At 41.4% G+C, this 57,671-nt stretch carries 56 protein-coding genes, 11 tRNA genes, 1 rRNA gene and 2 pseudogenes (2 of these 70 only partly in view); 6 read left to right on the top strand and 64 right to left on the bottom strand.

Going from position 1 to position 57,671, the window contains the following annotated elements; translation table 11 throughout:
* The 11 genes from sigB to pstB (EEL30_08375) all read right to left on the bottom strand — a co-directional run.
* Positions 1–648, bottom strand: partial view of an RNA polymerase sigma factor SigB gene (sigB, locus tag EEL30_08425; protein ID QDX92369.1) — the 5' portion only. 153 nt of this gene lie to the left of the window's left edge; 648 of the gene's 801 nt are visible here — the first part of the coding sequence; it begins with the start codon at positions 646–648; its stop codon lies off the left edge, out of view.
* Positions 635–868, bottom strand: a complete 234-nt coding sequence (locus EEL30_08420; GenBank protein QDX92368.1) for a hypothetical protein — start codon at positions 866–868, stop codon at positions 635–637. The genes sigB and EEL30_08420 overlap by 14 nt, the downstream gene beginning before the upstream one ends.
* A gap of 424 nt (positions 869–1,292) precedes the next feature.
* Positions 1,293–1,499 carry a hypothetical protein gene (locus EEL30_08415; GenBank protein QDX92367.1) on the bottom strand — a complete coding sequence of 69 codons (207 nt, stop codon included), beginning with the start codon at positions 1,497–1,499 and terminating at the stop codon, positions 1,293–1,295.
* A 299-nt stretch (positions 1,500–1,798) separates the two neighbouring features.
* Positions 1,799–2,149 (bottom strand): type II toxin-antitoxin system PemK/MazF family toxin, encoded by a 351-nt coding sequence (locus tag EEL30_08410; GenBank protein QDX92366.1) that lies wholly within the window; start codon positions 2,147–2,149, stop codon positions 1,799–1,801.
* Positions 2,150–2,152: 3 nt separating this feature from the next.
* A complete protein-coding gene (locus tag EEL30_08405; protein ID QDX92365.1) occupies positions 2,153–2,452 on the bottom strand; it encodes a ribbon-helix-helix protein, CopG family in 300 nt (99 codons plus the stop codon).
* A 141-nt stretch (positions 2,453–2,593) separates the two neighbouring features.
* Positions 2,594–3,799: an alanine racemase gene (gene alr, locus EEL30_08400; GenBank protein ID QDX92364.1), complete on the bottom strand. Its 1,206-nt coding sequence runs from the start codon at positions 3,797–3,799 to the stop codon at positions 2,594–2,596.
* Between the two features lie 3 nt (positions 3,800–3,802).
* A complete protein-coding gene (locus EEL30_08395; protein QDX92363.1) occupies positions 3,803–4,246 on the bottom strand; it encodes a hypothetical protein in 444 nt (147 codons plus the stop codon).
* Positions 4,247–4,485: 239 nt separating this feature from the next.
* On the bottom strand, positions 4,486–5,517 hold the full coding sequence (locus EEL30_08390; protein QDX92362.1) for a DUF4367 domain-containing protein: 1,032 nt from the start codon (positions 5,515–5,517) through the stop codon (positions 4,486–4,488).
* Between the two features lie 347 nt (positions 5,518–5,864).
* A complete protein-coding gene (locus EEL30_08385; protein ID QDX92361.1) occupies positions 5,865–6,098 on the bottom strand; it encodes a gamma-type small acid-soluble spore protein in 234 nt (77 codons plus the stop codon).
* A gap of 216 nt (positions 6,099–6,314) precedes the next feature.
* A complete protein-coding gene (locus EEL30_08380) occupies positions 6,315–6,647 on the bottom strand; it encodes an ArsR family transcriptional regulator (GenBank protein QDX92360.1) in 333 nt (110 codons plus the stop codon).
* 183 nt (positions 6,648–6,830) lie between these two features.
* Positions 6,831–7,583: a phosphate ABC transporter ATP-binding protein gene (gene pstB / locus EEL30_08375; protein QDX92359.1), complete on the bottom strand. Its 753-nt coding sequence runs from the start codon at positions 7,581–7,583 to the stop codon at positions 6,831–6,833.
* A 192-nt stretch (positions 7,584–7,775) separates the two neighbouring features.
* On the opposite strand from pstB (EEL30_08375), the gene EEL30_08370 reads away from it, so the two are divergent.
* Positions 7,776–7,970 (top strand): DUF378 domain-containing protein, encoded by a 195-nt coding sequence (locus EEL30_08370; GenBank protein QDX92358.1) that lies wholly within the window; start codon positions 7,776–7,778, stop codon positions 7,968–7,970.
* Between the two features lie 102 nt (positions 7,971–8,072).
* On the opposite strand, the gene EEL30_08365 is transcribed toward EEL30_08370, so the two are convergent.
* From EEL30_08365 to EEL30_08340, 6 genes and pseudogenes are all read right to left on the bottom strand, one after another.
* Positions 8,073–8,594 (bottom strand): spore gernimation protein, encoded by a 522-nt coding sequence (locus EEL30_08365; protein QDX92357.1) that lies wholly within the window; start codon positions 8,592–8,594, stop codon positions 8,073–8,075.
* 21 nt (positions 8,595–8,615) lie between these two features.
* Entirely contained in the window at positions 8,616–10,292 is a 1,677-nt protein-coding gene (locus EEL30_08360) for an AMIN domain-containing protein (GenBank protein QDX92356.1), read from the bottom strand.
* A gap of 275 nt (positions 10,293–10,567) precedes the next feature.
* Positions 10,568–10,990, bottom strand: coding sequence for a hypothetical protein (locus tag EEL30_08355; GenBank protein ID QDX92355.1), 423 nt, complete (start codon positions 10,988–10,990; stop codon positions 10,568–10,570).
* Between the two features lie 74 nt (positions 10,991–11,064).
* Positions 11,065–11,321, bottom strand: a pseudogene (locus tag EEL30_08350) (hypothetical protein).
* 157 nt (positions 11,322–11,478) lie between these two features.
* On the bottom strand, positions 11,479–13,098 hold the full coding sequence (locus EEL30_08345; protein ID QDX92354.1) for a peptide ABC transporter substrate-binding protein: 1,620 nt from the start codon (positions 13,096–13,098) through the stop codon (positions 11,479–11,481).
* 172 nt (positions 13,099–13,270) lie between these two features.
* Positions 13,271–14,905, bottom strand: coding sequence for a peptide ABC transporter substrate-binding protein (locus EEL30_08340; GenBank protein ID QDX92353.1), 1,635 nt, complete (start codon positions 14,903–14,905; stop codon positions 13,271–13,273).
* 513 nt (positions 14,906–15,418) lie between these two features.
* Between EEL30_08340 and EEL30_08335 the strand changes: the two are divergent.
* Together EEL30_08335 and EEL30_08330 are read left to right on the top strand one after the other, a co-directional pair.
* A pseudogene (locus EEL30_08335) lies at positions 15,419–16,580 on the top strand (ThiF family adenylyltransferase).
* A gap of 15 nt (positions 16,581–16,595) precedes the next feature.
* The gene (locus EEL30_08330) at positions 16,596–17,819 is read left to right on the top strand and encodes a PqqD family protein (GenBank protein QDX92352.1); all 1,224 of its coding nucleotides are present in this window, start codon (positions 16,596–16,598) and stop codon (positions 17,817–17,819) included.
* A 62-nt stretch (positions 17,820–17,881) separates the two neighbouring features.
* Here the strand turns inward: EEL30_08330 and EEL30_08325 are convergent, their stop codons facing one another.
* From EEL30_08325 to EEL30_08200, 26 genes are all read right to left on the bottom strand, one after another.
* Positions 17,882–18,736: a MetQ/NlpA family ABC transporter substrate-binding protein gene (locus tag EEL30_08325; protein QDX92351.1), complete on the bottom strand. Its 855-nt coding sequence runs from the start codon at positions 18,734–18,736 to the stop codon at positions 17,882–17,884.
* 36 nt (positions 18,737–18,772) lie between these two features.
* Positions 18,773–19,456 carry an ABC transporter permease gene (locus EEL30_08320; protein ID QDX92350.1) on the bottom strand — a complete coding sequence of 228 codons (684 nt, stop codon included), beginning with the start codon at positions 19,454–19,456 and terminating at the stop codon, positions 18,773–18,775.
* Positions 19,449–20,516: a methionine ABC transporter ATP-binding protein gene (locus tag EEL30_08315; protein QDX95706.1), complete on the bottom strand. Its 1,068-nt coding sequence runs from the start codon at positions 20,514–20,516 to the stop codon at positions 19,449–19,451. The genes EEL30_08320 and EEL30_08315 overlap by 8 nt, the downstream gene beginning before the upstream one ends.
* A gap of 181 nt (positions 20,517–20,697) precedes the next feature.
* Positions 20,698–21,738, bottom strand: coding sequence for a LytR family transcriptional regulator (locus EEL30_08310; protein ID QDX92349.1), 1,041 nt, complete (start codon positions 21,736–21,738; stop codon positions 20,698–20,700).
* 126 nt (positions 21,739–21,864) lie between these two features.
* Positions 21,865–22,143, bottom strand: coding sequence for a hypothetical protein (locus tag EEL30_08305; GenBank protein QDX92348.1), 279 nt, complete (start codon positions 22,141–22,143; stop codon positions 21,865–21,867).
* 52 nt (positions 22,144–22,195) lie between these two features.
* The gene (locus EEL30_08300) at positions 22,196–24,955 is read right to left on the bottom strand and encodes a calcium-translocating P-type ATPase, SERCA-type (GenBank protein ID QDX92347.1); all 2,760 of its coding nucleotides are present in this window, start codon (positions 24,953–24,955) and stop codon (positions 22,196–22,198) included.
* A gap of 261 nt (positions 24,956–25,216) precedes the next feature.
* A complete protein-coding gene (ytaF, locus tag EEL30_08295) occupies positions 25,217–25,864 on the bottom strand; it encodes a sporulation membrane protein YtaF (protein QDX92346.1) in 648 nt (215 codons plus the stop codon).
* 217 nt (positions 25,865–26,081) lie between these two features.
* Positions 26,082–26,513, bottom strand: a complete 432-nt coding sequence (locus EEL30_08290; GenBank protein QDX92345.1) for a BrxA/BrxB family bacilliredoxin — start codon at positions 26,511–26,513, stop codon at positions 26,082–26,084.
* Between the two features lie 80 nt (positions 26,514–26,593).
* Positions 26,594–28,246 (bottom strand): ribonuclease J, encoded by a 1,653-nt coding sequence (locus tag EEL30_08285; GenBank protein ID QDX92344.1) that lies wholly within the window; start codon positions 28,244–28,246, stop codon positions 26,594–26,596.
* A 346-nt stretch (positions 28,247–28,592) separates the two neighbouring features.
* The gene (gene pstB, locus EEL30_08280) at positions 28,593–29,369 is read right to left on the bottom strand and encodes a phosphate ABC transporter ATP-binding protein (protein ID QDX92343.1); all 777 of its coding nucleotides are present in this window, start codon (positions 29,367–29,369) and stop codon (positions 28,593–28,595) included.
* An 18-nt stretch (positions 29,370–29,387) separates the two neighbouring features.
* A complete protein-coding gene (gene pstA / locus EEL30_08275; GenBank protein QDX92342.1) occupies positions 29,388–30,278 on the bottom strand; it encodes a phosphate ABC transporter permease PstA in 891 nt (296 codons plus the stop codon).
* Positions 30,278–31,264 (bottom strand): phosphate ABC transporter permease subunit PstC, encoded by a 987-nt coding sequence (pstC, locus tag EEL30_08270; GenBank protein ID QDX92341.1) that lies wholly within the window; start codon positions 31,262–31,264, stop codon positions 30,278–30,280. Before pstC ends, pstA begins: the two co-directional genes overlap by 1 nt.
* Positions 31,265–31,311: 47 nt before the next feature.
* Positions 31,312–32,229 carry a phosphate ABC transporter substrate-binding protein gene (locus EEL30_08265; GenBank protein ID QDX92340.1) on the bottom strand — a complete coding sequence of 306 codons (918 nt, stop codon included), beginning with the start codon at positions 32,227–32,229 and terminating at the stop codon, positions 31,312–31,314.
* Between the two features lie 216 nt (positions 32,230–32,445).
* Positions 32,446–33,066, bottom strand: coding sequence for an SCO family protein (locus EEL30_08260; protein ID QDX92339.1), 621 nt, complete (start codon positions 33,064–33,066; stop codon positions 32,446–32,448).
* Between the two features lie 10 nt (positions 33,067–33,076).
* Positions 33,077–33,499, bottom strand: a complete 423-nt coding sequence (locus EEL30_08255; protein ID QDX92338.1) for a hypothetical protein — start codon at positions 33,497–33,499, stop codon at positions 33,077–33,079.
* Between the two features lie 19 nt (positions 33,500–33,518).
* Positions 33,519–33,830, bottom strand: coding sequence for a rhodanese-like domain-containing protein (locus tag EEL30_08250; GenBank protein ID QDX92337.1), 312 nt, complete (start codon positions 33,828–33,830; stop codon positions 33,519–33,521).
* Positions 33,831–33,946: 116 nt separating this feature from the next.
* The gene (locus tag EEL30_08245) at positions 33,947–34,969 is read right to left on the bottom strand and encodes a cytochrome d ubiquinol oxidase subunit II (GenBank protein ID QDX92336.1); all 1,023 of its coding nucleotides are present in this window, start codon (positions 34,967–34,969) and stop codon (positions 33,947–33,949) included.
* A gap of 19 nt (positions 34,970–34,988) precedes the next feature.
* Positions 34,989–36,305, bottom strand: coding sequence for a cytochrome ubiquinol oxidase subunit I (locus tag EEL30_08240; protein ID QDX92335.1), 1,317 nt, complete (start codon positions 36,303–36,305; stop codon positions 34,989–34,991).
* A gap of 415 nt (positions 36,306–36,720) precedes the next feature.
* Entirely contained in the window at positions 36,721–37,299 is a 579-nt protein-coding gene (lepB, locus tag EEL30_08235; GenBank protein ID QDX92334.1) for a signal peptidase I, read from the bottom strand.
* 73 nt (positions 37,300–37,372) lie between these two features.
* Entirely contained in the window at positions 37,373–38,236 is an 864-nt protein-coding gene (locus EEL30_08230; protein ID QDX92333.1) for a hypothetical protein, read from the bottom strand.
* A gap of 72 nt (positions 38,237–38,308) precedes the next feature.
* On the bottom strand, positions 38,309–39,079 hold the full coding sequence (locus EEL30_08225) for a hypothetical protein (protein ID QDX92332.1): 771 nt from the start codon (positions 39,077–39,079) through the stop codon (positions 38,309–38,311).
* Between the two features lie 52 nt (positions 39,080–39,131).
* Positions 39,132–39,605, bottom strand: coding sequence for a hypothetical protein (locus tag EEL30_08220; GenBank protein QDX92331.1), 474 nt, complete (start codon positions 39,603–39,605; stop codon positions 39,132–39,134).
* A 31-nt stretch (positions 39,606–39,636) separates the two neighbouring features.
* A complete protein-coding gene (locus EEL30_08215; protein ID QDX92330.1) occupies positions 39,637–39,921 on the bottom strand; it encodes a hypothetical protein in 285 nt (94 codons plus the stop codon).
* Between the two features lie 197 nt (positions 39,922–40,118).
* On the bottom strand, positions 40,119–41,303 hold the full coding sequence (locus EEL30_08210) for a phosphohydrolase (protein QDX92329.1): 1,185 nt from the start codon (positions 41,301–41,303) through the stop codon (positions 40,119–40,121).
* Positions 41,304–41,348: 45 nt separating this feature from the next.
* Positions 41,349–41,972, bottom strand: coding sequence for a DNA-binding response regulator (locus tag EEL30_08205; GenBank protein ID QDX92328.1), 624 nt, complete (start codon positions 41,970–41,972; stop codon positions 41,349–41,351).
* Positions 41,944–43,527, bottom strand: a complete 1,584-nt coding sequence (locus EEL30_08200) for a two-component sensor histidine kinase (GenBank protein QDX92327.1) — start codon at positions 43,525–43,527, stop codon at positions 41,944–41,946. The genes EEL30_08205 and EEL30_08200 overlap by 29 nt, the downstream gene beginning before the upstream one ends.
* Positions 43,528–43,746: 219 nt before the next feature.
* Between EEL30_08200 and EEL30_08195 the strand changes: the two genes are divergently transcribed.
* The 3 genes from EEL30_08195 to EEL30_08185 are packed head-to-tail and all read left to right on the top strand — an operon-like array spanning position 43,747 to position 47,248.
* A complete protein-coding gene (locus EEL30_08195) occupies positions 43,747–44,688 on the top strand; it encodes a MoxR family ATPase (GenBank protein ID QDX92326.1) in 942 nt (313 codons plus the stop codon).
* A complete protein-coding gene (locus tag EEL30_08190; GenBank protein ID QDX92325.1) occupies positions 44,689–45,942 on the top strand; it encodes a DUF58 domain-containing protein in 1,254 nt (417 codons plus the stop codon). It begins immediately after the preceding gene.
* Complete coding sequence (locus EEL30_08185; GenBank protein ID QDX92324.1) at positions 45,932–47,248, top strand: DUF4129 domain-containing protein; 1,317 nt, start codon at positions 45,932–45,934, stop codon at positions 47,246–47,248. Before EEL30_08190 ends, EEL30_08185 begins: the two co-directional genes overlap by 11 nt.
* 171 nt (positions 47,249–47,419) lie before the next feature.
* On the opposite strand, the gene EEL30_08180 is transcribed toward EEL30_08185, so the two are convergent.
* The 21 genes from EEL30_08180 to EEL30_08080 all read right to left on the bottom strand — a co-directional run.
* Positions 47,420–48,520, bottom strand: coding sequence for a citrate synthase/methylcitrate synthase (locus EEL30_08180; GenBank protein ID QDX92323.1), 1,101 nt, complete (start codon positions 48,518–48,520; stop codon positions 47,420–47,422).
* Between the two features lie 425 nt (positions 48,521–48,945).
* Complete coding sequence (locus EEL30_08175; GenBank protein QDX92322.1) at positions 48,946–49,845, bottom strand: LysR family transcriptional regulator; 900 nt, start codon at positions 49,843–49,845, stop codon at positions 48,946–48,948.
* Positions 49,846–49,864: 19 nt separating this feature from the next.
* A complete protein-coding gene (locus tag EEL30_08170; protein ID QDX92321.1) occupies positions 49,865–50,968 on the bottom strand; it encodes a nitronate monooxygenase in 1,104 nt (367 codons plus the stop codon).
* Positions 50,969–51,016: 48 nt separating this feature from the next.
* Positions 51,017–51,397 carry a cupin gene (locus tag EEL30_08165; GenBank protein QDX92320.1) on the bottom strand — a complete coding sequence of 127 codons (381 nt, stop codon included), beginning with the start codon at positions 51,395–51,397 and terminating at the stop codon, positions 51,017–51,019.
* A gap of 78 nt (positions 51,398–51,475) precedes the next feature.
* On the bottom strand, positions 51,476–51,652 hold the full coding sequence (locus tag EEL30_08160) for a hypothetical protein (protein QDX92319.1): 177 nt from the start codon (positions 51,650–51,652) through the stop codon (positions 51,476–51,478).
* Between the two features lie 113 nt (positions 51,653–51,765).
* Positions 51,766–52,011 (bottom strand): hypothetical protein, encoded by a 246-nt coding sequence (locus tag EEL30_08155; protein ID QDX92318.1) that lies wholly within the window; start codon positions 52,009–52,011, stop codon positions 51,766–51,768.
* A gap of 547 nt (positions 52,012–52,558) precedes the next feature.
* Complete coding sequence (locus tag EEL30_08150; GenBank protein QDX92317.1) at positions 52,559–53,209, bottom strand: DNA-binding response regulator; 651 nt, start codon at positions 53,207–53,209, stop codon at positions 52,559–52,561.
* Entirely contained in the window at positions 53,188–54,012 is an 825-nt protein-coding gene (locus EEL30_08145) for a sensor histidine kinase (GenBank protein ID QDX92316.1), read from the bottom strand. The genes EEL30_08150 and EEL30_08145 overlap by 22 nt, the downstream gene beginning before the upstream one ends.
* A 206-nt stretch (positions 54,013–54,218) precedes the next feature.
* A complete protein-coding gene (lepB, locus tag EEL30_08140; GenBank protein ID QDX92315.1) occupies positions 54,219–54,773 on the bottom strand; it encodes a signal peptidase I in 555 nt (184 codons plus the stop codon).
* Positions 54,774–54,885: 112 nt separating this feature from the next.
* A tRNA-Gly gene (locus EEL30_08135) sits at positions 54,886–54,959 on the bottom strand.
* A 4-nt stretch (positions 54,960–54,963) separates the two neighbouring features.
* A tRNA-Arg gene (locus EEL30_08130) sits at positions 54,964–55,040 on the bottom strand.
* A gap of 19 nt (positions 55,041–55,059) precedes the next feature.
* Positions 55,060–55,135 (bottom strand) — tRNA-Gly (locus tag EEL30_08125).
* A 108-nt stretch (positions 55,136–55,243) separates the two neighbouring features.
* Positions 55,244–55,319 (bottom strand) — tRNA-Lys (locus EEL30_08120).
* A gap of 7 nt (positions 55,320–55,326) precedes the next feature.
* Positions 55,327–55,401: transfer RNA gene (locus EEL30_08115), tRNA-Gln, on the bottom strand.
* Between the two features lie 9 nt (positions 55,402–55,410).
* A tRNA-Thr gene (locus EEL30_08110) sits at positions 55,411–55,486 on the bottom strand.
* Between the two features lie 35 nt (positions 55,487–55,521).
* Positions 55,522–55,598: transfer RNA gene (locus EEL30_08105), tRNA-Asp, on the bottom strand.
* A 7-nt stretch (positions 55,599–55,605) separates the two neighbouring features.
* Positions 55,606–55,682, bottom strand: a tRNA-Met gene (locus EEL30_08100).
* Between the two features lie 18 nt (positions 55,683–55,700).
* A tRNA-Val gene (locus EEL30_08095) sits at positions 55,701–55,776 on the bottom strand.
* A gap of 9 nt (positions 55,777–55,785) precedes the next feature.
* Positions 55,786–55,862 (bottom strand) — tRNA-Glu (locus EEL30_08090).
* Positions 55,863–55,874: 12 nt separating this feature from the next.
* A tRNA-Met gene (locus tag EEL30_08085) sits at positions 55,875–55,951 on the bottom strand.
* Positions 55,952–55,996: 45 nt separating this feature from the next.
* Positions 55,997–57,671 (bottom strand): 23S ribosomal RNA (locus tag EEL30_08080); it runs 1,258 nt beyond the window's last position.

The raw sequence follows: 57,671 nt of genomic DNA, 5'->3' as shown, positions 1-57,671 counted from the left end.
ATTCTCGAAATAGGTTAGCGTAATGATTTCTTGCTCTCTACCTGTTAAAACCTTGTAGATTTTGGTCAGCATCATGCTTTCTTCCACCTGGCTGTACCCGTCTTCAAGACTACCGATCAAATCCAATAAAGTGACGGTACCACCTTCCTGATCGGCCTCAATTTGTGTATCGGTAGATATGGTTCGATAATTTTTTCCAATTTCAAGCGCTTCCAAAACTTCTTCCGGACTTGCTTGAATATAGATTGCGATTTCTTCTATCTGAGGAGACCTTTGCAATTCTAGCGTCAGATCATCCACTGCTTTTTGTAAACGAATAGACATCTCTTTAAAACGCCGTGGTACATGTATGCTCCATGTTTTATCCCTCACAAAACGTTTCATTTCACCAATGATAGTAGGAATCGCAAAACTTTCAAAAGTTCCCCCATATGCAGGGTCATATCTACTTAGAGCTGCAAGCAAGCCGATCATGCCCACCTGCCTAAGATCATCCCGTAATTCGTACCCACTGTGAATTTTCGTGACTAGACTTTCTACCAATCCACGAAAATGCAAGACCAGCTCTTGCTGTAGCTCTGGAGTAGGTTGCTCCTCCTGAAACCTTTGTATGAGAAGGAGACTTTCATCCCTCCTATGTTCCTTCACGTACCGATTGCTCTCTGTCACTCTTTTTCACCTCATCTTGCTGTACATACTTAGTCATACTGATCGTGGTACCCTCTTGTTGATAAATTTCTACAGAATCCATCAGAGTTTCAATCAGATATAGACCAAGTCCCCCCTGAGTGAGGTTCTCTTTATGCAATGGTACCGTGTTTCGTTTAAGTTGTAAGCCGTGTTGGGTCCATCTGTATTCCCTTATCACTCACATGTATAATTAATTTATGAATTAGCCGAGAACACTCGTGATTTTAATCATGAGATGAATCGGCTTCGGACAAAGCGTGTCTTCTGATACGTTAATTGTCCGACTACTTCTTTGAATAACTAACAAGAACAGATATACTAATCTTGTACAGATTGCTCATTGAAAACGGAATGTATGGGGTTGCCATAAGGAATGCTTTGTGGCGTAAAACATTCAAGCACCTTCGTCCTCTCTGACCGAAAAGCGAAAACCAAGCAGTAGGTCAGAGAGAAGAGTCCAACGTACACTTTTTTTCAATAACCGTAGGGACTACGGGGATAGCCTGCTAATTCTCACTTCGTTGGATGTGATAGCGCAGGAATCTCGTGGCTTTAGCCATGAGAGGTTCAACGGTATATAGTTCACAACATATAGTAACGGTTTAGAACGAACGATCAGATTCAGGATAGGCATGTAGAATTGAGTTAGCACATGCTTCTGAAACGCAAAGCTTCAAATCCTCCAGAACATCAATAGAAAAGCCCATTCGATGGGCAACACCAGAAATGGTAAGCCTCGCAATGCTCACATAATCCAATTTAGCTGGCAAAGAAATCTCTATACGTTCTGGCACCACCTTATTCTCCATGTCGTTCTCCTCCTTTTGGAACAATGGTCATAATGTCATGTAACCCTTTGACACTCCCAAGGGGGTGCTATCGCACCAATCCGAGATGTTACGTGGAAATGCTTTTCACCATAAAATTTTGCTTTTATATTCTTAGTATAAAATTAGAACATCTAAATTAATAATTTACTTCATTAACAAATTGTGAATTATTTCTAAAAAGTAAATAAAAAATGACATTTACACCACATTTGTCCAAAAAGGCGGATGGGAAAAAGACCTATCGCATTAACTAGCGAAAGGTCCTTTTTCATCCGTTATTAAAAATCTATTAATCCGAGGCTGATCTGAAGTGATTCATTCACTCTTTCCATCATCTCATCATCTAAATGAGTGATTTTATCGGTCAACCTTTGTTTATCAATGGTTCTTATTTGTTCTAATAAGATGACAGAGTCACGATCAAACCCATATGTTTTTGCATCGATTTCCACATGTGTAGGCAGCTTTGCCTTTTGAATCTGAGCAGTGATCGCAGCGACGATAACCGTCGGACTAAATCGATTTCCAATATCGTTTTGAATAACTAATACCGGTCTGACTCCACCTTGCTCGGAGCCAACCACAGGGGAAAGGTCCGCGAAGAATACATCGCCACGTTTAACATTCACTTGCTACACCCCGCTAACTAAGCGGTCTAAGGTAAGATCGGCTTCCTCTTCTGCTTCAAAAGCCTCCGATGCCATATTGAGATTGATTTTAGCCATTTCCAAATAGCCACGTTGCATTGTTTCTCGTATAAAGCGTTTTTTCCGCTCCTTGAGGTAGAGACTCATCGCTTGGCGAATCAATTCACTTCGATTTGATCTCTCTTTTTGCACGACTCCGTCTACCTCTTGCAATAAATGTTGCGGCAAACTGATCATGATACGTTTTGTATTGCTTTTAGACAAGACAAATCCACCTCCAGCCATGACCGTACCCTCTGTTCTCGAACGCTTTCCGTTCTCTTCTTATCAGTACCATTATGTCGAATCATATGCAAAAATATACCTTTTTGATGCTTTTTACAGATGCATAATACATTCATCTTAAAAGGTATTCGATCTTTTCCGCTAAATTCCTGCCATTTTTCGATATTCTTCCAAGAACTTATTGGCAATTCCATGACAGATACCGACAATTTTCCCATTTCGTAGATAAACACGAGGAATGCGATAATTGAGCATACATGTCACTTCATAATTGATCGTTCCTAAGCAATCGGCAATTTCATCGAGAGTAATCTCTTCATTTTCCTGCTTACCATACAAGACCACTTCATCTCCAACCTGAGCATCCCCCGCATGGATATGAAGAATGGTTTGATCCATACACACTCTTCCCACAATGGGTACTCGTTTCCCATGACATAATGCGACACCTCGATTAGACAATAAACGTGGAAATCCATCTCCATATCCGATTGGTACAGTAGCTATCTGTTCTTGATCGGTGGTTGTATAGGTGGCTCCATAGCTGACTGTGGAATGCGGGGGCAAAATTTTAACATGGGATATCCGGGTTTTTAAGCTGAGGGCTGGCCTTAAATCAAGGTTATGCTGTTGTTTAATGAAATCGGAAGGATACAATCCGTATAAGCCTATGCCTAATCGGATCAAATCATAACTCCATTCTGGAAAAACAATAGCTGCAGCCGTATTATTGCAGTGAATGAGAGGAAGCTTATAGCCTGCTGTCTCAACAGCTTTCAGACGTTCTTGAAAAAGGGCATGCTGTCCCTTTACATGTGTAGTGTCTTCCTCGTCCGCACAAGCAAAGTGCGTGAATACTCCAACCCAGCGCATTGATTCGTTCATCGTTATTGTATGAATCAGTTCCAGTAATTCTGCCTCATCACTAACCCCAATGCGCCCCATACCTGTGTCTACTTTTACATGAACCTCCAGATATTTAGAACTACCTAGCAATAGGTCGGCAACCTCGTGTAGCCACTGTAGATGATAAACAGTCAATTGAATGTTCTCTTCTACAGCGGTTCGCATAGCGTCTACAGGGGTATAACCTAAAACGAGGATTGGTGCTGTAATACCTGCTTGTCGCAGCACAAGCGCCTCGTCTAGAGCAGCCACCGCTAGTCTGGTAGCTCCATGCGCAAGTGCTTCTCTGGCCGTATATTCTGAACCGTGACCATATCCATCCGCTTTTACTACAGCCATAATTTCCGAGTGGGCAGGGATATGTTGGCGTAGGGCAGAGACATTAGCCGCAATCGCATCTAAATCAACTTCTATCCATGTATCGCGGGCATATGGCTTCATTAATTATCGCCTCTTATTCTTTCTGTTAATAACATGCAGTCTTTCATTTAAATGAGCTAGAAATTTATGAGATATCATGAGAGGCATCCGTTTCCCATTGATACGATACATGTGTCTACCTTCAATAATCGGCTCTACTTGCGTCAGTGGATATGCTGTCTCTTGTCCCCGAATGTTGATAATCAGATGAGATTTGGTCACAGTATAAATAGGACGAAGACTCCATTTATAAAAGAAGGGAGCTAATCCCACCAGTGCCACTGCACTTGCTATGGCAAATACTTTAAATACTGTGCTATCCCGATCTCCAAACAAACCTGACAGCAGAATCATTATTATCACAAAAAGGACCGTTTCCATAATTCTCATCTTTGCATTCTTACGTAAGAATAAATCTGAATAGGTTGCTTTTTCGTGATAGAGTACCTCACCATATTCATGTTTCATCTAAGCTGGATCACCCCTTATAAGTAACTCGTTACGTATCTTACCGTTTTTTTAGGGGGCCTGTCAATGAACCTATAGGAAATGTCAGAAAAATTTGTATATATTTGTCGATATGACATGGCGAGGATGACCACCAAAGAAGTCTGGACAATAAAAATTCTTTATTTTTATAGGCGAAGAGTACGACATACAGTAAAAAGAGACGAAGATTTCCTTCGTCCCTTCTCGCTTTTACACTCTTATTTTCCGCCTACTCCATAAGTAGATTGTGCTACTTTTAGCATCTCATCCTCCGGCAGGTCTCCGGATAGTGTAAATTCGACACCATCCAACTCCCATTTGAGGATACGCTTTTCTTCAGCAGTCTGATACAGAACACCAATGGTAAAACCTAGATCAACCGGCATTCCCTGTTCATAGGAGACGGTAGCAGCAGTTGGACGACTTTCCATCAAGGAATAGTTGTACTCTCCTTTAAACTGTAACAATACGCTCTTCTCTTCATTATGAGTCACTGGTTCAATGTTGTTTAGCTTAATTCCTTCTGGTACATAGGTAGGTTGTATAACACCAAATTGGCCCGTCGGTTTTTTCACACCTGTTTCTGTTTGACCCATAGTGGGAACAGAAGGGAGGGCACTTGTCATATTCTTGTCTTTATCAAAAGCATCTTTCGGAAATTCAGGATTAAAGTTGAATTCAGTAAAGTTAATCTCTACCAACTTATTCATGTTATTATCCATAATCTCCGCTTTCTTGGGTCTCAAATCATTGCTCATCCAAATCTTTTGCTTACTAAATGAACGATTACCACTGTAGTTAGCCTTTACTTCAAAGACATACTCTTTATCATCCATTTTCAATTTACGCTCCGCATCATTTACTATGCTGTTAACCAACGTTTCATATAAATAGAGAGGGCCATTATTTTCTGGCCATCCACTTTGGAAACGGAAGCTTTTTTTGAGATGTGGGGTTAAAACAAAAACACCTTCATCATTGCGTAAAATGATTTGAGTAATATTACGCTGTTTAGACGTGAGGGCTACACGATAATTGTTTTGTTTAGAAAACCAGACCTCTACATCATATTCTTGTGGTGTTGTACCGGTTTGCAGGGTCAACACTGCATTTGTTTTATAACCGGTAATTTTGTCCATCTTCCCTCCTAATTCATTCACTACATCCTCTGGTGTCTTTGTCCCGAAGCATCCCGTCACGAACAGCGAGAGCACCAACAGCATGACTAAACTTACAGCTCCACGTTTCATTACCTCAACTCCCCTTGTCTTGATTCGACAATGAAGGGCTTGACTGTCTATTTCCTAGGAAATTTGTCAGATGTTTATCCAGTTCCAGGCAACATATGCTACACTCCGACTGAATCTTTTACATGCCGCAAATATTCCTGCGCTAACAGAACTTTAGCAAGGTCTGTAGAGCTAACAGTTTCCCCTCCTGCTCTATGCGTTATATATCTATGAGCTTTCTCGTCCCAATATGCAGACAAGTTGGAGTTTGTCATGTATACAATAACAAAAATTACTTTTTATATAAATTATATTAAAGTAAATAAAAAGACCCTCACCACGTGGGTGAAGGTCTTCCGCGAAACCTATTATTCGGTAGCGTTGTTTTGTTGAGCAGCATGAGCAACAGAAGCTTGGTTCTGCTTTCTCACTTGAGCTACGTTTGTTTCGCTTGCGAACTCAGTCGCTGTATTTTGTTGAGCAGCACGAGCAGCAGAAGCTTGGTTTTGATTTTGCACTTGAGCTACGTTTGTTTCACTTGCAAACTCAGTCGCTGTGTTTTGTTGAGCAGCATTGTTCAAACCTTGTTGTTTGTTTTTCATAGATAATCTCACCTCCCTTGATGACACATATAATTTGTGCCGAATCAAAAGGGAGTATCCACGCCTTATTTTAACAGGTATATCTCATTGATAATGTTTTTTTAAACAAGCATTTAACTGTGCTACTTGACCGGGAAAATTCCGCAGGATAATTATGACCATACAAAAAAGGAGCCTCTATTAGCACTCCTTTTTTTGTATGGTGGTCGTTCCTATTTAACTACTTAGGGTAACGCGTTGTTGTTTATCAACAAGTGGCTTAACATCAGGCAAATGCTCAAGAATAATCTTCATCATCGGAGCAGCATCGTTGTTTAGAGAGTAAAACACCCAGGCACCACGGCGCTCTTCTTTTACTAACCCTTGTCCTTTTAGTTTAGCTAAATGCTGTGAAACGGATGGCTGAGAAGCTTGTAAAATTTCTACCAAATCACGTACACACAGAGACTGTACTTGTAGCAGAGCCATAATGGTTAATCTCGTCTTGTCACCGAGTAGTTTGAATAGGTCAGCAAGCACCATCATTTGAATCATATCTGTGGTTTCCATATACTTCCCACCTTTGTATAAACTTTCTTATCCAGTATACTATACGGGTAGTGATAATTGGAATCCAAGGTTTTGATTTCTCAGAGTAATAGCACGATTTTTACAGTTACAAAGGAATGGAAGTAAAAAAAAGAACGGCTTAGCCGCTCTTCAAAATAAAGGGGGTATAACTGTATCTCATAATCAGCCAAAACGGCCGGAGATATAATCCTTAAGGCGTTGGTCAGTAGGATTCTCAAACATCTCAGTGGTTTTCTTGCTCTCAATGCACTCACCTTGTAAAAAGAAAGCTGTTTTATCGGAGACGCGGGCTGCTTGTTGCATATTATGTGTCACCATTACTAACGTATAGCTTTCCTTTAGCTGTACCAATAGCTCCTCTATTTTAGCTGTAGCTATAGGATCAAGTGCAGATGTTGGTTCATCTAACAGAATGACTTCTGGTTCTATAGCCAGCGCTCGTGCAATGCACAAACGTTGCTGTTGACCTCCCGATAAACCATGCGCAGGCTTATGCAAGCTATCCTTTACCTCTTCCCACAAAGCTGCTTTTTGCAAGCTAGCCTCAACTAATTCCTCTAACCGATTCTTATCCTTTATACCATGTAGCTTCGGTCCATATACAATGTTCTCATAAATGCTTTTTGGAAAAGGAGTAGGCTTTTGAAACACCATTCCGACTTGTTTACGTAATTGCTCAACATCCCAATTGGCATCATATATATTTTTACCAGCAATCTGAATGCTTCCTGTAATTCTAACTTGTGGAATCATATCATTCATGCGGTTAATTGTCCGTAAAAAGGTTGATTTTCCACAGCCGGAAGGACCGATTAAAGCGGTAATTGATTTTGGTTCAATGTCCATTTCAATATGTTTTAAAGCATGGGTTAAACCATAATATACATGCAGGTCTTGCACCTTAATCATGCTCAAGAGTTTCGCTCCTCTCCTTGCTTCTATACACAGATTACCTTACACACATGAAGGCTGTATTAGGTTTATGTAAATTTTTTTTAAAGGTGAGTAGAACGAAAACAGCTTGCTTTTATACTAAACAATCGATGAATAATCTAATTTTGAAAAGGAAATCATGAAACTACTTAGAAGAAAGGAGTGAGTAGAGGTATGGATAAATTAGCATTACTTCTTGTGATTATTGGTGCTATCAACTGGGGACTAATTGGTCTATTCCATTTTGATTTAGTTGCAACTCTGTTTGGGGGCATGGGCTCTATCTTGAGCCGTATTATTTACACGTTAGTAGGTATTGCCGGAATTTATGCTATCAAGTTTTTTGGGAGTAACCGTCAACGTACGTAGTAAATGACTTATACTTGTAAGTAAAACTATAAAAGCGGTGCGTCAATTATAGACACACCGCTTTTTGTTTCTATCTTCATTATATTCAGGGTTGCTACATGGTTATGGTGTAGAGCGAGTTAACGGTTCATCTATACTAACATGCCCCATCAGTGATTCTGTCTCCTTACCATCTACGAGAACAATGATTTTCATAACCTCGGGGAATTGAAACATGGTCTGTTTTAACGCATCAATAGCAAAACCCTCACCGCCGGAACCCAAATTGTATTGGTTTGTTCCCTTAGCATCAATGGTTAATGTTCCATTTTCAAACGTAATAGAATGGTAACCGAAATCTTTCCAAAGTGGATTATGTTCAGGCTTGGTTGGTTTCCCTAGTAGCTCCATTGCCTTTTCGTACTTGGCCTTATCAGACTCTGGCTTGTTAATCTGTTGCTTTTCTTCCACCAGTTTAGTTACATCGTTGTCCACGTAGTATAGCGTAAGCGTTTGTTGCTTTTCTTCCTTAGCAGTCTGTTCAGATGTAGTGCCGTTTCCTGGCTCCACAGCCACAGGATTATTGCTACATGCAGCCACCAATAGGGCAAGAACGGCATACATGACAAATGCTATCCGTTTCATTTCACACCCTCCTCTTTTTTATCAATAGGTTTGATAATATTCCACAATCGCATCTGCTAATGATTTAGCTACTTTATCTTGAAATTGCGGCGACATTAATTGAGTATTTTCGACTTGATTGGTTAGGAAGCCTGTTTCTGTCAATACCGCAGGCATATTAGTGTTCTTTATCACATAGAAATTATTTTGTTTTACTTTTCGATCTGGGAATTGGGTCGCTGCCAACAAATGTTTATGAACAACACGAGCTAAATCCAAGCTATTCTGATTGTAATAGTATGTTTCTGTTCCTCTTGTTTCGGGATTAAAGGCGTTAGCATGCACAGAGATGAATACATCTGCATTTATCTCATTAGCTATATCTGTACGCTCCTTTAACGTCAAATACGTATCGGTACTACGGGTTGCCACCACTTGAAATTCTTTGTGCTGTTTTAGATACTCCACTAAACGATTAGCTACAGACAAAGTAAAATCTTTTTCATAGTTTCCAACCGTTCCTTTGGCTCCCACATCATGTCCGCCATGTCCTGCATCTACAACTATTAGGTATCCTGTTTTTTGCGGCTTGGCCTGTAATTGCAGTTTTACACCGTCATTTGTCGGTACTAGCTGATAACTACTTGCCCGATTCAATTCAACTACAACTCTGACCATTTTTGGATTGTCTTGATACTGGCTGTATCGAATGGTACGAATAAGCGGTTGAGTCTGTTGAGAGACGGTGCTAAGGGATTCCTCACCTGTGTTTAGCTCCCTATTTTCTAGTTTTTCTGGACTATCTGTTTGAGAGACGTAATGATCGGAAGATGCGCTATCTTTTCCTTGGTCAATCACAATCTCTTTACTTTCCTGATCACGCATCTTATTGGATAGTTCCATTTCTGGGAAATCCATTACAATCCGATGGGGATTTTGTAAGACTGATACAGTTGGAGTTACCTTATATCTGGTTTCCATCTGAACACTGTCATCTTGTGGGTCAATCCCTGTCAATCTGTTCATACGAGTGATTACCACTTCATTGCGCTTTTCATCCCACTCTGCTACATCTGCTCCGATACTTGCTTCTACATCTTGTAACGATACAACGGTCGTCGTGGAATCAATCACTTTCTTCCAACTGGCTTTGGCAGTTAGTTCGTCTTGTGAAACACCCATCCTGTCTGCAATTGCCTTCACTGGTACTAAAATTTTGTCCTCCCAGCGATATACTTTTTCACTGGCGGACAGAGATTGTCCATTAATTTGCGCCTTAATTGGTTGGTTGACAATTACCGTACGGCTGTCATTATCCCATCCTACCGTAGCTCCCAGCGCTTCCCCCACAAATCGTAGAGGCAACAACATCCGATTATTAACGAGCTCAGGCATAGCCTCCAAGGTTTGCGCTTTACCATTTATGTAAGCATTCTTGTTGTTGAGCTGCAAAACGACCTCTTGATTATCTTTCGTAATCTTGGCCTTCCGCTCAGCCTGATTCCAATCCATCTTTGCTCCCAAACCTTCTGCAATAACGCGAACAGGGACAAGGGTACGTTCTTTAGAGATGACCGGAGGAACTTCCGCATTAATACTCCTGCCTTCAATTCGTAATTGTACATTGCCCTGTGTCGATTGTCCCGCGGCCTCTATTGCCTGGGGTGCCATCCAAATGAAACTGCTCAAGGCAACTAAGCCTAAAACAAACTTTTTCAAAATTTCTCCTCCCCTATCTTGCTGTTCATTTCTTTAGACGTAACTTGTCGAAAAAAGTTTTAGGCTCTTGGTACTAAAAATTCTTACTTTTATTAGGTAACGCCTACATATGATAGCAGAACCATCTCGTTAATGGTTACTATTCACACTTTTCAAACAATAAATAAGCTTTAGTACTTCGTAACATAGAAAAAACTGTCCCCAAAAGTTTTCACTCAAAGGGACAGTTCTTTACTATGCTCTCTTTCTGAACCATTTTTACAAACTCATTTTCGTTACCGTTTTTTTGAAACATTTTTTACTGGAACTGGTAGACTATTTGTTTGGAGATTACCTAATAGCTGTTGAACCATATTTGCTACCGCAGGATTAGATAATAACTTCATTGTATCCTTCATCTTGGAGGTAGATAATTGAGGTACCATCTTACTAATTTCCGGCATCATAGAACCTATTTGAGGAAGCAAGGGTAACACCTGCTCTAAATTAATTCCTAGCTTTGCCTTTGGAGCTTCTTCTACAATAATAGGCTCTGGTTTTTTTCTCTTTGGAAAAAGACTAAAGCTAAGCCTTTTACGTTCTTGCTCAACAGGTCTTAATCTTCCCAGCATGTTTTTAATTTCATAAATTTCTTGTCGGAGATGGGCCATTTCTTGTTGAACATGTACATGCTGGTTTTGCTGTAGCGTAGATAGCACCCTTTCCAATTCTTTGTTCTGGGTTGGATTTCGACGTTTAAAAGGTGTCTTTCTAGAAATGACAACCCTCTCCTTTACTTCAGCCCTCTTCTGATTTTGTCTAGATCGCTCTGGTCTAATCCTTTTTTCTTTAATTGATCCAGCATACCTCCAACGTCTTTCTTCTGCATCAATTTTTTACTTGCTCTGTGTAATTGTCCAAATCCTTTTTTGATAAATCTTTTCCTGATCTCCTGCCCAAATCCTTGATGACTTCACGGATACCTGATTCGGTTTTTAATTTATTCTTGTCAACTGTCGCCGCCATCTTCAAAATTTTTCCCCAGTCCATAATCATCCTCCCTTGTTCTCATCGTTCTCTTTACTCTATGAAATAGATAGTCAACTCGCTTGGTCATTTGTCCCACCAAAACAGAAAAAAACAGAATTCCGTCTGGAACTCTGTTTTCCCTGTTACCTTTTATTCTGTTTTCCCTGCGTCTACATGTTTATTCAAAGGAAGTCAACTTGAAATCTACATTACCCATTGCGTCTACAACAACACCTTTCAGGTTGTCATTTTGTAGCCAAACATTGGAGTCAAAGTAAATCGGAATAACCGGCATATCTTCCATAATGATTTTCTCGGCTTCTGCCAAATAACCATTACGTACATCTGGATTGGTTTCGGCATCTGCTTTATTTAGCAATTCCTTGTATTTTGCATTTTCCCACTTGGTGTCGTTGTTACCACCTGTTTTATCTTTAAACATTTGTAGGAAGCTAATTGGATCGTTGTAGTCAGCATTCCAGCCATTGCGACCTACTTGGAAGTTACCTCTGTGCATGTCATCAATGAATACTTTCCACTCTTTGTTAGTCAGCTTCACTTCAATATCAAAAGCTTTTTTCCACTGATCTTGAATCGTCTCCGCAATCTTCTTATGTTTTTCCGCTGTGTTAAAGGAAATTTCGATTGGAGGTAGCTTTGTTAAGCCTTCTTCCTTCATACCTTCCGCTAAAAGCTTTTTCGCCATATCCACATCACTATCTTTAAAGAAGCCTTCTTTTGTTAAAGCCATGGTTGGAGGTAAAAGATTAGTAGCCGGGATTTGACCAGATTGTGTAATGTTATCTGTGATTGTTTTACGATCAATTGCGTATGCAAATGCTTTACGGATTTTCGCATTATTAAATGGTGCTTTTTCCGTATTAAACTTGTACCAGTAGATACCTGCTTTAGGTTGGATATGTGCCTTGCCGGATGCCTTGTTAGGAGCAATCGCATCAATTGGTAACATACCATTAGGTTGACCTGCCCAATCAAGGTCTCCATTTTCAAACATAGACAACTCTGTATTTTCATCATCGATCATTTGATAGATGATTTTTTCTAATTTCACGTTATCTTTATCCCAATATTTATCGTTTTTCACAAGGACAATCTCATTCTTGTGCTTCCAGGATTCCATTTTAAATGGTCCGTTACCAACATGTGTACTTGCTTCTCCTGCCCATTTATCGCTAGATGTCACGACTTTTTCGTTTACAGGGTAAAGAGTATAGAAAGCTGTTAGCTCCAAGAAGAATGGCGTTGGGTTGTTCAAGGTTACTTCAAGCGTGTGTTCATCAATTGCTTTTACACCTACGTCCTCAGCCTTTGCATTCCCTTTATTATAAGCTTCTGCATTTTTCAAATAATACAATTGATACGCATAAGAAGCTGCTGTCTTTGGATTAAGTACTCGTTTCCAAGCATATTCAAAATCTTTTGCAGTTAACTTTTCACCGTTAGCCCACTCAGAATCACGTAAATCAAATGTATAAGTTTTGCCATCTTCTGAAATTTTATAATCTTTCGCTACTGAGTTAGTTACTTTCCCGTCTTTGCCTGAGCGCATCAAACCATCAAAGGTAGCCATCAAAATCGCAGAAGAAGCATTGTCATCTGCTAAACCAGGGTCCGCAGTAGGCGGTTCTGAATGTAAATTTACACGTAGAACTTGTTCATGGGTACTACCACTACCACTAACTGCTCCCGGTTTATTCTCAGAGGCTGTACCACAGCCAGCCAGAGCTGTACTAAGAACTAAAATGGAGCTTAAAGCTGCAAAAACGCTTTTATTCATGTGTATATGCCCCCCAAAAAAGATATATACAATTAAATATACCCTGTTTTTTTCGAGAACAAACACTTTTATAATAATAATTAATTTTAATTTATGTTATAAAATTTACATTTATAAGTTTAAAAAAATAAAGAGAAGCATAGTCTGCCTCTCTTTATTATATCTTTTGATCTTATTTTTCTAAATCTGCCCATTTCCAGTCGATGTTACCCATAGCATCAAAGCTTACACCTTTCAGCTTAGGATTTTGCACCCAAGAATCAGTGTAGTAGTAAACTGGAACAACTGGCAATTCGTCCATAAAGATTTCTTCTGCCTTTTGTAGTATTTCGTCACGTTTGGCCTTGTCTAGCTCTTTTTGGGAGTCGTTTACAAGTTTTTTGTATTCAGCATTTTCCCAGTTCGTATCGTTGTTTCCGCCCTTTTTGTCACGGAATAGTTCAATAAAGTTAATTGGATCGTTAAAGTCAGCATTCCAGCCCATACGTCCTACTTGGTAGTTACCTTGGTGTAGTTTATCCAAATATACTTTCCACTCGGCGTTTTCAATTCTCACGTCAACATCTAAAGCCTTTTTCCATTGGTCTTGAACTGCCTCAGCAATTTTTTTATGGTTTTCAGATGTATTGATAGAAATGGTTACTGGTGGAAGCTTTGTTATGCCCAGCTCTTTCATACCTTCTTGGAGTAACTGCTTAGCTGTGTCTACATCGTTATCTTTAAAATAACCTTCTTTATTGAAAGACATTGTAGGAGGTAGCATACCCATTGCAGGCTGTTGTCCTGATTGCGTTACGTTTTTAACGATGGCTTCACGATCAACCGCATAGGCAAATGCTTTACGGATTTTCACGTTGTTAAACGGTGCTTTTTCTGTATTAAATTTGTACCAGTAAATAGATGCTTTCGGTTTTGTAATTAGTTCATTACTTTGTTGCAGCGCTGGAATAGAATCCAAAGGAACGTTACTTAATGGAGCACCAGCCCAATCTAACTCTCCATTTTGATACATGGAAAGCTCTGTATTCTCATCCTCAACCATTGAGAATTCAATTTTGTCGATTTTTACAACATCAGCATCCCAGTAATGTTCGTTCTTTTCAAGTGTCAACTTACTTTTGTGTTCCCAATTCGTCATCTTAAATGGTCCATTACCAACAATCGTCTTAGCTTCTTTTGCCCAGTCTTTGTTGGATTCAACCAATTTCTTATTTACAGGATAGTACGTATAGAAGCTAGTCAATTCTAGGAAGAACGGAGTTGGGTTAGCCAATTCTACTTCCAATGTTTTATCGTCAGTAGCTTTTACTCCTACATCCTCTTTTTTACCTTTGCCTGTTCTAAAAGCTTCTCCACCCTTAATGTAGTCGAGTTGGTATGCATAGTTAGAAGCTGTAGCAGGATCCAATGCTCGTTTCCAAGCAAATTCAAAGTCATGAGCTGTTAAAGGCTCACCATTACTCCATTTAGCATCTCTCAAATGGAATGTATATTTTGTACCATCCTCAGAAACATCAATTTTTTCTGCAACGGATGGTTGTGGTTTTCCATCTTTATCTGTACGAGTTAAGCCGTCAAAGATTGCGCGAACAACCGCACCGGAAGTTGAGTCTTCCGCAATACCAGGGTCAGATGTAGGAGGCTCAGTGTGCATATTCATACGCAATACTTTTGGTTCACCATTTGTTTCTTGCTTGGACGCATCAGTAGAACCCGGTGCTGCTGTATTACTGTTACCTCCGCAACCTGCTAAAGCTACACCCAAAACTAAAACTGAACTCATTAGCACAAAAATATTCTTTTTCATCTTTTTGTGTCCCCCTTATTTCTTTCTCATATGCTTTACTATACTCTTTTTCTGAATAATATAATATAATTTCCTTTTACATTTAATTATTTTTTATTAATTATCAAGATAAATAAATTAAAATAAAATATATATACAGAAAAATCCTTTTAAAAATGAAATTACTGGAAATTATTATTGATTCCAATCAAATAATGGTAAATTTGATGTTATCGTTCTGGTACATCCGAGTATGATTTATACCAATTAATGAATCACTCTTCTCTACTTACTATACGAATAGGGGCGCTCGTTTATACAGCTGTAATCGCAAAAAACGAACATAAAAGCTATATATATTGAAAATTACAAATTTATATTGAAATACGAAAAATAAAAGGATAGAATTTTTATTAGATAATTCTGACAAATAATAATTTCATTACATGCTTCCTGTTATTATCAAAATGAGATAGGGATAGTTGCGTCAGCTATCCCTATCATTGTTTGTAAAATTGAAAGGAGAAGGATTGCATGCAACAGAAGCCTATCGTAAAAGAAATTCACCCTATTATCGAAATTGGATCCGACACTCTCCAATTTGGACAAGTATCTGGCTTCATTAATCAAATTCCCGATGAAACTGGTTCCATAAAAACATTAATTCACTTACTTGATGGTAGTCGTACCCTTGATGAAATACATAAGTTGCTTGCCAGCAGACACCCAGAAGTTACATTTGGGGAACTAACTGAAGCAATAACCGCTCTTAATTCCCTCGGTTATATAGAAGATAAGACCTGGGAAGAAACAACATCACTAACGACAGCTCAAAAGGAACGCTATCGGGCTAATATCCGTTTCTTTTCGATTTATTCCGATATAGACAATCCACCGAGTAAGGTTCAAGAAGATTTACTTCAAAAGAAAGTAACAATACTTGGATCAGGTGCCTTTGGTTCTTCTCTCTTATCTAACTTTGCTGGTCTGGGGGTTACTAATGTTCGAATTGTCGACTTTGATCGTGTGGAGCTTAGTAACTTAAATCGCCAGTTACTTTTTAAAGAGAGTGATATTGGTCGGTTAAAAATCGACGTGACTGAAGAATTCGTTAATGAACGCAATTCAGGCATGTCTGTCGAAACCATTATGAAGAAAATTGGCTCTGCCTCTGATGTAAAAGAACTCATAGCGGGTAGTGATCTTGTTATTTTAGCAGCTGATACTCCCCTTTTTCTTCATTCAAAGATGGGTAAATACAGCATGTGTTGAACTAGGAATTCCCTTTATTGCAGGAGGAGTCAATTTAACAGAAGGAACCTTTTATCATATTCATCCTGGAAAAACTCCTTGTTTAGATTGCTTCCATCTTCATCATCATGATCAAAATCCTGATCATTACGAAGAGGAACTAAAGTATCTAATTGATTCAAAGTACCATCTTCCTACAGCAACGATTGCTCCTAATTTAGCCATTATTACAGGCATTATTGCCTCTGAAGCATGTAAAATCCTTACCGGCACAAGTCAAGTTCAATCTGAAGGTAGATATGTCACCATCAACTTTTTAACTTATGAAACAAAAATAGTTTCAGAAACAGAGCGAAAAGAACTAGATTGTCCGACCTGCGGTGAAGGTAAACGAACTCTTTCTATCTTTTCGCTGGAGCAACCAGTTGAAGAAGTGCTTAGCTAACGGAGGAAATAACGAATGGAACTAACTAATAACAGTATGTTGCGCATGCATCCCCTAAAAAAACGCCAAGTAAGTGAAGAAGAAACCATAATTGGTAGGCCCGATAAAAGTGAATATATCATGTTACCTACTTTTGCTGTTGAAATTATTGAGATGTTAGATCAGGGGCAAACCATTATTCAGGTAGCTGAAGAAATGGAAAGACGATTTGGTGAACCTGTCGATGTTCAAGATTTTGCACTTGATTTAATTAACGAATATCAATTTGTTTATACCGTAGATGGGACTGTAGTTAATGAGAAGGAGATACGCATCGATCATTTCCCTTGGATTTCCGAACGGGTTGGTAGCATATTATTCAATAAATTTACATTCTCTATCTCTATTGTCTGCTTTATATCAGCTGTAGTACTGCTCTTTTTTCATCATGAATACTTTCCAGTCTTCACCGATATTTTTAGTTCGCCATCCTTAACCGCTTCTCTTCTGTTAGCCGTTGTTGTTAATTATCTCTTTTTGTTTATACACGAAACAGCACACTTAACTGCTGTCCGTTCTCTTGGAGTTGGTAGCCGAATCGGATTTAGCCATCGCCTATTCTTCCCTGTGGCAGAGACAAATATGTCTGACATCGTTCTAGTTGAACCAAATAAGCGTTATCCTGCCTACTTTGCTGGAATGTCTGGAGATGCCATTTTTTTTAGTATTGGTGTCTGGCTCCTGTTTGCTCATGATGTAGGAGTCATCACATTAACTGATTTCATGCTTTCCTTTATTAAACTAATCAATTTGAATTTCTTAATGGCTCTCGGCTTTCAATTCATGTTCTTTATGAGAACGGATATTTACTATGTATTCACCAACTTTTTTGGCTGTAATAATCTATTGGATAATACTCAATTGTTCCTACGTAAATTGTACCGAAAATGGACTCCTGCCGAACAAGAAATATGGGACACGGTAGATATGCGTGAGAAACAAGTGATTCGCTGGTACTCGATCTTCTTTTTGTTGGGCTTCTGTTTCGCGCTCTATTTCTTCTTCAATTTCTTCTTACTCCAATCAATCGAGATCATTCGCCGCATTATGACTGATTTCTTGCAATACCCTATTATCTCTTGGCAATTTGCTGATGGCATTCTCTTACTTCTATTAACATTGCTACCTTTTGGTATTGTACTCTGGTCGTGGAATCGCCAAAGAAAACTGGCTCGCAATGTAACTAGGCAAGTATCGTAAAATGTTCCGATAGAATAAAAAAACTGCCGGTTTAATCCGACAGTTTTTTTATTCACACTCCATTATTTCAGCTGTCCGACAAACAATACAGCACCATTATATTTCTTATCAATGAAGTCTTTCACTTCAGGAGAAGTCATTGCTTCAGCAAGCTTCTTAATTACTTCACTATCTTTGTTATCTTGACGAGTTGCCAATACGTTTACATTTGGATTGTCTTTACCCTCTTCTAGATAGATGGAGTTCTCAGTTGGTTTTAGACCAGCTTCCATCGCAAAGTTAGAGTTGATAACAGCTGCATCAATACCTGGATCGTCAATAGCTCGTGGCAGCATCGCTGGTTCTAGTTCTTTTAATTCTATTTTTTTCTCAACGATATCGGCTACCGTTCCATTAGTGCCCACGCCATCTTTTAATTTCAAAAGACCTGCATTTTCAAGAATAGCAAGAATACGTCCTTGCTCAACAGAAGCATTCGTAATAGCTACTACTGCACCTTGTGGAAGAGCTGCTACATCTTTGTATGCTTTTGTTTTATTAGAGTAGATACCCATTGGCTCGATGTGGATACCTGCTACATACGTAAGGTCTAGACCTTTTTCTATATTGGTTTTCTCTAACCAAGGAATGTGCTGGAAGTAGTTCGCATCTAATTCCTTTTCAGCTAGTTGTGTGTTTGGCATTACGAAATCTTGGAAAAGCACAACATCAAGATTAATGTTTTCCTTTTGTAACATCGGTTTAACCACTTCATTCAAAATCTCCGCATGAGGAACAGCGGTTGCGCCCACTTTTAGAGTTACAGGTTGTCCTTCTTGTGGTGTAGCAGTGTTATTATCTGTTTTGTTGCCAGCGCCGCAAGCAGTCAAACTCAAAGCTAATAATCCTATCGCAAGTGTTGAGAAAATCTTTTTCATCCTTTTACCCCCTTATTTTAATTCATTCCTAATTTATCAACGATGATCTAGTTTTCGCGAAATCGCGTCACCAATCATCTGAATGATTTGTACAAGAATAATCAACAAAACTGTGGTAACCAGCATGATATCTGGCTTAAATCCATTAAAGCCGTAGTTAAATGCCATAGCTCCTAAACCACCAGCTCCTACAACACCTGCCATCGCTGTATATCCTACTAAGCTAACAGCAGTAACTGTAATCCCCGAGACAATACCCGGTAAGGACTCTGGAATCAAAATTTTATAGATAATTTGCCAGTTGCTAGCGCCCATGGATTGGGCCGCTTCAATTACACCACGATTTACTTCACGAATGGATGTTTCAACCAGACGAGCAATAAACGGTGCAGATCCAACGACAAGACTGAGAATAGCCGCATTCGGTCCGATCGAGGTCTGTATTAATGCACGTGTAACTGGGATTAGGATAATAATTAATACGATGTAAGGAATCGATCTAAAGATATTAACAATAAAGCTAAGGAATTGATACAAAGCTGGCATAGGCTTTAGATGACCTTTACTTGTAATTACGAGTAAAATACCTAGCGGAATCCCAATAAGTGCGGCAAATAATAAAGAAAACAATACCATATAACTTGTTTCCCAAATGGCCTTCTGGATTAGGTCCCAGAATTTCAATACGTTTGGTAAGTAGGTCAACAGAAAATCATTCATCAGCGTTTCCCCCCTCAGCACCTCGAATGACATCGACAATAACGCCACTCTTTTTTAAGTAGGTAACAGCTTTAGATTCTGTATCAAGATCACCTGGAATCTGCACATATAAAGTACCAAAGGCAACATCTTTCAAACGTTTAATCTGTCCCTGTAAAATATTTGCTTGCACGCCTACTTCGCTAACTAATTGGCTTATCATGGATTGGCTAGCTGATCCACCCAAGAAAGTAAGACGCAGAACAGCTCCCTGTCCCAAACCATCCAGAAAATCAGGAGATAGCTGGTTATTACCAGATACTTGATTCAAGAATTCTTTGGTTGTAGTCGTTTTTGGATGGGAGAACACTTCTACGACATCACCTGCTTCAATGACGCGTCCACTTTCCATAACAGCCACTTTGTCACAAATTTTCTCGATCACGTGCATTTCATGCGTAATTAAAATAATGGTTAAACCTAGTTTGCGATTAATGTCTTGTAACAATTCCAAGATGGAATCGGTTGTTTTCGGATCCAGTGCTGATGTTGCTTCATCACATAAAAGAACGTCAGGTTGGTTAGCCAATGCTCGCGCAATACCTACACGCTGCTTTTGACCGCCAGATAATTGGGATGGATACATATCTGATTTATCAGACAACCCTACCAATTCCAATAATTCTTTTACTCTGGCTTGATGCTCCGATTTTGGCACGCCAGCAATCTCTAATGGCAATGCTACATTATCTGCTACAGTACGCGACCATAGTAAGTTAAAATGTTGAAAAACCATACCAATCTTACGTCTTGCTTTACGTAATTCACTTGGTGCTAAATTGTGGAGATGTGTATCACCCACGATAACTTCACCGCTTGTTGGGGACTCCAGTAGGTTAATCATGCGCACTAGCGTTGATTTTCCAGCTCCACTGTATCCAATGATGCCATAAATATCTCCCTGTTGGATTGTCAAATCAACACCATTTAGGGCTGTAAAGGTTCCAAAACGATTTTTAAAAACCTTTACAATGTTAGATAGTTTAATCATGAGAGTAGAATCGCCCCCTGCTCCACCCACGGCTCTGGCCGAATAGGCAATCAAATTACGTTATATCTTCGCAAAGATATCAGAATTCCTATTAGATCACTAGGAATTCGGTAAATCAACTATAAGAATAAAGAATTACGAATCTGGTGTCAATGGAAAAATGATAAAGATGGTCCGTCCTAAACCATCTCTATCAAAATAAAATGCTTTGTTATGAAGCATGCTCTAGATGAGTGTATTTATAAGAGGTGGAGGAATCTCCTCGCTTACCTTCTTTGTCCTCTGCCGAATTCTTGTTATTTAGCTGCTCGTCCATATATTTGATAATGTCTTGATCCGATGGGAGTAGAACAGCACCTTTGCCTGGAACGTTAGCTTCTCGGAACATATTCATTGGCGGTAATTGATGACCACCTTCTCCTGACTGTTGAAGAGACATTCCCAATGAACCTAGCTTAATCATATCAAGTGTGGCTAGATTTGTTTGGATATATGGTTGGACACTATCCAATATTTTAGGAATTTGAAAAATAGTGGTAGTAGACTTCAGTTCTGTAGCAACAGCACTTAGTAGCTTCCGTTGACGTTCTGTACGAGTATAGTCAGAAGTGGCATCATGCCGAAAACGAGCATATTGCAATGCCTTTTCACCATCTAAGCGTTGCAATCCCTTTTTCAAATTAATATCGTACTTTCCTTTATCGGTTGGGTCATGATAGCTCATGTTCTTCTCTACATCTATCTCTACACCCCCAACGGCATCAATTAAGCTCTTGAAGCCTTCGAAATCAGTCAATACGTAGTAATGGACAGGTTGTCCTACAAAATCGCTGACTGTTTCCATGGCAAGCTCAGGGCCTCCATACGTCAAAGCTTCATTTACACGCGTTTTTCCATGTCCAGGTATACGTACAAGCGTGTCGCGCATAATGGAGAAGAGATCATATGTTTTTTTCTCCGGGTCAATACTTACGAGCATCATGCTATCAGAACGCGGTAGTTCATTCGGACGCATCTCTCGTTTGTCTAGGCCCATTAGCAAAATGTTAACCCGCTCTGTCCCCGTCCATACAGGTGGAGCCTCTGGTTTTGTGGCAGTTGGATTCGCTGTTGGCGGAAATATAGTGGCGTCTTGAATACCTGACATAAAACCAAAGATTTTATATGCAAAAAAGACCGCCGTAATTAAAAGCAGGAATACACATAAAAACAGAATACGTTTTGTTCGAATACTCAAACTGGATTTCACCATCCTTGTCAGTCCGTGTCAAAATTTGTTGGCTTGTTTCATCCTAATTAGTATACTCGAAACGGCTGTTTTGCGAATCATTTTTCTTTTCCACTTTTGGAGAATAGAAGAAAAGGAGCCACCAGATGGTTAGCTCCTTTTTTGTATTCTCTCTTCATGGTAAGTAACATTCACGCGGGACGCTTGCTCTTTCGGTACTTTAACCTTGTATACCTTTACCCAAGCATGATTTTCGTGAATCAAGCGTTTTTTACTATGATACTCGACGCCTCGTTCCTCAAGATGCTTGCACCATTGGACAAACTCATTCTTATCAGTAGTCCGAAGCATGGTTACCCATAGTCTTTCTTCAAATAGGTAAGCAATCAGCGAACAGGCAAGAGCCATAGCTAGAAAGAAGATTTCCATGGCACCCCCCTCCTGTTGCTACTGTATGCATACGACAGAGAGTACGTCTCTATTAGTTTAATTTATACACTTCTTTGGGCTGTGAAGAACGAAGAACACCACCCATACCCGCGACAAAAGTAGGAATTCCTGCTGCAACAAAGATTAACGCCCAATCTCGTAACGAGAGTGATGTTGTTTTAAAGATTGGCTGCATAACATCCCAGTAAATAACAACAAGCATTAAAGCAAGTGATGATAACACTGCCCAGACCAAGAACTTATTGCTAAAAGGATTGCGATGGAAGACAGAGCGTTCGCTACGGCAGTCAAATACATGAATAAGCTGTGCCATTACTAAGGTAGCAAAAGCTACCGTTTGGGCATGAGTCAGGTCATTCGGATTTTCATGATAGGCAAGGACAAATGCACCAAGAGTCATCAGGCCAATTAATAAACCACGACTGATAATCTTCCAACCCAATCCACGTCCAAAAATATTTTCATGTTTATTACGCGGTTTATGTCGCATAGTGTCTCCTTCAGATGGATCTACCCCAAGCGCCATAGCAGGTAACCCATCTGTTACCAGATTTACCCAAAGAATCTGGATTGGTAGTAACGGTAATGGTAACCCCATTAGCATAGCGAAAAACATAACTAAAATCTCCCCAACATTAGAGGCAAGTAAATAACGAATAAATTTTCGAATATTATCGTAGATGTTTCTTCCTTCTTCTACAGCAGAAACAATCGTAGCAAAGTTATCGTCTCGCAACACCAATGAGGCTGCTTCCTTGGTCACATCCGTTCCTGTTATCCCCATCGCAATGCCTATATCAGCAGCCTTTATAGCAGGTGCATCATTTACACCATCTCCTGTCATCGCCACAATATGGCCACAACTTTGCAATGCTTTAACAATACGTAGTTTATGTTCAGGGGATACACGAGCATATACATATACTTTATCAACTGTGCTAATCAGCTCTTCTTCGGTCATCTCGTCAATTGTAGCTCCTTCTAGCACATGGCTGTTGACCCCTTGAAACAAACCGATCTGACGTCCAATTGCTTCCGCGGTTATTTTGTGATCCCCCGTAATCATTACTGTTTTAATACCTGCTTGGCGGCACAGTTCGATAGCTGGTTTTATTTCTTTGCGTGGTGGATCTATCATGCCGACCATACCCACAAAAACGAGATCTGTTTCCAATACAGATGGTTCTTCTCCAGTCGTATAATCTTTGAGTGTCTTGTAAGCAAAACCAAGAACACGCAGAGCCCCACCCGCCATCTCTTCTGTATGCTTAGCAACTGTGCTGCAATGAGCATTCGTAAGAGGTACGATTTCTCCTTGCCAGTATATGTGAGAAGAGCGCCGTAGCAGAGCCTCGACAGCTCCTTTGGTTAGCAATTCTACTTCACCGCTTGGTGCTTGTTCTACCACAGACATCATTTTACGATCAGAATCAAATGGCAATTCGTCAATGCGAATGGTGGGTTCATTTTGTTTTTTCCCCTCTTTTAGGGCCTTGTAGGCTAAAGTAAGTAGAGCTCCCTCAGTCGGGTCTCCGATTACATTCCATGTTGGAACATTTTTAGACAGAAGTAGCATGGTGCGTTCCCTTTGCTGACCACTCACTAGCTTTGCATTATTGCATTTCTCTGCAATCTGACAGATCTGAGACAATCCTGAATCTGCCGTTGCCTTTATTACTTTTCCTTGGCATTTAATTTCACCATTTGGTTCATAGCCACTACCTGTTACATCAAAGCTTTTTCCACTATGCCAAAGATGAGTCACTGTCATTTTATTCTCAGTAAGGGTCCCTGTTTTATCAGAGCAAATGACTGATGCACAACCAAGAGTCTCTACGGACGGTAGCTTGCGAACGATAGCATTTCTTTTAATCATTCGCTGCACACCTAGTGCAAGAGCTACTGTCACGATTGCAGGTAACCCTTCTGGAATAGCAGCCACAGCAAGGCTGACCCCCGCTAGGAACATGGTCATTAAATCTTGCCCATGCCAAACCCCTGCCACTATGACAAAAACCGTGAGCAACAAAGCGATCCAGACGAGCGTTTTCCCCATCTGTTCCAATTTAATCTGTAGAGGAGTCTCCAACGTCTCTGCTTGATTCATTAAGTGCGCAATTTTTCCTATCTCGGTAGACATACCAGTTTGAACAACGATTCCCTTTCCTGTTCCCCCTGTTACCATTGTTCCCATAAACGCTAGGTTTTTCTGATCACCTAGAGGAACCTGTCCTTCTGATTCAATAACTTTGGCCGTTTTCATCACAGGAAGCGATTCTCCTGTAAGAGCAGACTCTTCCATTTCTAGTCGATTGGCGTTAACCAGTCTCACATCGGCAGGAACACGGTCACCTGCTTCAAAAAGTACAATATCACCTGGAACCAATAGGGGAGCAGGAACCAAGTCCAGGTCTCCATTACGAATAACTCGAGCCATGGGGGCTGCCATGTCTTTTAAAGCACTGAGCGATTTTTCTGCTTTGGCTTCCTGTATGAAACCTAATACGCCATTTATAAAAATGATGGCAATGATAGTGATGGCATCTAGGTACTCTCCTAAAAAGAAGGAGAGAATGGTGGCGACCACCAGAACTCCCACCATAAAATCTTTAAACTGGTTCATAAATACAACGTAGAGTGGAATCCTTTTGGCTTCGGCAAGCTGATTTTTACCGTATTCTTGTCTGCGAGCAGCCGCTTCTTCCTGTGTTAAACCATTTTGAACATCACTGCCTGTCATTTTAGGTAATTCCGCTAGAGGGACTTGGTACCACGGTTTGTTCGGCTTCAATACAATCTCCTCCAATGCTCTTCTTCAACTTATTCTCATATCTATGCAGACAAGCCGATTGGTATGAAAAAAGCTTGAGATTGAAGTTTTTATTTCTACTCGTTTTCTCCCTGCTATCCGTTGCCACGATCATGTTTGTTATTCATGCTAGGTTCATCGGAATCCCTTAGCTCTCTTACAGCGCCAGTCCCACTTGCAAAATCATGATAGAAAAAGCTTCGGCTCCTTCGTTGAGAATGGATACCGAAGCTATTTTTGTTCTCACCATTTAAAAAGGCCAATACCAATTAACAAAATTGCTGGTAGAAATGACAGCCTCTGAAACCATCCAACTGACGAAAAGCGACGTCCTACCGTCATACCGCCCCATAGCAAAATAATACTGGTGAGGGCCACGCATAAGGATGTAAATAGAGGCGCAAAACCTAGTAGCGTTAAACTAACACCTGAACCAAATGCATCAAGAGACAATGCCAATCCTAGCATGATCGCTTCTTTGCCCACGATGTGTCCCGAACGATCTGTATCCGCTCTCTCTGGATCACGTAAAATGTGTATCATCAAACCAAACATCCGTATCGTCCAGCGAAAATCCCGATATTTCCCGTTTTCCTCCGCAGGTAGGGTATCCGACTGATTTCGTTTACTGATCAACATTTTCCAAAGCGTTAGACCGCCGATCAGAATAAGTACAGCTGCCCCAATCTTGGAACTTAGTTCAGGCGTTACCCAATATTGAAGCCATTGTCCCAATGTCATAGAGACAAAAATGACGGCAAAGGAACAGAGGCTAATTACCAAAAAAGAGGGAAATGGCATATTCATTTTACGCAGGCCGTATGACATTCCTACGCCAAAACCATCCAAGCTGATCGCTAAACAAATCAGCAAAAGCGACACTAAACCCATGTCGATATCCACCTCCGTTTTCACCCTATCATATGAAAGGATGAGGGGGGCTGGTTCCTTTACTGCCTAAAGTATTTTTGCCTTTACATATGCACCAGAGCATACTTTCTGGGCATTTGCCACGAGCTTCTCTGGCACACCACATCTCATCGAGGAATTCCACATAAAATAAAACGCCCATTCCCTTATATGGAATGGACGTTGCATCTACCTATAGTTATTTGCAATGTTGATCAAAAGCATCAGTTAGAAGTTTAGCAATGGATTCTAGTTCATTGCCTTCAATTTGATGACGTTCAACCATTGCTACCAACTTACCATCCTTCAATAGTGCATAAGATGGTGAAGAAGGTGGGTATCCTTCAAAATACTCGCGAGCTTTAGCAGTTGCTTCTTTATCTTGACCAGCAAATACCGTATAAAAATGGTCTGGCTTGGATTCATGGCGAGTCGAGTAGATTGCTGCTGGACGAGCCAATCCTGCTGCACAGCCGCATACAGAGTTAACCACTACCAATGCCGTTCCTTTTAATTCCGAGAAAGTCGCTTCTACTTCTTCTGCTGTGAGAAGCTCTTCAAATCCAGCATTAGTTAGCTCATTACGCATTGGTTGAATAACTTGGCTCATATATGCTTCATAAGACATCATAATCGTTCAACTCTCCTTTACATACATTTCTTCTATTATACCTGTTCTCGTATCAATCGAGTACAAGTGATCTGCAGTTATTACACTTCCATTACGATGGTAAGAATCATCGGGTTCCGTCCTGTTTTTTCAAAGATGAATGGTTTTAATACTTGGTTAATCTGAGATTTTAATTCAGACCACTCTCTTACTTTGCGATCTAGTGCTTCCAGCAACTTTTGTTTGACCAAACCAGTAGCTTCTTGGATAAGGGATTCAGAACCTCTTACGTAAACAAACCCACGGCTTACGATGTCTGGTCCAGTTAGAAGCTTGAACTGTTTCATATCTATGCTAACCACAACAACCATTAATCCATCTTCTGCAAGATGCTTACGATCCCGCAGCACAATATTGCCAACGTCTCCAATACCGCTACCATCAATGAGGACGATACCAGCCGTCACTTTACTTGTCACACGCCCTGATTCACTGGTGCAAGAAACAACATCACCATTATCAATAATAAAGATGTTGTCCGGTTCTACACCCACCTGTACAGCTAATTTAGCATGTTGCTTTAACATCCGATACTCTCCGTGAATTGGAATGAAGTAGGTCGGACGCATAAAACTGAGCATGAGACGCAATTCTTCACTACTACCATGACCGGAAGCATGAATATCAAACGCTGTGTTTTGTACCACATTGGCTCCAGCACGATACAATTTATCAATGATACGACTTACATTAACCGTGTTTCCTGGAATTGGCGACGCTGAGATAATAACCGTATCATCTGGATAGATATGAACAGAACGGTGTGAACCAGATGCAATCCGCGTTAACGCTGCCATCGGTTCTCCCTGACTGCCCGTACAAATAATTAACACCTTGTTATCAGAGTAATTATCAATGTTTTTAATATCGATCTGGAATCCTTCAGGAACTTGGATGTAGCCTAGCTCCTGTCCAATCATAAAGGCCTTTTCCATACTTCGACCAATAACAGCAATCTTACGGTCATCCGCTACAGCCGCATCCACAACCTGTTGCAAACGATGGACATTGGAAGCAAAGGTTGCCAAGATAATTCGACCACTCGCTTTGCTAACGACGTCCATAATGCTGTCGCCAACAGTACGTTCCGACATCGTAAAACCAGGGCGCTCACTGTTGGTGCTATCGGACATCAAGGCTAGTACACCATTTTGTCCTATGCGTGCAATTTTCCCAAACTCTGTAGGACGTCCTACTGGTGTTAGGTCAAATTTAAAATCTCCTGTGTGAACCACTGTTCCTTCAGGAGTTTCAATCGCAATTCCGAACGAATCAGGAATACTATGGTTAGTACGGAAGAAAGAGACAGAAAGATTTTCAAAAGGCAAAATGGTATCTTCAAACACGGGTACCATTTTTACGTCATTTTGCATCCGGTGCTCTTCAAGCTTAGCCTTTACCAATCCAAGTGTCAGGCGTCCACCGTAAATCGTTGCTTTGATCTGTTTTAATACATAAGGAATAGCACCAATATGGTCTTCATGTCCATGCGTAAGTACCATTGCCTTGATCTTATGCTGGTTTTCAATTAGGTAGGAAACATCTGGAATCACCAAATCAATCCCAAACATTTCAGTCTCAGGAAACTTTACGCCACAGTCGATGATGATAATCTCATCTTCGTACTCTACGCAATACATATTTTTACCAATTTCCCCCAGACCACCTAAACCAAATATTTTAACCTCACTCAAAAAAATACCTCCTACAAATACGATGTGGGCCGTTCTATGCTCTCTGCTTTTATAGTAACATAATTTTCATATGGATAGTTGTATTCTCCCAAGGCTTTCACACTTTAGCTCTTCTTCCACTAAAAAATTAGTATACACATTTCGGCTACAAAACAGACTATAAAACCAAAGAATCAGTAAATCTTTCTGCCCGCCTACATAAAGAAAACGGTGCGATTGGCAAACTAACACAAGGAAAGCTGTGAAAAGCACTTATGCGATTATCATAAATTATTATGCTTTCCTCTTCATACAAAAAACCAGCAAGGACTGAACCATGCTGGTTTTTGCTTTTGTGTTTTCTTATTTATCCAAAACGACCACTGAGATAATCCGCTGTCTCTGTTCGCTTAGGTTCATTAAATAATTTGTCAGTTGAAGCTTTTTCCACCAGCTCACCCATGAGGAAGAATGCCGTCTCATCTGCTACTCGTACAGCTTGGTGCATATTATGAGTGACAATGACAATTGTATAATCGTGTTTTAGTGAAATGATGAGTTCTTCAATCTTCGAAGTGGAGATTGGGTCTAACGCTGAACAAGGCTCATCTAAAAGCAAGACTTCTGGCTTCATAGCGATTGCACGTGCTAAGCATAGACGCTGTTGCTGGCCGCCTGATAAAGCGAAAGCGGAATCATTCAGTCGATCCTTTACTTCGTCCCATAGTGCGGCCTTTCGTAGACTTTCTTCCACTATATAGTTTAATTCAGCTTTGCTTGATGTTCCATGAAACCGCGGTGCAAATGCGATGTTTTCATAGATGGACTTTTGAAATGGATTAGCACGCTGGAACAGCATTCCTACCGATTGACGAAGACCCTCTTTTTTCACAGTAGGATCATAAATATCCGCTCCATCTATCCAAAGGTTCCCTGTCACACGACAGCCCTTAATCTCTTCATTCATTCGGTTAATCGTGCGTAAAAAGCTAGATTTCCCACAACCAGAAGGTCCGATCAGCGCCGTTACAGTATTGCGTTCCATTTGAATATTGATATCTTTTACGGCATGTTTATCTCCATAAAAAACGGATAAGTTCTCCGCTTCAATAATAGCTGTTTTTTGGACAATTGTTATTGGCATGATTGAGTCCTCTCTTCCTTACGCGGCGATTTTGGTCAAACGTTTATGCAACCAACGGCCAAACCAACGTGCTCCACCATTAAACATAAGGACTGCGATCACGAGAATAGCTGCCGCTCCATCCGCAATTTCACGTGCATCTGAAACAAGACCCTCTGCATTGATTTTCCAAATATGCACGGCCAAAGACTCTGCTGGACGGAATACGTTCCATGGAGAAGTCGGGCTACTCAGATCAAAATTGTTGAATTGAATATCAGGCGAAGTCATACCTGCTGTAAATAGCAAGGCTGCCGCTTCCCCAAATACACGCCCAGAAGCCAGTACGAATCCTGTGATCAAGCCAGGCAGTGCAGTAGGTAGCAGGACAGAAACAATTGTTTTCCATTTTGTTACGCCTAATGCATAGCTAGCTTCCTTCTGGTCTTGTGGGACGGAGCGCAAGGCATCTTCGGTAATGCGCACGATCAACGGTAGATTAAATACGGTTAGTGCCATCGCACCTGAGATCAGAGAATAGCCCCAGCCTGTCATACTAACAAATAGTAGCAGACCAAACATACCTACAACAATGGACGGCAGGGAAGATAGTACCTCAATAGACATACGAATCATTTTAACCCACTTGCGATCAGGTGCGTATTCAGCTAAATAAATCCCTGCGCCAAGCCCAATTGGAACAGCAAAGCACATGGTTAAAACCAACAAATACAGGGAGTTAAATAACTGCGGACCAATACCACCGCCTGCATGTAACATATCAGGTGGAGACGTGATGAAATCCCAATTTAATTTACTCGCACCCTTGCTGATAACAAACCCTAAAAGACCTATCAACAAGGCAATTAATAAAACAGCAATCCCAGTTAGTAAAAAGGTGGCAATTTTGTCTTTTTGCTTGCTAGTCATTATTTTGCCCCCTTCTTTCTACCGATCAAACGAACCACTAAGATAAATAATAACGACATGGTCAACAGTACCAAGCACATGGACCAAAGCGCATTATGATAAGGCGTACCTGGAATCGTATTTCCCATATTTAATGTGATACCACTTGTTAGTGTAATCGACGGATCGAATAAACCACCAGGTAGTTTCATCGTATTTCCGATAACCATTTGCACGGCCAAAGCCTCCCCGAAGGCACGAGCCATACCAAGAACAATACCAGTTAGACACCCAGAACGCGCTGTGTATAGCACGACATGGCGGATGGTTTGCCAGCGAGTAGCACCTAACGCTAGAGATGCATTGCGTAATTCTTGTGGTACAGTGGCGATTGCATCTGCGGCAACACTGGTCACAGTTGGCAAGATCATAATTGCCAGAACAATTCCACCCGCAATTAAACTGAACCCTAGAATGTCAAATTGACTACGGAGAAACGGGACAAGCAAGGTAAGACCTACGTATCCGTATACAACGGATGGAATTCCAACCAATAACTCCATTACTGGCTTTAATACCTTTTGACCAAACTTAGGAGCGATCTCTGTCATATACACCGCGGCTCCAATACCTAGAGGGGCTGCAATCATGGTTGCTATTAAAGTAACTCCAAATGAACCTAGAATAAAGGCTACTGCTCCAAATTGACCAGGCTCTGCTTCTGGGTCCCACTTTGTGCCGGTAAAAAATTGCGACACGCTAACCCCGTCCACCATAAAGGTAGCGAGGCCACGCGAAGCGATAAAATAGAGGATGGAGAGCGTTAGAAGACCTAACAACCCCGCACAGACAGCTGTGATCAGCTTCCCTGCTTTTTCTTCCCATTGATGTTTTTTACTCAAATGAAACCGGCCGGAAAGTTTTTTTGCAGAAGCGGAGTTTTTCATTTGCCCCGCTCTTACTGTTGTTCCCTGCTGTAGCAGTGTTGTTCTTTGTTCAGCGCTCACTAAACGCTCCCCCTTTATTTGGATAACCTACCCGAGCTACACGTTCTCTATTTTTGTGTAATCTCACCCTTAGCTGTTCTTTCCACTTTCATGGCAGCTGCTGGGATATATTTCAACTCTTGTACAATTCCTGTTTGTACTTCATCACTTGTCATGTATTCCAAGAATTCTTTTTGTGCACCAGTTGGCTCACCTTTTGTATACATGTGCTGATAAGCCCACACTTTATATTTATTCGTTGCGATGTTCTCCGTCGTAGCTTCTACACCATCTAGTTTCACTGTTTTAACAGTGTCATTGAGGTAAGAAGTACCAAGATAGCCGATTGCCCCAGGTGTTTCAGCAATGATTTTGCGAACTGTACCGGAAGAATCCTCTGTGATGCCTTCTGCTTCCTCTGCACCCTCTAACGCGTATTGTACGAAAGTAGCACGAGTCCCAGAGTTTTTCGGACGGTTTACTAATGTAATTTTTTGATCAGCTCCACCAACTTCTTTCCAGTTGGTTACTTTGCCTGTGAAGATGTCAATTAATTGTTGTTTCGTTAGATTATCTACACCCGCTTTTGAATGAACCACAGCTGCCATACCGACTACAGCAATCTTGTGATCTACCAATTGATCAGCAGGGATTCCTTTCTTTTCTTCTGCAAAAATATCAGAGTTTCCGATAGTAGCTGCTCCATTGGCCACCTGGCTCAAGCCCGTACCACTACCTCCACCTTGCACTTGAATTTGCACTTGCTGATTTTTCTCCATAAACTTCTTTGCCGCTTGCTCTACTAACGGTTGCAGTGCTGTGGAACCTACAGCTGTGATAGAACCGCTGCTGGCTGTAGTACTATCTGTTTTCGCTTCTGGTTTGGCTGGTGCTGTCGCATTGGAAGTACCACCTGCTCCGCAACCAGTTAAAAGTAACCCGACAGATAACATACTTGCCATAAGAATGGATGAAATCTTTTTCAAAGGAAATCCCCCTCGTCGCCTTCAATCATTTGATTTCTTTTACACTCTCATCCTACCTCTCTAGCTTAAAGCTAGAATGAACGTAACGTAAAAGGAGTGTTAAGGATTGTTAAGGTTTTGTGGAGGTGGTTTTGAAGGGGAGCTTTTTGGATAAGAAAAAAGCTGCCGTATTCCTTGGCAGCTTTAACTTTTACTCTTTACCACATAATAAACCGATTACTCTTTAGCTAGTTTTTTCATTTCTCGCAAAATCTTTTCTTTATCCATATCATCCGCCATACCATATATCTGACGAATATTTTGATTTTTGTCCAGTAAAAACGTCTTCATTGTATGTACATATAAGCCATCTTTTTGCTTTTCCGCACCAATCCAGAAATCATTCAATATTGGCTTCATAACGTCATCTGGTCCACGTAGGAATTGCCAGCCGCTTGGATCAGCTTGAACTGCTTTGGCGTATTTCTGTAAGGCTTCTGGTGTATCATTTTCATAATCAAATGTAGCCGAAATGAACTCTATGTCTTTTCCATACAGCCCATCTTCTTTTAACGTATTCTGTAAATCCACCATATGCTGAGTGGTTAGCGGACATACATCGGGACAACGTAAAAAAATAAACGAGATGAGACGAACTTTACCGTTAGAATCTGAAAGCTTGACATTCTTTCCATCCATCCGTTCCAACGTAAAATCTTGAACCTTCTTAATAACTGGCATATCTGCCGTAGAAAAATAGCTCTTGTACAAAACACTACCTACAGCAATCAGAACAATAATAACTCCAAAGATGGGAAGCCACTTTCTGTAGAGGCTCCCTGCTGTTACATCATCCATTTTTATCCCCCTACTCTTTTATCTCGTAGTTGTATAGAAACGTGTGATCCTTCCCCTGATCATCTTTCCATTCCAACGTGCTCTGCCATTCACCAGGCATCATAATATGCGGGCCAGATTCTTGCCAGCTTGCTTCCTTTTTCTTCTTCAGTTCCTTTTCACTTTTACCATGTGTGTCCATGCTTGGCATCTCAAAATGCAGCACAGCTCCTTGCCCTGACTCTGCCTGCGCTTGGTCATTGGTAATCGTCACTGTGTAAGTGTTAACTCCAGCTATTCCAGGCTTTATTTCCAGCTTCGCCTGATAACCATCTTGGGTGGCTTGCAATTCGATGTTGCCTGCCTTCTTATCGCTACCACCACAACCGGTTACGGCGAGTAACAGAAAAATTGCTCCTAACCATCCCAACCATTTCATCTGTTGTTTCGGCATGTTACTCCCCCACTTTACTTTATCGAGCAATCTCTCCTGGCCAAGCCAGCATGCCGCCTTCCATGTTTACTGCTTCAATCCCATTATGCTTTAAAAATTCACAAGCATGGTAGCTTCTCGCTCCACTACGGCATACCATGATAATTTCTTTGGAAGAATCAAATTGCTCCAGAGAAGCTGGCACATCACCCAAGGGAATGAGGATGGCTTCTGCAATGTGACCTGCTGCCCACTCTTCCGGTTCTCTAACGTCTATTATCTGAATGGCAGCCTTTTCATTTAATTTCGTCAACACCTCTTCAGGTGTAATTTCTTTCACGATATTGCTCATACATAATAGCCCCCTCATTTTACGATAATTCAAATATATCATATGTCCCCAATAGAAAAAAAAGAGAAGCAGCCCCAAACTGCTGGAGTACTTCTCTTGTCAAAAAATGTTAACAATTAATGGGTTTTCTTATCCCCTTTTATATATTTAGCGTCAAATAAGAAAAGCTTCATCAACAAAATAAGGGACGGAACTAATAAACATAGCCCTGCAATGAACCCAATGACCAGTGCTCTCCCCATCTCTGGGCTGTTAATACTATCTGTAATTGTGATGTACGGATACAATAAGTATGGCAAATGCGCCTTACCATATCCAAAAAAAGCAAAGAAGAACTGTAGCATGACTGCAAAAAATGCCCAGCCATAAGCACGTCGTTTATACAATAAGAAAGTGGCTACCATAAAGCAGATAAAGGATACGATGAAAAACCAACCGTTTTCTACCATCTTGCTATAATGCTCTGGGTTATGAATCTGAATGGTCCAAAACACGAGCAAGCTGGCAATGATAGTTGGTAGCGACCAGATCATTGCATAAGAATGTAACAACTTGGTCGCGTCCTTATCTCCTGCTTTGTTAGCATAAAAGGTCAAAAAGGTTGCACTAATAAACAAGACGCTGACTAAGGCCAATAAAATAACAGCATACGTGTAAGGAGTCGCCAACATTTTGCCCATTAACAGATGAATTTTGTTGCCTTCTTCCACAATAAATCCACCCTCTGATGCCACAAGGACTGTAGATAAAGCAGCAGGAAGCAACAGACCTGTAATCCCATAAATGCCATAATATAATGTACTGTCTCTAGCCCCATAATGTGCAAAAGCATAGAAGGAACCACGTAACGACAACAACACTAAAGCTAAACTACCGGGAACCAACAACGCTGTGCCATAATAGTAAGCCGTGTCTGGAAAGAAACCTACGATCCCTACAATAAAGAAGATCAAAAATACATTTGTTACTTCCCAGACCGGAGATAGATAGCGCTGGATAATTCCATTAACGATATGATCCTTCTTGCGTCGTCTAGAATAGTAAGCGAAAAACCCTGCTCCAAAGTCAATGGAAGCTACAATCAAATAGCCATACAAGAAAATCCACAGAATTGTAATGCCAAGAAGTGCGAGCGACATGTATTCCTACCTCCCTGTCCTATTTTTCCAGTTCCAGTTCGACTGGTTTATCTTTAAACATTCGCTTCAGGACAAGGGCGCACACCGTTCCCAAGAAGGCGTACAGCAGGCAGAAAAGAATGAGCATTTCACCGACATTATTTGCTGTCGTCGCTGCATGCACCGTTCGTAGATAACCATTTAATACCCAAGGTTGTCTACCAATCTCTGCAAACATCCAGCCAAATTCAATCGCCAAGAATCCGAGTGGTGCTCCAAACACAGAAGCCCACAAAATCCATTTGGGTGGCATACGTTTTCGCACTTTTACAAACAAGAAGTAAAGCACCGGAACTAATGCCATATACCCACCTATGATTGCCATACTGTCAAACAGATAATGAATAAACAGAGGTGGCCATTCATCTCGTGGAATGTCATTTAACCCCACTACTACCCCATTTGGAGAGTTTGTCGCTAAGATACTCAAAGCATACGGTACCTTTATCGCATACTTTACTTCTTGCTTCTCTTTATCCAAAACGCCCCCAAAAACAAATTCGGCTTTGTCGGTTGTCTCAAAGTGCCACTCCGCTGCTGCCAATTTCGCAGGTTGATATTCTGCTAAGAATTTACCAGCGATATCCCCCCATACAGCAGTCCCCATGGAAAAGATAAACGCAAGCGTAAGCGTCAAATTAAGTGCCTTTTTATGATAGGAATGCGTCTTACCCTTTAACATGCTTAATGCAGCAATCGCAGCCATTACATATGCGCTAGTGGCATAAGAAGCAAAGACCATATGTCCCACCTTGGAAGGTGTAGCCGGATTAAACATTGCTGCCATTGGTTGAATGTCGCGTAGAACACCGTCCACTAGCGTAAAGCCCTGTGGTGTATTCATAAAAGCATTCACCGTCATGATAAAGAAAGCAGAACCAGTAGAACCAATAATCACAGGAATAGAAATGAGCCAGTGAATATACGGATTCTTAAAACGGTCCCATGTATAAATATAAATTCCCAAGAAAATTGCTTCAAAGAAGAACATAAACGTTTCTAAGAACAACGGCAAAGCAATGACTTCTCCTGCCAATTTCATGAACGATGGCCACAAGAGGCTTAACTGTAGACCTATACAGGTCCCTGTCACAACCCCAACAGCTACTGTCACAGTGAAACCTCGAGTCCAACGGCGTGCCATCAATAGATAAGCTTTGTCTTTTTTACGAATCCCAATAAACTCAGCAATGGAGATGACCAAAGGAATACCAACACCCATTGAAGCAAAAATAATATGAAACCCCAGCGTCACGGATGTTAGTATTCGAGCTAACATGGTGCTATCCAGATCCAATCTTACTCCCCCCTCATACCATACATCGCTCTTATATAGTGTGAATTTTATCACACATAAACAACATTTATGTTAAAAACTATCGTTATGTTGTGAACAATGCTGGGCGAATTTTTGTCGAATTTGTAGCTAGATTTTATATGTGAATAAACTATGTCTAATCCATCCAAGCTTTTATAAAAAATAATGGATAAGGCTTGCTTTTTCTCTATTCTTATAATCCAATTTATACAAATTAAGGTGTGATCTAGGTGAATTCTTTTATTTATATTTAAAAAATAGACCCCATTTGTATCAGGGGTGAGAAATAAAATGAGGATAAGCCTCTCTTAGTATCTCTAGCTATATCTACGATTATGTTTATATCAAAGAAAAATCCAGCCTTATACCAAGGCTGGATTCTACAAATATTAGCTTAGATTTCTAAGGGTTTAGCTACCCGATAAAAAGGAAACAGCGATAAGGAAACATAGCCCTTAATATCTTTAATGGGTAATTGACCTACACTAGGGTCGCGGCTATCCATACTTTCACCCAACGTACGATTATCTCCTAAAATAAACATGTGATCATTCGAAACTGTAAGTGGGTCCATATCATTTGATATGCCTTGCGTATATAGTTCAGGAAGTGGGCTGTCATTTACATAGACAATCCCTTTCTCGATTTTCACTGTATCACCAGGCAGACCAATAATTCTTTTAATGATCTCATATCCTTTCGCTTCTTCATGGATGACTACCACATCCCCCAGAGCAGGCGCAGAGAAATGAGTAGGAATTTTATTTAACAGCACGATGCTTCCATCCTTCATTGTAGGATCCATCGAATGACCAATTACCTTGGTTAGACCAATGCTATTTATCATGAGAAAGTAAACGACTGCCAGTATCACGAAAAAACAGAACCAGCTAAAAAGTTCGGCTTGGAATGACTTTTTAGGTTGATTAGGTGCTACATCATTTTCCTTTGTTTCTAGTCTTATCATTTCCATCCTCGACACCTTTTTCTTATAGAGTGATAGTTTCATTCACTTGATGGACTGTTCATGGTGCTGGGAGTGGTGATTATTCTGGATTTGCTGGGTCTGGAATATCTGCTGGTCGTTGCTGTGTCTCGTCTGGCGCAGAGACCTCAGGAGCTGGTGTTGGATTCCCATCTGGAACTGATACTGGTGGCAAGGTCTCTTCCTGATTCGTTGTCGGTACAGGCGGTTGCGGCTCACTTGGATTTGGTACAGGTACGGATGATTGCGGCTCACTTGGGTTCGGTACAGGTACAGGCAGTTGCGGCTCGCTTGGATTTGGTACAGGTACGGGCGGTTGCGGCTCACTTGGGTTCGGTACAGGAACGGGTGATTGTGGCTCACTTGGGTTCGGTACAGGTACAGGCGGTACTTCTGGCGTTGGTACTGTCGTTCCGCCCCCCTTGGCAGGTGGGGGGGATGGAGCAGGAACAAACTCCAAGGAAGGGGCTTCATAGCTGTCAGCCATATCCTCCATTGCATTTTGAGCACTACTTAGAATGGCAGCTAATTTCCTTTCTATTTGCCGCTTATCCTTTTCATTTGAGATATCCAGATTATCGATCAGATGACCTGAATAATCTGTTAAGGATTTAAGGCGTGATGATCTCTCTTCCATAGTAAATTGCTTTAAATCTTCGGCCGACTCTAGCAGTTTTCGTTGGATTTCTGCCTTCAAGCGCTCTTTTTGTACTTTCGTCTCAGTTTTTAGGGCATCAGTTACCGATTGCTTGGCTGTCTCGGCACTTTGTGAATACCACCCTTGTAAGAATTGCGTAACATCCACATCAGCATAGGCAACACCCATCGTTAGACCAAAACACATGCTTAAAGAAACAAATCCAAAGAAAATTCGCTTGCGCACTTTATTACGTCGATGCTTTTCTCTTTTCGTTCTGCTTAACACATCTTTTCCCCCTTAATGGGCATTGTCAGAGCTTACAACAGAAGCTCTGACAATGTATGATAATAGTTTTTATTATTTAAATTGGTCAGCTACTAGTTGATCCAAGCTATTCTTCGCTTCCTGTTCAGCTTTAACACCTGTATCTTTGATAGCATCCTTCACTTGTTTCTCCAATAATTTCGCTGATTCATCAACTACTTTTTGGATTTCAGCGACTTTTTCATCAATAAAACGTTTTGTTTCCTCTTTAGAACTTGCTTCTTTCTCGCGGATTAAAGCAGTAATCGTGTTTTTAGCATCGTTAATCGCACCGGTTAGTTCTTGTTTTGCTTTGTCTTGTGCACTAGTAACGTTCGTTTTTATTTCTTGTTTTCCCGCTTCTCCAGCGTGGTTCACCTTATTGGTAAGATCGATTATCGAATTGACTTTTGTATGATTAGCTGCTTTGTTAATTTCCTGCTTGATTCCTTCTACGTTTTGATTGTATTGATTCTGCATGTTGCCTTTGATTTCGTTCGTTTTGCCTCTCAAAGCATTCAAATAATCGTTTTTAGCAGCCGTTAGTGATGCTACAGCACGATTTGCTTCTTCGGTACCTGCTTGCTTAACACGGTCAGAAACCTGATTTTTTAGCTTATTTAACTCATTATCTGTAATTGCCTTTTGTTCGTTTCCATATTTAGCCGTTTCTGTCACAATAGATGCTGTTGAAGCAGAGAATTGTTTGTCATACCAATTTTTAAGCTGTCCTCCCACGTCAACCGCCGCAAATGCAGTACCTAAGCTACCAACCAAACCAACTGCTAACACACCAATCACGATTTTACTTTTTACCTTTTTCATCCTCTTCATCTCCTAACTTTTTTTAAAAGGGGATTAAGGAAACAATGCCCTTCTATTTGTTAAACACCTGTTGCTCTGAAGTAAATTTATGAAGGAAATCAATTGTTTCTTTATCTAGTTCTTCATGGATGTTCTCGTTGGATTGTTGTACAAATTGTTTAAAATCCGTAGGCAATTCTTTCTGTTCTAAGGTGTTTTGCTTTTGATTCAATCGTGTTTTCTGACGGTCTACGTACTCATCAATTGATTTTTCTCCTGTTTTGGACACTTGAATCATTTCTTGTTCCAGCAAGAAAAGGGTTTTATCAGTTGTGAATTTTGCTTCTTCTACCACTTTGTTATTACTATTCTGCTTATAAGCGTCAGTTGTTTCTTCAATTGTGTTACTCGATGCCATCATCTTCTGGTTGTACCAGATACTTAACTGATTTTTTACATCGATCCCAGCAAAGCTAAAACTCACAGCTACGGAGGAGACCAGTACAAATAGGATGGATATAATCTTTATTCCTTTTCCTTTTATCATTACGGTACTTCCTCCTTTCGAAAAGTAGAGACTAAAAAGGTAACAGCAGGATAGGCATCAAAGCTAAACTGGAATGCAAACCGGCTACTAATACATGCCAGTTTGATCGTGTGTGTTCATCCGCATCTTCCAAATTCACACTAGGACGGTACGTAATGAAACAGTTATTAATGCGGACATATTGATACAAAATGTGTAACTCAGCCGCAAGCTCAACCATCTCATCATGGGTCAAACGCTCCGAATCCTTTTCCACATATAACGTCTCACCGTCCAACACAATCTCCCACGTGTTCAGTTTTTTTGTAATGAGCATCAGCCTTCCCCGCTTTACTTTTCTTACCCTTATTGTAAAAAAAGTTCAGACGCTTTTCTTCCACTGTGAGAGGTACTTTTCCAGATGAACAGGATGATCTTTATCTACAACTCATAGGGGAAGATGCAATCATACTATGTGCATTTTTTCACTTATAAAAACAAAAAAAGACCGGATCTACTTGATTCCGGCTCCGTTCACGTATTTGTTTCTACATAAGTATGAATTGGAAAAGAACACGAATGATGCCCCTGAGCTACTTCTTCTCGCTCCTGACCTACTACCGCTTGAAACAGCGCATCAATGACATCTGCCCGAAAAGCTTGATTTTTTAACAGCTGCAACTCATCAAGCGCTTCTTCAGTGGTATAAGCATTTCGATAAGACCTGGGTTCAGTCATTGCTAAGTAGGTTTCTACTGCGCCAACAATTTGGGAAAGCAACGGGATTTTTTCTCCCTCCCATCGCTCTGGGTACCCACTACCATCATATCGTTCATGGTGATAACACATGGTTTCAATAATCTGTTGATACTGTGGAAGATCGTCTAGAAGTTCTTTGGCCATCATGCAATGCTCCTGTATCATCTCGTACTCATAATCCGTCAACTTTTCTTCCTTTTCAAATACATAGTCTGGCCATTTGATTTTACTTACAAAGTGTATAAGCGACATGCACTGTAACTCCCAGTCTTGTACATGAATAGGTCTCTTTAACATAAAGATGGTTCTTTTCAAAAGGTAACGCATCTGCTCAATTTGTCTGCTGGAGGTTTGGGATTTCCGCTCAACCGTTGGCACAAAAGCGTACAGCATCCGATACAGAGTGGCTAAATGATTTCGCTCCTGTTCCTCTCGCATTCTCTGTTCTTGCATGACAAATATACGCAACCACAATATCCCGAGTAAATAACCCACAATAACAAATCCCATTACAGGTAAAATAGCTGGAAGCGCTTCTTCTACTTGGCTCATTTTAGCTTGCCAGTAAAGTGACATCAATAACACTACGACATATATGATACTCCCCACATGCATTACTTTTTTCTGTCTAGTCATACTGAGCAGTAAAGGGTACGCCAAAGCTAAGCAACCTATTTTAATAGTAGTAAAAGGTGGTGCCAATGATACAAACAAAAATAAAAATAAGACACAGAATGATATCATCCAATCCGAATAAGAGTAAGCAGTTTCGTACATACGATACAAAAAATAGACACCCCAGCACACACATAGGCAAAAGAAGTAGCTAAGTAAAGAACTAATCCAGATCTCTTGCCGTTCAAATCCTTTTGCCAGTAGGGTGAGGGTTAAAAACAACGAAGCCAGATAAGCTGCATATCGCATCATTTGTTTAGCCAGCTTCTCTTGTTCAAACTTCATTTTGTGAAACTCCTCTCCTAGTCCTACCTATATCCACGCCAGCTATTACTTCACTTTAACCAGCCCCCGCTTGAGCGCATACAACACCGCTTGAGAGCGGTTCGGTTGTCCCGTTTTGCGTAGGATACTACTTACGTGGGTTTTTACAGTCGCCTCGGATATATAGAGCTTCTCCGCAATCTCGTGATTACTCAAATTATCAATAATAAGTTCAAATATCTCTCTTTCTCGTTCTGTTAATTGAAGCTGAGCCGTTTGTGTAGACTTTTTTCGCTCTAACTTGGGCTGAAAGCAGGAATACCCCATCAAAATCATGTCGATGGTATGCAAAATTTGCTCAGGCATGGTATCTTTCATCACATATCCATCAATTCCCCCATCGAGAGCTTGAAAGATATCTTCACTATCATCAAAAGCTGTCAAAATCAAAAGCTTAATAGCTGGAAGTTGCTCTTTCAGAAGTTTCCCACTTTTAAGCACGCTTTGACCCGGCATTTTAAGATCAGAGATAATAAGGTCTGGCTTGCATTCCAATACTTTGATATACAACTCATCTCCATCAGCCGCTTCCCCCACTATTTCAAATTTACCCGCCAGCTGTAGAATCATTTTGACTCCTTCGCGGACAATCCTATGGTCGTCAGCAAGAAAAACCTTTATTTTCTCCACCACTAACCCCTCCTCTAGGGATAAACGCCGTGATTTCTGTACCCTGTTGCTCCACAGAACGAATTGTAATCGTTCCACCAACACGCTTCATTCGTTCCCGCATATTAGAGATTCCGAATGATCTATTGGAAGTATTTACGTTTTCCATAGCAAAACCAATTCCATTATCTTTGATTCGTAGCGTCCATTGCACTGTTGTAGCCTCTAAATAAATTTCCACCTGATCTGCTTTGGCATGTTTTAACATGTTATATAATGCTTCTTCTACTACACGATATATCGCTTCTTCTACAGCCAGACTCTCTTCCATAACTGTTCCCTTGGTCACATAATGAAACTGTATACCCGTTCCTTTTAATATACGTTCGCCCATGTCACGGATTGCATCTAGGAGTGGTTCAGCTTCCCGATTAAAACGCAAATGCTGTATATACCCACGCACTTTCAAATGACATTCTTTCATCTGTTCTTCCATGCGATCAATAGTGGCGAACATCTCTTCATTCATGACAGGATTAAGCGTTTGTTTCATATAAAATAGTTGAGCTGATAAAAAAAATAATTGTTGGGCTAAGCTATCATGCATATCCTCAGCCATTTGTTTGCGGGTTTCTGCATCCGTACGAAATACCAACTCCTCTGTGTCCTTGATATGACGCAAATGGCTAGATGTCACAATAGCAAAACTATGTAGAAAAAGTAGATCAACCATAGACAAACCTTCTGCACGTTGCCCAACGAGTAAAATCGCCCCTTGTCGTTTACCTTTTTGACCTAATGGGAAATACAGCACATCCTCTGATTGACCCGTGAAGTTACTCATCGTAATTGTTCGATGCTGTTTAAGTTCTTGCCAATTATTACTTTCTAACAGGGCAAACTGGTAAAACTCCCTTTGCCAATCCTTTTGTCGCCTTGTCTGGTTAAACCAAAGAACATACGACTTCTTATAAGGAAAAAGTCGCTTCAAAAAACGTTCTCCTAAATGGCATAAATCGCTTGCCGCTTTATTTTTACGCAACAGCTTAATATAAGACATAAAGGATAACCAGTGCTGAAAATAAGCTTTCATTTTTTTACGAAGAATGTGAATAAATCCACACAACATGATGGTAGTAACGAAATGCGTGACTAAAAGACCCTCTGCACGTAAATTAGAATCGTCCGTACTTGTCAGTCCTCCACAAGTAAGAAAGAGAATGGCGCTACCAAATCCTAGAACAAGGATTCCCCATATATAACGTAAAGGTAAGCGCAAGCCCAATAGTAACAACGACGTATAAGCAAACCATAAATCAGGACTTCCCCACATTTGTTGCGTTATCACCCAATACAACAGAAAGAAAAATTCAGCTGTCAACAAAACTTCTCTGACCAGTATTATTCGATACAGCGTTAAAATACTTAGTAACGTTTGTATGCCAAGTAGTATATACACTGGAATAACCAAGTAAATAACTGTTGTATCCATCATGACATACATCAAAATGAGTAGAACCCAACGAAATAACACAATGATCCACTCTACATTTCTAAACAGAAGATTGGCGATCATGAGAAACCCCATTATTTTAAGTTTTAGGTAAATTATAACAATTATTAATGAATAAAAATAGATATTTCTGTGACAGAAGGATTTCATATATAACCAATCATCATATGAACACTTGTAATTTTTTATAATATTTCATCTATTGAAGAATTGCCTTTCCCCTTTCTTTTGTTATATGGTTATGAAATATACATACTTGGTGCTTAAAAAAGGAGGTCACTCATGCAACAAGAAAAGATTCAAAAACTTCTGGAAACAATTAACACCGTTATTGTTGGAAAAGAAAAAGAAATTCGCTTGCTTGTAGCTGGAATGTTGGCGCGTGGCCATGTTCTATTGGAGGATTTACCTGGTATGGGGAAAACCGTGTTAGCAAAGACACTCGCTCAAACGATTGGTGGGACATTTCAACGTTTGCAGTTTACGGCTGATTTGTTACCATCTGATGTTGTTGGACTTCACTATTTTAATCCAAAAACAAGTGATTTCGAATTGAGACGTGGCCCCGTCTTCACAGATGTCTTATTAGCAGATGAGATAAATCGCGCCACTCCACGTACGCAGTCTGGTCTTTTGGAATGTATGGAAGAGCGTCAAACATCCATCGAAGGAACCAGCCTTACGTTATCTCCTGCCTTTTTTGTTATTGCCACTCAGAATCCAATTGAATCAGAAGGAACCTATCCTCTTCCAGAGGCACAATTGGATCGTTTTCTATTCCGTTTATCACTTGGTTATGGAACACGCTCTGATGCTCTTGAAATGATGCGCCGCTTTCGCAATGATTCCCCTCTTGATCAGGTAACGGAAGTAGTTACTATAGATGATATTCTGCTCATGCAAAAAGAGGTTCGGCAGGTACACCTAAGCGAAGCCGTGGAGACGTATATCATTGATCTGACTGAAGCAAGTCGCACACATCCTTCTATAGAAATCGGAATAAGCCCAAGAGCGATGTTGGCACTTGTACGAGCTTCCCAAGCAGTTGCTTATTTAGACGGTCGCAATTACGTGCTTCCTGACGACGTGAAGCTTGTAATTCCTCCTCTCTTTACACATCGAATCCGCTTGACCATGGAAGCAGAACTGCTACTTTTGGAAAGCGATGTTGTACACGAACTACTGGTTACGGTGCCTACCCCTGTTGAAGAAGGCGTTCGCTAAATGGTGACCCTGGATTCGTTTCGACTGATTGGAGGCATTTTTCTTTTGATCGCACTCCTCTCTGGCCAATGGTTTTACTTTGTGCTGGGTGGATTCTTTTTCTTTTTGTTATATGTTCACCAATGGTGGATTCAAAAAACTCCCAAGCTTATTCAGATTACTTGTACGAGTGATCAGGTACGTGTCATGCCACAGACGCCTACCACCTTAAAAATCTTGGTACAAAATCGTTCCTTTTTACCGTTACCCGCTACTAAACTAGCCTTTACCCTACCTCTCTCCGTACAAGTTGAGGGAGCAGATTCATGTATCGAACTAAATAAGCAACACCATGTGCAGTTATTCATGCATATTCCTCCACGATCTCAAGCTATTCGAGAAATTACTGTAATTCCTAGTAAACGTGGTGTCATCTGGTTCAATGAAATAAAGATAGAGCTCATCAGTCCATTTGCCACAGAGGTTTGTTATCAAACACTGAAAACAGCTTACAATCTGTTAGTCTACCCTGATATCATTCCAACTCCTTCCTATAAACAAGGAGCGCTGGAGCCTTTAGGCAAACAATTATCCATGCAGCGCCTACAAGACGATCCTGCCTTTATACGTGGTGTTCGTACCTACATGCCAGGTGATCGTCTCAAAAATATTGACTGGAAAGCGACCGCCAAAACATCATCTTTGCAAATTAGATTATTTGAATATACCTCACAGCAAAAATGGATGATTGTTGGTCATATGCTCCCAATCTATGAAGCGAAGCTCCAGCGCTTTAATGATCTGGAAAATGAAAAAATGATTTCAGCTGTCGCCTCTATTGCCACAAGATTTCGTCGGGAGAAAATTCCCTACACCCTTTATCTCAATGTGAGACAGCGTGGAAAAGATGTATTACAACTTGCAGAAGGTAGTGGCAAGGCTCATTACGTACATGTCATGACGCAACTTGCCAAAATGCATCAATTCATACCAACGTCTGTAGCAGGAACATTGCGGCGTTTGGAGGTTAGCACCAAAAAATTGTCTATTCTCCTTATCTCTTTACGTTTTGATGAGGAAATGGCACTGGCAACGAAGCGACTAATCTTACGTGGTCATGAAGTCATCCTGTTGGACATGGCAGAAGAGACACCCGTCTACCGTTCCTTGCAAGGCAGTTCTTTCTTAGATAAACGCGCAAAGCAGACGTCATTTTTAAGTCAGGCTGATTCGGCTACTTTGGGGAAGGAGCGTGTTAGTTCCCATGACGAGTAAAGTTTCGCTCCGCAATACCTTGCGATTATCACTTGAAGCACAGATCATTACGCTTCTACTCTTTTTGACTCCTTATCTTGCTTTTACGGTTACAAGGGGAATGGGTCTGTTTATCTGCATCTCTCTTCTATTTGCTGTTGGCACATACTGCTATGAGAAAAGCAATCACGCGTTTATCGGTTTAATCATGTTATATCTGATGGTAGCATTCGTGGGAATGGTTGCTTACTTCTATTTTAACTCCATGCTCCTGGCACTTATGGGGGCCGGGATTTATTACTGGCGGCTTCACGCTTTAGCAGGTAATGGTGTACTACTTGTTGATCTCATTAAACGCTTCACTATCGTCATGCTGGTCTATACCTTCTTTTTGCTTATTCAAAAGCTTGGTTCTAATCCCAATTTGGGAGATACCCCCCTGTTAGTAGCAGTTTCTACGATTTGGTTTCTGATCATTTGTTATATTGAATTCATTACGCGGGAAAATAGGCTACGTTTTACATCTGGAGGTACTTTATCTGGATTAGTTATCCAACATTGGGGATTGCAGACCTTGCTAATCGGGGCATATGTATTAGCAGCGAGCCTCGTTTTTATCTCGATCTCTCTCGTCTGGAACCTACTGCTAGGACCTATTGGAAGTGTAGCTAAAAGCTTACTTACCCCTATCTTGCTCTGGCTGGATGGTCTAATACAAACCCTGCAAGAAATGGCTTCTTCAAACAGTTCGTTAACCAACTATCTAGATGGGCAAAAACCGAACGATACAAAGTGGGAGGCTCCTCCTGATAATGGGGATGACTTACTTTCACGTCTCGAACCTTATCTTATTTCAGGTGCTGTAACGCTGATACTTGTATTCTTCACCTGGAGAATCTGGAAACATTACCGTCAGAAAAAAAAGCCAGCTACTCAATCGGATACTAGCTCTCCTACTACAACTGAGATCGAGAAATTAGATCAGTCGGCAAAGTCTGGAGAAGAGCATAGTCAAAAAGAGTTACAAAAATGGCACGTACAAAAGGAAGACCGCGTTCGCTTCGCTTACTATCAGTTCCTCATTCACATGGGCAAAGAGGACATACTCATCCATATAGATGAGACAAGTAGTGAGTATCTGCACCGCTTACAAATCATCTGTCCTAACTATCAAATGATTGAATATGCTAAACGCATCACCACTGCCTACGAGGCTTACCGTTATGGAGACATACCACTATCCGAGCAGGAAATCCAGCTTTTGCAATCTGATGTAGGAAAGCTTTGCTCTCTAACCACGACTGTGACTTCCGCAAACAATGCCTAATAAATGGATAAGGAAAAAGCCTTTCTCTCAAAAGGTATGAAAACCAATGAAAGAGAAGCTTTTTCTTGGTGGATCAAATCAATTACTTATTCCATTACTTACATCATTAGTGTCCTGTCCGTACATCTCGAAGGCGTTGCTAAGGAAATCCTCATTTTTAGTTCGTCATAATTACGATTTCGGCATATTTCCCGTATATTCTGACTCCGGACGGATGATCCTATTACGACTCGCTTGATCCAGGATGTGCGCACACCAGCCGACTGTACGACTGACAGCAAAAGTAGGTGTAAACAGTGATTCATCCAATCCAACTGCTCTCATGACCGCAGCGGCAAAAAATTCTACATTGGTATGCAGCTTACGATTCGGCTTATACTTAGCCAATAATTTCGTTCCCACTTGTTCCACATGGGTAGCCAAATCAAACCACGGATCATCTGCTGCCAAATCAGCGGCTACTACCCGCAGCGCTGTAGCCCGCGGATCAATGGTTTTATATACACGGTGACCAAAGCCCATTAAGCGTTGACCGCTCTCTAACCGCTCTCTAATCCAATCTTCTGCCTTATCTTTACTGCCGATCGCATTAATCATGTCTGTGACTTCTGACGGTGCTGCGCCATGCAAAGGACCTTTTAAAGCACCAATTGCTGCTGTAAGTGCAGAATACATATCCGATTGAGTGGAAGTTACTACTCGCCCAGCAAAAGTAGAAGCGTTCATACCATGTTCTTGGGTCAAAACCAGATAAGCATCTAATGCTCTCACATGCGCATAACTGGCTTCCGTTCCCTTTAACATGTACAAGTAGTTTGCCGTGTGGCCAAGCTCCATCCGAGGCTCTAGCGGTTCCCTACCAATTTTTCGAGCTTCCCGATAAGCAATGATGGTTGGCATTTTTGCTGTAATGGCAATAGACTGCTCCAAGGAAGGAGGCCAGCTTTGTTCCGCACCACCCAAAGCAGAGACGGCTGTCCGTAATACTGTCATCCTATCTCGATCATGCGGAATAGCGTCTATGATCTGTTTTACCTCTTCCGGTAAGGCTCTTTGTTGAGCTAGGGCGGTGTGAAACCTGGATAATTGTTCTGATGTAGGCAATGCACCAAACCATAATAAATAAGCGACTTCTTCAAATGTATGGGAAATGGCTAGATCGCGAGCCCAATGACCCCGATAGACCAATAATCCGTTTTGCCCGTCGACTAGGCTTAAATCTGTTTCAGCTACAACAATTCCTTCTAGCCCAATCGCCAACATTTTTTCCATTCACTTCCACTCCCCTCTTTTCATTCAGTATAACAATATGTTCAGAAAAGTAGAAATAGATAGTAAATGAATGATTGATTACAAAACATAATTAATAGGCCCTCATCCTTTTATCAAACGTGATTCAGATTACTATTTGATCTGTAATAGTGATTCAGGGTATGTATAGAATTTATCAAAAAATTGTATTAACCGGTATGAAGCTTGTACATACATGGCAAACTAACCAGAATTGCTCCCGATACAAACGACTATCCTTATTAAAACAAGAAAGGATGATTACATTATGCCAGCAAAGGAAAAACAAGCTCCTCTTCGGTACATTGCCTATGTGTTTTTTGGAGTCACAATTTTTCTAGGTGCTTTGTGGGGACTTCTGATGGTACTCGATGTTTTTAGTCGCTAACCATTGCTCTTTCCAAAGCTTAGGTCACTTTTGGTAAGGGAGCATATAATGTCGCTAAGATATCAACAAATCGTTGTCCGGATGCTATCAAATTGCTGTTTGGAAAAACGACATAGGAAGCCACTTTGGGCAGTTCCAAGCCCGGTGTAGGTAATTCCATAAAGCGATTCTCAAACAATTCACGTAAAATCGCAGAGCGTGGCAGGAACGAAATACCAAGCCCTTCTTCAATAAAACGTTTGGTCACATCTACATGGGTGACTCCCATCGTGCGAATAGCAAATCCGCGTTGTCTCAGTGCTGTTAAGAGGGGGTCCCAATATATCGGATGATTATGGGTTAACAATCTCTTTGTAAGTAACTCCTGCTCCCAGTCAGGTAACGGGGCATCCATATCGCCACCATAATGAGGAACAGCAAATACAATTGGATCTGTTTGCATCAGATAGGTAGCCAGTTGGCTTTCGTAAGGAACCATACGAGATAATCCTAAGTGAGCTTGTCCACTTTGCACCAAAAGACCAATATCGATAGAATCGGCAATTTTTATTGTAATATCTACCTCAGGGTGCTCTTTCGTATAACGATGAATAAGCGAAGGGAGTGAGGTACGAGCAATGATCGGAGAGACCGCAATATGCAGAGTTTCCTTGTATCCTTGCTTCCATGCTACCATCTCTTCAGCACCGGCATGCCATTGTGACAAAATCAATTTTGCATGCGATAAAAAACGCTTCCCGGCTGCTGTTAACCTCACCCGTTTGCCTACTCGTTCAAATAAAGCAACATCTAATTCTTTCTCCAATTGACGTATATGTTGCGTCACAGTAGGTTGAGCGATGTACAGCGTCTCTGCCGTCTGGTGAAAGTTCTCACAGGATGCCGCTACTTCAAATGTTTGCAGAAGCTTTATATCCATCCGGCTCACCTCTACATATTTATTTTTCATGCACCCAGCTTTGTAATCTGCTAAAACTTTGTTGTGCCTCTTCCAGTAAAGCATTCATGATATCTGCTGCTTTTTCTTCCTTTTGCAGCATTCCTACCCCTTGGCCAGCCCATAACGAGATATAGTCTGCGTCCAAGGCTTTCCCTGCCGCTTGGCGAATTTCCTTAGTCAATTCATTTTGAATTGGATACGCCAGCGATCGTGCTCGACTTTTATCAAACTCTTTCATAAAATGATTCACGACTCCACGCGCTGGTCTGCCCGAAAAAGCTCTTGTCACAGCCGTATCTGTCTCTTTTGCATTAAACAACCGTTCTTTATACACCTTATTGGCTGTACTCTCTGCACATCCCAAAAAACGCGTACCCAATTGTACCGCTTCAGCACCAAGAGCTAAGGCTGCCACTATACTTTGACCATTCATAATCCCACCCGCCGCAATTACAGGAACTCTTTGAATAGTAGAAGCAAGCTGGGCCACTAAAGGTAATGTACCAATACATTCTCCAGGTCCATCCTCTCCCGCATCAAAAGTACTGCGATGGCCACCAGCCTCACCACCTTGTGCTACGATTGCATCGACTCGCTGGGCCACTAGTTGTTCAGCCTCTGCTTGCGTGGTAGCCATACCCACGACCTTCATCCCAGCTGCCTTTGCACTTTCTCCATATTTACCTGGCAATCCCATCGCACAACTGAATACAGCAGGCTTCTCTTCTAAAATAACTGTAAAACAATCTGTTATTTCATCTTGAAGGGTTGGCCAGTCACCTGTCCATGGTGCCAGATTGAATCGTTCCCTTTGTTGATTAAGCCATTGCCTAAAAGCAGGCGTTACTTCTTGTTGCTCTGGTTGTTCAAATAAAAGTAGGTTCACAGCAAAGGGACGATTGGTTAAAGCCCTTACCTCGCGAATTCTTTCCCGTAGAGCCTGAGGCGTAACATATGCTCCAGCAATGGTTCCTAAGCCCCCTGCTTCTGATACTGCTGCCACAAGTGCAGCTGAGTTTATATTACCAGCCATTCCTGCTAGCACAATTGGCTTTTCTATTCCAAAGATATCACAAAATCTGGTTTGAAGTTGCATGGACATAGTCGTCTCCTCCTGCATATATAATTCTGTCTTTTCAGATCATTCTCGTTATGTTTCGCCATTTCCTTCTTCTGTATACTCCAACATGGATATTCTTCCAAGCAAGTCTTTCGCTTCTAAAATGATCGACATCATACCAGACTCTGTAATGCTCTCATGCCATTCTCCAGGTTCCCAATAGATAGCATCTCCACTTTGTACATAAACATAGTCACATGTATCAGTGCGCACCCATCCATCTCCACTGAGTACTAGCAACAATTGAGGTAACGTAGCCTGATGATAGCCAATTTTACCCTGAGGAGATAGATAAGCACAATTCATATAGGTATCTGCTGGTAGCTTACCAATTCGTGACATAATCAAGTGTAGGCTATCGTAATGAGTAATGCATTTCCCATATGTTACGGCAAATGAAAATCTTTTCATCCTACTCTCCCCTTTTCAGCAATTATTCCTATTATCAAACAAAAAGCCAGTTGCTAAGGTGGCAACCAGCTTCCATGCTTATTCTATCCGGATATTCTTCATTTCCTCTTCCATCTTGCTGTTGCACAATGGGCAGCGTGGGTCCTCAACGATAATAAATTCTTTTCGAGACCAACAGTTACAAGCTGTACACTGCCATACAAGGGTATCCTCATAGACGTGTTCCTTCACCGTACGTTTTGAACGATAAGCCATTGTGTCCCCCTATCTTTTCACAAGATTCTTTACTACTTTATGCCGCAACAATCAAATCTAGAACTTCTCCAAACCCATCTTAGCGGAAATCCACTTGTTCCCCCTATTACTGTCTAAGACACATCTGTATCAGACGATCGATCCTTTGCTCGGTCTAAGAGAGTTCTGACCGTCGCTGATTTTTTGCGCTTTCGTTTTCCCTTTTTTTTGCCTAGACTAAAAAAGGCTAAGATAAGCAGACAAAGAGTGAGTAATTGACTAGTATGCATCACTTCTTTACCAAATAGTTCACCAATTCCTAGAAGATGAACAAGAATGGCTAACAAAATTACTATTTTGCCTATTTGAATGGAGCTCATGCTGCTTTCTCCTTTCTATTTAGTAAAAAAGGAAAGATGTCACCCGGATACATGCAGAAAAAACCAGCCTATTTTGCTGGTTTTTATAGATGGATATCACATGTGTCCGAACAGCTGATCATCTCTAAAAACTCTTCTATTTGTCTCTGATAGTACTCATCGTGATCCTAGTAATCCTTCAAAATATGCAATAATTTTCATAGACCGGCCATTTAGACAAAAAGAATGGGGCAATACAGTTTCCTTGGATTTTTCAATGTCATAGATAATCTGGTTGCGTATAGTAAGACATAAGGAAAGAAGTGCTGGGTGAGTAATACCTGATCGGGCCAAAGTGGATGCTTCTTGATTGAGCGTTTCACCCAAAATGCTTTTTGGTAAATCTCCACATAAATGAGCCCCCTTGGCTTCCCATTCCTTTTCTATAAGTAATTCGATAAAAGATTCCTAATTCCTGTATTTCTTTTAATCACTTAGCAACAATTCCATATGACACAGCTTTCTCTTACGACAGTGATCACTTGGGGTCCCTACAAAGTAGGCCTTTCTAACCTTCTGAAGATAGCCCATGGCGCAGGGCATAGGAGGCTAACTGTACCCGATTTTCCAAATAGAGTTTTTCCAGCAGATTCTTCATATGATTTTTGACTGTGTGTTCCGTAATCACTAGACGCTGGGCAATTTGTTTATTAGTCTCACCCTTTGATACATATTTTAAAATTTCAGTTTCACGCGGAGTTAATACACTTGGGCTAGGTTCATCTGTTACGGGACCCGTCCGAAATTTATAGAAAAGCTTACTAGCCAACTCACGAGAAATATCACTGTTATCCTCTAGCAAAGCACGCAAATATGATAACCAGTCATGTGGATTCATATTTTTTAACAAATATCCTTGTGCTCCAAATTGCACAGCTGTAAATAAATCTGCTACATCATCTGATACACTCAAGATAACCACTTTTATATGGGGATAGGCTTGTTTGATTCGTCGTGTTGCCTCCAAACCATCGCAGACAGGCATGCTAATATCCATCAATACCACATCTGGTTGTAGCTGGCTACAAAGACGTACTCCCTCTTCCCCTTGTTCGGCCTCCCCTACAATTTCAAAGGAAGAGTCCTCTGCTAACATACTTTTTATAGCTGTACGAGCTAATAAATGGTCATCTACCACTAATACCCGATATTTCTGCACCTTCCGCTCTCCCCTTTAAATGACTCTACCAAAATTTCCGTGCCACCCTGTATGCCTGGACGCATTTCAAAACTAGCTCCTAATTTCCAGCTTCGCTCTCGCATCATGGTCTGACCGTATCTCTCACGTTTTAATGTTTCGGAATCGATACCTACTCCATTATCTCTAATCAATAGGTGCCAGCCTGTTCCTTGAAGTTGCCATCGGATCTCCGTGTGACTCGCATCGGCATGCTTTCGAATATTAGTAAACGATTCCTGAATAATGCTAAACATATGTACTTGTTCTGCCTGCTTAAAATATTCATCCATGCCTTCTAGCTCTTGTTTCACCTCTATACCTGTGATCATACTCCATTCATGTAGCCATTTCCTCAAGCGATCCGTCAATAACACACCTTCTTCTGGATGAGAACGAAGATTAAAAATTGCCTGTCTCAGTTGGTTATCAATTTCAGAAATAGTTGCCTTTGCTTCTCCAAGCTGTTCCTGGTTTAGTTTTACGTTGAGAAAGAAGATCGCTTGGGCAATATTATCATGTAACTCTTGGGCTAAACGTTCCCGCTCTTCATACACGGCATGCTTAGCTCCTTCTTTTGCCAATCTCTCACTCATTCTTTTGATTTTTCCAAAAACCCAGGTGGCAAAAATAAATGACAGAACCAAGGTCATAATTGTAATAATGACGTTCCCTTCATCCATCGTAAAGTACGGTAACAAAAATTGGTGCCGCGCATATTCAAAACCACCTATCATAATGGTAGGTAGCAAGATGCTCGTTAATTTTAGCCATCGATAGTTCAAGCGCATCCTCCTGACTGTTATTGATGATCAACAACTTTTTCCTACTCTTATTATAGAGGAAGCGCTTTATCAGCATGTAGAGTCAATTTTTTGAATAAAAATATTATAAATAAGGACTCCATGTCACTTTCATAGACAAAAGAAAAAAGTCCTAATGCCTTTCATAGCAATAGAACTCTTCACTCATTACGCTTATAGTTGTCACATTATGGTGATCGCAAGTTTGAAAGTGGCCAGTAAACGAAATCAGCTCTACCAACGACCTCTTTAATGGACACAGGGCCAATCATTCTACTATCCTTACTATTTTGCCTATTGTCTCCCATTACAAAAATCTGACCTGCCTCAACCGTAACTGGAGAAAAATCCTCCGTTACCTTTGTGCCCTCTGCATGGGCTTTGGTCTTTTGCTCATTTAAATAAGGCTCTTCTACAAGCTGTCCATTAATATATAGCTGATCATTACGCATTTCTACCTGATCGCCTGCTATTCCAATTACACGTTTTATATAATCCTCCTTTTGATTTGCATGAAAAACAATAATCTCTCCTCGTTGTGGTTCATGCAAACGATAAACCGCCTTATTTACAACTACTTTCTCATTATTATGCAAAGTGCTTTGCATGGATTCTCCATACACAACATAGGGCGCTCCCAGCCACGTGTACAAAGCAAATGTAACGATAAATACTGTTATGATGGAAGTAAGCCAATCCTTAATTGTTCTCTTCCATCTGGAGCGAGGTTCTGTCTGATTCATAAAGAATTAACAGCCTCCTTTTGGTTAGTCTTATTATAAAGGACGTACTTCCTATAAAAAGGTTTCAAAACACAAAAAAGATAGAGCTTTTGCTCTACCTTTTTAAAAAATATGGAGCGGGTGATGGGAATCGAACCCACGCGACCAGCTTGGAAGGCTGGAGTTCTACCATTGAACTACACCCGCATAATGGCGTGCCCTGAGAGATTCGAACTCCCGACCTTTTGATTCGTAGTCAAACGCTCTATCCGGCTGAGCTAAGGGCACAAAATATAAAAAATCTATTTGGAGCGGACGACGGGGCTCGAACCCGCGACCTTCGCCTTGGCAAGGCGACGCTCTACCAATTGAGCTACGTCCGCACATGTTTTGTGCGATCAAGAGGACTTGAGCTCCGAAATACTACTACCACTAAAATCTGAATCTATCGCATTTATCAATTCTCTGATGACCACTAAACACAAAAAAAGTGGTGAGCCATGAAGGACTCGAACCTTCGACCCTCTGATTAAAAGTCAGATGCTCTACCAACTGAGCTAATGGCTCATGCTAATGGCTGGGGTACCAGGATTTGAACCTGGGAGTGACGGAGTCAAAGTCCGTTGCCTTACCGCTTGGCTATACCCCAATAAAAAAATGGTGCCGGCGATAGGACTTGAACCCACAACCCCCTGATTACAAGTCAGGTGCTCTACCAATTGAGCTACACCGGCATTTTAATATAACCAACAGCCTATTTAATTAAAAATGGCGGAGCTGACGGGACTCGAACCCGCGACCTCCGGTGTGACAGACCGGCGTGAACTCCAACTTCACCACAGCTCCAAAATTTTGGTTGCGGGGACAGGATTTGAACCTGCGACCTTCGGGTTATGAGCCCGACGAGCTACCGAACTGCTCCACCCCGCGATAATATGAAAATATAAATGGTGGAGGATGACGGGATCGAACCGCCGACCCTCTGCTTGTAAGGCAGATGCTCTCCCAGCTGAGCTAATCCTCCAAATATATATGGTGACCCGTAGGGGATTCGAACCCCTGTATGACAGCGTGAAAGGCTGCTGTGTTAAACCGCTTCACCAACGGGCCATATAATTATAATGGTAGCGGCGGAGGGAGTCGAACCCCCGACCTTTCGGGTATGAACCGAGCGCTCTAGCCAGCTGAGCTACACCGCCATATTATTCTTTCAAAACTGGATAATGATTTCAGCATACAGGCAATGTGGATAAGTCCTCGACCGATTAGTATTCGTCAGCTCCATGCATTACTGCACTTCCACACCGAACCTATCAACCTCATCGTCTATGAGGGGTCTTACTAGCTTGCGCTATGGGAAGTCTCATCTTGAAGGGGGCTTCACGCTTAGATGCTTTCAGCGCTTATCCCGTCCGCACATAGCTACCCAGCTGTGCCACTGGCGTGACAACTGGTGCACCAGGGGTGCGTCCATCCCGGTCCTCTCGTACTAAGGACAGCTCTCCTCAAACTTCCTACGCCCGCGACAGATAGGGACCGAACTGTCTCACGACGTTCTGAACCCAGCTCGCGTACCGCTTTAATGGGCGAACAGCCCAACCCTTGGGACCTACTTCAGCCCCAGGATGCGATGAGCCGACATCGAGGTGCCAAACCTCCCCGTCGATGTGGACTCTTGGGGGAGATAAGCCTGTTATCCCCAGGGTAGCTTTTATCCGTTGAGCGATGGCCCTTCCATGCGGAACCACCGGATCACTAAGCCCGACTTTCGTCCCTGCTCGACTTGTAGGTCTCGCAGTCAAGCTCCCTTGTGCCTTTACACTCTACGAATGATTTCCGACCATTCTGAGGGAACCTTTGGGCGCCTCCGTTACTCTTTAGGAGGCGACCGCCCCAGTCAAACTGCCCACCTGGCATGGTCCTTCCACCCGATAAGGGCGGCAAGTTAGAAACTCCGTACATCAAGGGTGGTATCCCAACGACAGCTCCACGAAGGCTGGCGCCCTCGCTTCACAGCTTCCCACCTATTCTGTACATGATGCACAAAGTTTCAATACCAGGCTACAGTAAAGCTCCATGGGGTCTTTCCGTCTTGTCGCGGGTAACCTGCATCTTCACAGGTATTATGATTTCACCGGGTCTCTTGCCGAGACAGCGCCCAAGTCGTTACGCCTTTCGTGCGGGTCGGAACTTACCCGACAAGGAATTTCGCTACCTTAGGACCGTTATAGTTACGGCCGCCGTTTACTGGGGCTTCGGTTCAAAGCTTCGCTTGCGCTAACCCATCCCCTTAACCTTCCAGCACCGGGCAGGCGTCAGCCCCTATACTTCGCCTTGCGGCTTCGCAGAGACCTGTGTTTTTGCTAAACAGTCGCTTGGGCCTTTTCACTGCGGCCTCCTCGGGCTATAAACCCTACCGAGGCGCCCCTTCTCCCGAAGTTACGGGGCCATTTTGCCGAGTTCCTTAGCAAGAGTTATCCCGCGCACCTTAGGATTCTCTCCTCGCCTACCTGTGTCGGTTTGCGGTACGGGCACCTTGTTCCTCGCTAGACGCTTTTCTTGGCAGTGTGAAATCAGGGACTTCGGTACTATAATTTCCCTCGCCATCACAGCTTGTGCTTACTGGTGTGCGGATTTGCCTACACACCACACTTACTGCTTAGACGGCCATCCAATAGGCCGCTCACCCTATCCTCCTGCGTCACGCCATTGCTCAAGCGGAACAGAGGTGGTACTGGAATATCAACCAGTTGTCCATCGCCTACGCCTTTCGGCCTCAGCTTAGGTCCCGACTAACCCTGGGAGGACGAGCCTTCCCCAGGAAACCTTAGGCTTTCGGTGGACAAGATTCTCACTTGTCTTTTCGCTACTTACACCGGCATTCTCACTTCCAAGCGCTCCACCGCTCCTTACGATACG

This window comes from Brevibacillus laterosporus (genome assembly GCA_007833815.1).
Taxonomy (GTDB): Bacteria; Bacillota; Bacilli; order Brevibacillales; family Brevibacillaceae; genus Brevibacillus_B; species Brevibacillus_B laterosporus_D.
This window is presented reverse-complemented; position numbering and strand designations above follow the sequence as displayed.

Coding starts and splice junctions, on each gene's coding strand:
- EEL30_08415 (QDX92367.1), bottom strand. CDS start 1,499: ATGGAGAATAAGGTGGTGCCAGAACGTATAGAGATTTCTTTGCCAGCT.
- EEL30_08405 (QDX92365.1), bottom strand. CDS start 2,452: ATGGCTGGAGGTGGATTTGTCTTGTCTAAAAGCAATACAAAACGTATC.
- alr (QDX92364.1), bottom strand. CDS start 3,799: ATGAAGCCATATGCCCGCGATACATGGATAGAAGTTGATTTAGATGCG.
- EEL30_08395 (QDX92363.1), bottom strand. CDS start 4,246: ATGAAACATGAATATGGTGAGGTACTCTATCACGAAAAAGCAACCTAT.
- EEL30_08390 (QDX92362.1), bottom strand. CDS start 5,517: ATGAAACGTGGAGCTGTAAGTTTAGTCATGCTGTTGGTGCTCTCGCTG.
- EEL30_08385 (QDX92361.1), bottom strand. CDS start 6,098: ATGAAAAACAAACAACAAGGTTTGAACAATGCTGCTCAACAAAACACA.
- EEL30_08380 (QDX92360.1), bottom strand. CDS start 6,647: ATGGAAACCACAGATATGATTCAAATGATGGTGCTTGCTGACCTATTC.
- EEL30_08370 (QDX92358.1), top strand. CDS start 7,776: ATGGATAAATTAGCATTACTTCTTGTGATTATTGGTGCTATCAACTGG.
- EEL30_08365 (QDX92357.1), bottom strand. CDS start 8,594: ATGAAACGGATAGCATTTGTCATGTATGCCGTTCTTGCCCTATTGGTG.
- EEL30_08345 (QDX92354.1), bottom strand. CDS start 13,098: ATGAATAAAAGCGTTTTTGCAGCTTTAAGCTCCATTTTAGTTCTTAGT.
- EEL30_08340 (QDX92353.1), bottom strand. CDS start 14,905: ATGAAAAAGAATATTTTTGTGCTAATGAGTTCAGTTTTAGTTTTGGGT.
- EEL30_08330 (QDX92352.1), top strand. CDS start 16,596: ATGGAACTAACTAATAACAGTATGTTGCGCATGCATCCCCTAAAAAAA.
- EEL30_08325 (QDX92351.1), bottom strand. CDS start 18,736: ATGAAAAAGATTTTCTCAACACTTGCGATAGGATTATTAGCTTTGAGT.
- EEL30_08320 (QDX92350.1), bottom strand. CDS start 19,456: ATGAATGATTTTCTGTTGACCTACTTACCAAACGTATTGAAATTCTGG.
- EEL30_08310 (QDX92349.1), bottom strand. CDS start 21,738: ATGGTGAAATCCAGTTTGAGTATTCGAACAAAACGTATTCTGTTTTTA.
- EEL30_08305 (QDX92348.1), bottom strand. CDS start 22,143: ATGGAAATCTTCTTTCTAGCTATGGCTCTTGCCTGTTCGCTGATTGCT.
- ytaF (QDX92346.1), bottom strand. CDS start 25,864: ATGGGTTTAGTGTCGCTTTTGCTGATTTGTTTAGCGATCAGCTTGGAT.
- EEL30_08290 (QDX92345.1), bottom strand. CDS start 26,513: ATGATGTCTTATGAAGCATATATGAGCCAAGTTATTCAACCAATGCGT.
- pstB (QDX92343.1), bottom strand. CDS start 29,369: ATGCCAATAACAATTGTCCAAAAAACAGCTATTATTGAAGCGGAGAAC.
- pstA (QDX92342.1), bottom strand. CDS start 30,278: ATGACTAGCAAGCAAAAAGACAAAATTGCCACCTTTTTACTAACTGGG.
- EEL30_08260 (QDX92339.1), bottom strand. CDS start 33,066: ATGGATGATGTAACAGCAGGGAGCCTCTACAGAAAGTGGCTTCCCATC.
- EEL30_08255 (QDX92338.1), bottom strand. CDS start 33,499: ATGCCGAAACAACAGATGAAATGGTTGGGATGGTTAGGAGCAATTTTT.
- EEL30_08250 (QDX92337.1), bottom strand. CDS start 33,830: ATGAGCAATATCGTGAAAGAAATTACACCTGAAGAGGTGTTGACGAAA.
- EEL30_08245 (QDX92336.1), bottom strand. CDS start 34,969: ATGTCGCTCGCACTTCTTGGCATTACAATTCTGTGGATTTTCTTGTAT.
- lepB (QDX92334.1), bottom strand. CDS start 37,299: ATGGAAATGATAAGACTAGAAACAAAGGAAAATGATGTAGCACCTAAT.
- EEL30_08225 (QDX92332.1), bottom strand. CDS start 39,079: ATGAAAAAGGTAAAAAGTAAAATCGTGATTGGTGTGTTAGCAGTTGGT.
- EEL30_08220 (QDX92331.1), bottom strand. CDS start 39,605: ATGATAAAAGGAAAAGGAATAAAGATTATATCCATCCTATTTGTACTG.
- EEL30_08215 (QDX92330.1), bottom strand. CDS start 39,921: ATGCTCATTACAAAAAAACTGAACACGTGGGAGATTGTGTTGGACGGT.
- EEL30_08210 (QDX92329.1), bottom strand. CDS start 41,303: ATGAAGTTTGAACAAGAGAAGCTGGCTAAACAAATGATGCGATATGCA.
- EEL30_08200 (QDX92327.1), bottom strand. CDS start 43,527: ATGATCGCCAATCTTCTGTTTAGAAATGTAGAGTGGATCATTGTGTTA.
- EEL30_08195 (QDX92326.1), top strand. CDS start 43,747: ATGCAACAAGAAAAGATTCAAAAACTTCTGGAAACAATTAACACCGTT.
- EEL30_08190 (QDX92325.1), top strand. CDS start 44,689: ATGGTGACCCTGGATTCGTTTCGACTGATTGGAGGCATTTTTCTTTTG.
- EEL30_08185 (QDX92324.1), top strand. CDS start 45,932: ATGACGAGTAAAGTTTCGCTCCGCAATACCTTGCGATTATCACTTGAA.
- EEL30_08180 (QDX92323.1), bottom strand. CDS start 48,520: ATGGAAAAAATGTTGGCGATTGGGCTAGAAGGAATTGTTGTAGCTGAA.
- EEL30_08175 (QDX92322.1), bottom strand. CDS start 49,845: ATGGATATAAAGCTTCTGCAAACATTTGAAGTAGCGGCATCCTGTGAG.
- EEL30_08170 (QDX92321.1), bottom strand. CDS start 50,968: ATGTCCATGCAACTTCAAACCAGATTTTGTGATATCTTTGGAATAGAA.
- EEL30_08165 (QDX92320.1), bottom strand. CDS start 51,397: ATGAAAAGATTTTCATTTGCCGTAACATATGGGAAATGCATTACTCAT.
- EEL30_08160 (QDX92319.1), bottom strand. CDS start 51,652: ATGGCTTATCGTTCAAAACGTACGGTGAAGGAACACGTCTATGAGGAT.
- EEL30_08155 (QDX92318.1), bottom strand. CDS start 52,011: ATGAGCTCCATTCAAATAGGCAAAATAGTAATTTTGTTAGCCATTCTT.
- lepB (QDX92315.1), bottom strand. CDS start 54,773: ATGAATCAGACAGAACCTCGCTCCAGATGGAAGAGAACAATTAAGGAT.